Raw genomic sequence first — 49,202 nt, forward strand, 5'->3', positions numbered from 1 at the left:
GTGCCGGTCGTCGTGGGCGGCTACCTGTGGCGCTGGCTGCTCAACGCCCAGTACGGCTTCGTCAACCACGGCCTGAACCTGCTCGGCATCCCCGGCCCGCTGTGGCTGGAGAACCCCGACTGGTCACGCCCGGCCATCGTGCTGATGTCGCTGTGGACGGTCGGCGGCACCATGGTCATCTACCTGGCGGCGCTCAAGGACGTGCCCGCCGACCTGTACGAGGCCGCCGCCATCGACGGCGCCGGAACCTGGCGGCGCTTCACCCACATCACCTGGCCCGCCCTGTCACCGGTCACGCTGTTCCAGGTCATCGTCACGCTCATCGGCTTCCTGCAGATCTTCGCCCAGCCGTACCTGCTCACCCAGACCCGCCTCAACACCTCCAGCGGCGGCCCCGAGGACACGATGCTGAGCTACGCCATGTACCTGTTCCAGAACGCGTTCGTGTTCCTGAAGATGGGCTACGCCTCGGCGATGGCGTGGGTGCTGTTCCTCATCACCCTGGTCATCACCGCGGTGCTGCTGCTGACATCGCGCAGGTGGGTGCACTATGGCTCGCGCTGAGCGGCTGCGCCGGGCCGGGCGACGGCTGGCGGTGGCGGCGCTGGTGCTGCTGTTCGCCTTCCCGTTCCTGGCCATGCTGAGCACCGCCTTCAAGCTGCCGGAGGACGTCTTCCGGGCGCCGCCGACGCTGCTGCCGGCCGAGTGGACGCTCGGCAACTTCGCCACCGCCTTCGAGCAGATGCCGGTGTGGCGCTACCTGGGCAACACGCTGTTCATCTCCGCGGCCACCGTGATCGGCACGCTGGTCGCCTGCCCGCTGGTGGCCTACTCGCTGTCGAAGCTGCGCTGGCGCGGGCGCAGCGCGCTGCTGGCGGTGGTGCTGTCCACCATGATGCTGCCGCCGCAGGTCACGATGATCCCGATCTACCTGCTGTGGAACGCGCTGAACGCGGGCGACACCTACTGGCCGCTGATCGCCCCGGCCTTCTTCGGCACGCCGTTCCTCATCTTCATGATCCGCCAGTTCCTGATGAACGTGCCGGACGAGCTCATCGCCGCGGCCCGCATGGACGGCGCGAGCGAGCTGCGCATCTACCTGTCGATCGTGCTGCCGCTGGCCCGGCCCGCGCTGGTGACCTCGGCGGTCTTCCAGTTCGTCTGGACGTGGACCGACTTCCTCAACCCGCTCATCTACCTCAACGACAGCGAGAAGTACACCTTGTCCATCGGTCTGTACGCCTTCTTCGGCGAGCACGACGTCGCGTGGGGGCCGCTGCTGGCCGCCTGCGTCATGTTCACCATGCCCGCCCTGCTGATCTTCATCTTCGGCCAGCGGTACTTCGTGGGCGGCATCTCCGCGGGAGCCCTCAAGTGAGCGGCCCGCTGGAGCGGGTGCGCGGCGGCCTGGTGGTCTCCTGCCAGGCGCCGGCCGGGCACCCGCTGCGCGATCCGGAGGTGATGGCCCGCCTGGCCGAGTGCGCGGTCCTCGGCGGCGCGGCCGGGCTGCGCGTCAACTCCGCCGAGGACGTGCGGGCGGTGCGCCGCCGTACCGGCCTGCCCCTGATCGGCCTGCACAAGGTCCGCCACGGCCACCGCGACGTCATCACCCCTTCGCTGGAGCTGGCCGGACGGCTGGCCGAGGCGGGCGCCGACGTCATCGCCGTCGACCTCACCCCCGAGTCACCGGGGCCGGGCCTGAAACTGATCACCGACGTGCGCGAACAGCTCGGGCTGCCGGTCATGGCCGACGTCTCCACGCTGGAGGAGGGCCTGGCCGCCTGGCAGGCGGGCGCCGACGTGGTCGGCACAACCCTGTCCGGCTACACGGCCGGCCAGCTCCCCCCACCGGACGAGCCGGACCTGCGGCTGGTCGAAGCACTCGCGGCACGCGAGGTGCGGGTCATCGCCGAGGGCCGCTACCGCACCGAGGCCCAGGTACGGCAGGCGTTCGCCAACGGCGCCTGGGCGGTCGTGGTCGGCGGCGCGATCACCGACCCCGTCGCCATCACTACCCGCCTGGCCGCCGCCGCCCCGGGCCGGGCATGAGCCCGCTCGCGCTGGCCGTCGACATCGGCGGCACCAAGATCGCCGCCGGGCTGGTGGCCGCCGACGGCACCCTCACCGACCGGCGCAGGACCGCCACCCCCGCGGGCGCGGGCGGCCCCGCCATCATGGCCGCAGCCGTCGAGCTGGCCCGCCCGCTGGCCGCGCGGGCCGCCGCCTGCGGCATCGGCACGGCCGGAGTCGTCGACCCCGCCGGCCGCATCGCCAGCGCGACGAGCCTGCTGACCGGCTGGGCGGGCACCGACGTCAAGGGCACGGCCGAGCGGGCGCTCGACCTGCCCGCCCTGGTCCTGAACGACTGCCACGCCGCCGGAGCCGCCGAGGCCCGCGTCGGAGCCGCCCGCGGCGCGCGGACCGCGCTGGTGGTGGCCGTCGGCACCGGGATCGGCGCCGCCTGGTGCGAGGACGGGCGGGTGCGCACCGGCCGCTCGGGCACCTGCGGCAGTCTCGGCCACCTGCCCGCCCCCACCTCGGCCGGGCTGCCCTGCTCGTGCGGCGCGCTCGACCACATCGAGGCGCACGCCTCCGGCCCGGCCATCGAACGCGCCTACCGCGCCGCGAGCGGCCGGAACCTGCCGCTGGCCGCGATCGGGCGGCTGGCCGCGGACGGCGAGGAGCCCGCCGTCCAGGCGATCGCCCGCGCGGCGGCGCTGCTGGGGCGCGTCCTCGCCGGGGCCGCCAACCTCATCGACCCGGACGCCGTCGTCGTCGCGGGCGGGGTCGCCCTGCTCGGCCCCGTCCTGCTGGAGCCGATGGGCGCCGCCTACCGCGCCGAGGCGCTGCCCGCGCCCGGCGCCGTCCCGATCGTGCCCGCCGTACTCGGCGAGGACGCCGCGCTGGTCGGCGCGGGACTGCAAGCCCTGTCCACCCTCACGAACGGAGCGTCATGATCCGCCGACTCCTGGCCCTGCTGTTAACCGCCGCCCTGGCCCTGACGGCCGCCCCGGCCGCCGCCGACATCCCGAAGGGAAGGAACCTGCGCGCCCAGGCACTCAACGGCCCCTCCATCCAGATCGACCCCACCTTCCCCTACTACCAGAACCGCTCCCCGGCGAGCATCGCCGACGAGATCGCCCGCGCCGGCTACCGCTCGGTCCACTACTTCGTCACCAACGAGAAGCGCATCGACGGCGACCTGGTGCGGGCCCTGCGCTCACGCGGCATGGCGGTCTGGGCGCTGACACTCGCCTTCGGCTCCTACACCGTCGAGGGCTACCCGGCCGACTACCCCTCCTGGCAGCAGAAGCTGCTCAGCGCCTCCCAGCCGGGCTTCTACTCCTTCTCGCCGTGGAGCGCCGACTACCTGGCCTTCAAGAAGCGGTCGCTGGCCGAGGTGATCCAGAAGTACCCCTTCGACGGCATCGAGCTGGCCGAGTCGTTCCTGCCCGACTGGAACGGCATCTCCTCCGGCTTCTACGGCGACGTCGGCCCGCTGGCCGAGGCCGCCTTCAAGGCCGAGCACGGCCTGGAGATGCCCGACTTCACCGACCCCGCCTCACCCCGCTACTACCTGACCGACACCGCCCGCTACGACACCTGGGTCGACTTCCGCGTCGCCGGGGTCAACGCGTTCCTCGGCGAGCTGGTACGCGGCCAGGACGGCCTGCGCCAGGCCCGCCCCGGCGTCCTGGTCGGCAGCTGGTCCATCGCGGTCGACGCCGGAGACGGTTCCGTGGCCCGCGAACGCGAACTGCAGGCCGTCGACGCCCCCGCGATGATCGACGCTGTACGGCCCGACATCCACTTCATCCAGACCAACTGGCCCGACTGGCTCAAGCCCGACCTCGCCCCCGGCTACGTGGCCGGCTACCGCCCCTACGTCGACCAGATCAGGCGAAGCCACCCCACGCTGCGGCTCGGCGTCCAGGCCGACATCGGCTCCACCGTCGCCACCGCCCGCGACCGGGAGTGGATCGCCTCCTTCGAGGCCGCCGCGACCGAGCTGGGCTTCTCCACCTGGACCGCCTACGAGCACTCGCTCGGCGCCTACATGTACCGCGAGGCACCCCAGGTCAAGGCCGTGACCTGCGGGCCGCGCCGGATCACCGTCCACTTCCACAAGCGCGTCGACGCCGCCGGAGGCGCCTTCACCGTGCGGTCCTCGCGGCCGGTCGCGGTGCGGGAGGTGACGGTCGACGGGAACCAGGCGATCCTGCGGGTGGACCGGCTGCCGCGCGGCCGTTTCACCCTCGGGATCGAGGGCGTGAAGGACACGCCGTCGCTGTGGGTGTTCAACAAGACGATGCCCGCCAACACGGTCCCGGCCGGGTACACGGTCTCCGGTAGCTGTTAGCGGGGCGCAGCGGCGCACACCGGGCGTGTGCGCCGCTGGCAGGACCAGGCGGCGCCGCCCAGCGCCACGCCGTACGGTCCGAAGGCGCCCAAGCCGCACGCGGCGATCGTCCAGGTGTCCCAGGCGGCGCTCGCCCCGGCCGGGGGGAGGGTCGCCAGGAGGTGGACGATGCCGATGACGCCGTAGGGGCCCAGGGTGAGGGCGCCGAGCCAGGCGGGGGGTGAGCTAGCCGCCTTCCGCCGGGGGCGGCGCGTCGCACCCGTGCTCCGGGCCGGAGTCGGCGAGGTGGTCCTCGTAGACGCCGACCTTGTAGTCGATCAGGTCCAGGCACTGGGTGAGGCGGCCGATCTGGGCGGTCACCTCCTCGCGGTGCTCGCGCAGCAGGGCGAGCCGGTCGGCCTCGCAGATCCGCGCGTTCGGCTGCTCGTCCTTCCCGGCTGAGGAGATCGTCGAGGCGCACCACGTGGCCGAGCGCCGCGGCCTGGGCCGGTTCAGGACCGAGCAGCCGCCGTACTCGCTGCTGGCCCGTGGGATCGAGGCCTCGGTGCTGCCGGTCTGCCAGCGCCTCGGCATGGGGGTGATGACCTGGAGCCCGCTCGCCTCGGGGTTCCTGTCCGGCAAGTTCCGCAAGGGTGAGCACGTCGACCTGTCCACCGGCCGCGCCGCGCTCACCCCGGGACGCTTCGACCCGGCGATCGCGGCGAACGCCGCCAAGTTCGAGGCCGTCGAGCGGCTCGTCGAGCTCGCGGAGGACATCGGCTGCTCGCTGCCCGAACTCGCGGTGGCCTTCACCGTGGCACATCCCGGCGTCACCTCGGTGATCATCGGGCCGCGGACCATGAGCCAGCTCGACGACCTGCTGAAGGGCGCCTCGCTCACCCTCGACGACGCCACGCTCGACCGGATCGACGAGATCGTGCCGCCCGGGACCAACGTGTACCAGCCCGACGGCGCCTGGCGCCCGTCGGCCCTGGGCGACACCGCCCGGCGGCGCCGCCCGCTCGCCGACCGCGCCGCCGGTTAGATCCCCGGGGTCGGGGGGATGGCGAAGCCGAACCGGAACAGGTTCGCCGGGTCGTGGGCGGCCTTGAGCCGGGTGAGGCGGCGGTAGGTGTCCGGGTCGTAGGCAGAGCGCACCTGCTCGGCGGTGGCGGGGCCGTAGTGGAAGTTCGGGAACGCGCCCGAGCTGTTCAGCGCCTTCGTCAGGTGCCGGTGGGCCGCCCTGACGGAGGCGGGGTCCTGGCCGTCGAGTCCGGAGACCACGTGCAGCGCGTAGCGGGCGTCGCGGTGCCCGATCACGGCCGCCGACGGCTTGGCCAGCGCGCCGCCGAGATGGCGCACCTGCAGCACGACCGGTACGGGGGCGCCCGGCCCGGCCAGCGCGAACGCGGTGTCCACGTCCAGGTCGCCGAGCATGGCACTGGCACCGGTGTAGGCGTGCGCGAACGGCGGGTCGTTGCTGATCGCGCCCGACTCGGTGTACGGCAGCTCGCCCAGGGTGTCCAGGAGGATCGGGCCCGCCTGCCGTAGCGGCGCGACCAGCCGTTCTCCCGAGGCGGCGTCGCCGGTGTAGGCGATCCGGACGTGCGCGACGTGCCGTCCGCGCAGCGGCTCGGCGACCGTGGGCAGGTCGGGCAGGGGGATGAGGGCGATGGCGGAGGTCAGCTCGTCGGGCACGGTCTCGGTCCAGTCGCGCCAGGCGCGCAGGACGTCGGCGGAGGCGGGGAAGTGGAGGCCGCCGCCGTACAGGCGGGTGACGGGGAGCAGGCCGATCTCCAGGCCGGTCACCACGCCGAAGTTGCCGCCGCCGCCCAGCAGCGCGCCGAACAGTTCGTCGTCGGGGGTGAGGCGGTGCGGGCGGGCGTCGGCGGTGACCACCTCGACGGCCCGCACGTGGTCGGCGGCGTAGCCGTACTGGCGGGCCAGCAGGCCCAGGCCGCCGCCCAGGATGTAGCCGACCGCGCCGACGTGCGGGGAGCTGCCGGACAGCGGCGCGAGGCCGTGGCGGGCCGCGGCCTCGATCACCTCCTGCCAGCGCACGCCCGCCTCCAGCCACGCCGTGCGCGCCTGCGCGTCCACCCGCACGCCCCTCATCGCGCGGGTGCTGACCAGCACGCCGCTCTCGGCCGTGGACACCAGGCCGTGCCCGGTGGCCTGCACCGCGATCGGCAGCTCCCGGTCGGCGGCGTACGCCACGGCCTCCCGCACGTCGGCCGCGCCGGTCGCGGCCACGATCAGCTCGGGCCGGTGCCGGCCCGCCTGCTGGAACCCGTCCCGTTCGGTGTCGTAGGCGGCGTCGCCGGGGTGAATGGTGCGCATCATGTCCTCGTCCTTCCGTAGCGGTTCCGAACCCCGACGGTAGGAGGGCTTTAGGACACAGAATGTCCGCAAGATGTGGCAGATTCGGGGACATGAGCAAGGACATGCCCGCGCGGATGCTCCGCCTGCTGTCGCTGCTGCAGAGCAGGCGCGAATGGCCGGGCGCCGAGCTGGCCGACCGGCTCGGCGTCAGCGGCAGGACCGTGCGGCGCGACGTGGAACGGCTGCGCGAGCTGGGCTACCCGGTGGAGGGGACGACGGGGACCGCGGGCGGCTACCGGCTGGTCTCCGGCCAGGATCTGCCGCCGCTGCTGCTGGACGACGACGAAGCGGTGGCCGTCGCGGTCAGCCTGCTCACCGCGGCCGACGGCACCGTGTCCGGCCTCGTCGACTCCGCGCTGCGGGCCCTCGCCAAACTCCAGCAGATCCTCCCGGTACGGCTGCGCCCGCGCTTCACCGCCGTGGCCGAAGCGATCACCCCCGTGACGCGTGGGAGGCAGCCGCGCGTCGACCCGGCGACGCTGGCCGTCATCGCCACCGCCTGCCGTGACGAGGAGCTGCTGGCGTTCGAGCACCGCAGCCGTTCGGGCGCGCTGACCTCACGCCGGGTCGAGCCGTACAGCCTGGTCAGCACGCACGGGCTGTGGTATCTGCTGGCCTACGATCCCGATCGGCGGGACTGGCGGACCTTCCGGGTGGACCGGATCACCGAGGCCAGGCCCACCCGCTGGGGGTTCACCCCGCGCGAGCTTCCCGGCGACGCCACCGCCCACGTCGCGCGCGCGGTCGCGGCCACGCCGTACCGGTACACCGCGCGGGCCACCGTGCGGGCGTCCGCCGAGGAGGTGTTCGCGCGCCTGCCCGCCTTGCTGCCCAGCAGGGTCGAGGCCGTGGACGGGCGCACCTGCGTGGTCGGCTTCGGCGCCGACTCCCTGAACACGATCGCGGTGGAACTGGTCGCCCTCGGCGCCGACTTCACCCTCGACGGACCGCCCGAACTGCTCGACCACCTGCGCGTGGTGGCCCGCCGACTGCTGCCGTGACGGCTGCGGCAGGCCCCGTCGGCCGGGCCACTATGAACCGCCGTCCAGCGCGATCGCGTTCTTGGCCCGCTCGAGCGACTCCTCGGCGGCGGCCATGCCGGGGTTCTCGGTGGCGAGCGCCTGGTTGAGCGCGACGAACGGGCGCATGCGCTCGTCGTAGCGGGCGAAGGCCGCGCCGTGGTCGCCGCCCGCCCTGCCGAGCTCGCCGGCCAGCACGTAGGCGCCGACCAGGGCCAGGCTGGTGCCCTGGCCGGACATCGGCGAGGGGCAGTAGCCCGCGTCGCCGACCAGCGCCACCCTGCCCTTCGACCAGCGCTCCATCCGGATCTGGGCCATCGCGTCGAAGTAGAAGTCGGGCGCCTCCTCCATCGCCTCCAGCAGTCTGGGGGTCTCCCAGCGCAGGCCGGCGAGCCGTTCGGCGATGAGCCTCTTCTGCTGCGCGGCGTCGCCGTAGTCGTGGCCGGGCGGCTCGGAGGCGAAGCCGAGGGTGACGCGGAGCTGGGTGTTGTCGCGCACCGGGTAGATGCCGTAGCCGGCGTCGTCGTTCCTGAGCCAGACCTGCCAGTTGTCCAGGTCGAGGAAGTTGTCCGCGCTGAAGATCGCGAGGTGGGTGCCGAGGCCGTGGAGGAACCGGCTCTCCTCGCCGAAGGCCAGCCTGCGCACGTTGGAGTGCAGGCCGTCGGCGCCCACCACCAGGTCGAAGGTGCGCGGCTCGCCGCGCTCGAAGGTGACCCGCACGCCGTGCTCGTCCTCCCGCATGGCGGCGATGGAATCGCCGAAGAGGTACTCGACGTCGTCGCGCGTCCGCTCGTACAGCAGGGCGGTGAGGTCCTCGCGGAGCAGTTCGACGTCGTCGCCGTCGAGCCGGCCGCCGCTGTAGGTGGCCTCGGTGGAGCGCATGAGCTCGTTGCCGTCCTTGTCGAGGACGGTCATGCCGCGCATGTGGGTGCGGGCCTGCCGTACCCGCTCCCCGATGCCCATGCGGTCGACGACGTGGAGGGCGGCGCCGCGGATGTCGATCGCCTGGCCGCCGATCCGCAGGGCGGGGGCCCGTTCGACCACGGTGGGGGTGAGGCCGTGACGGCGCAGCCAGTAGGCGAGCGCGGGCCCGGCCACGCAGGCGCCGGAGATGAGGACAGTCGTCTGTACTAGTACAGGAAGAAGGAGAGGCTTGTGGTCGCGAAAAAGGATCCGCCCTACCTGCGCATCGTGGCCGAGTTCCGGCGGCGTATCGCGGACGGCGAGCTCGCCCCCGGCGACCGGCTGCCCTCGACCCGGCAGATCGCCAAGGAGTGGGACGTCGCGCTGGCCACCGCCACCAGGGCGCTGACCGCGCTGAGCCAGGAAGGGCTGGTGCGGGCCCGGTCCCGGGTCGGCACCGTGGTGGCCGCGCCGGAACCCGGCCCCGCGCGCGCCCCGCGCCGGGCGATCGCCGCGCCGGACCACGAGCTGACCCGCGAGCGCGTCGTGCGCGCCGCCGTCGAGATCGCCGACAGCGAGGGGCTGGGCGCGGTGTCCATGCGCGGCGTCGCGGCCCGGCTGGGCGTCGCCACCATGTCGCCCTACCGCTATGTCGGCAGCAAGGACGAGCTCGTGCTCCTGATGGCCGACGCCGCGTTCGGCGAGGAGCACTACCCCGCCGAGGTGCCCTCCGGCTGGCGGGCCCGGCTGGAACTGGGCGCGCGCACGCTGTGGGTGCTGTACCGCAGGCACCCGTGGCTGGCGCAGTACAGCTCGCTCACTCGGCCGGTGCTGCTGCCCAACCTGGCGGTCCACGCGGAGTGGACGCTGAGCGCCCTCGACGGGCACGGCCTGGACCCGACCACCGTGTTCGACCTGCACGTGCTGCTCTACAGCTACATCCAGGGCATCGCGGTCAACCTGGAGCGCGAGGCCAACGCCGAGGCGGTCACGGGCTTGTCGGAGGACCAGTGGATGAACGCCCAGACGCCCGCGCTCGAGCAGCTCGCCGCGTCGGGCAGGTACCCGACGTTCAGCAGGATCATCGCGAGCTTCGACGGCGGCTACGACCTCCACCTCGACGAGCTGTTCGAGTTCGGCCTCAGGCAGATGCTCGACGGCCTGGCCGTACTCATCGAAGGTGAGGCGGCTGGAACTCGAAGCGGGGCGCCGAGCGGCTCACGAGTGCGGTCGCCGGGGTGAGGGACCAGGCGCGGGTCAGCTCCTCCGCGATCGTGGCGGTGAGCTCCGGGACGTCGGCGGGGGCCGACGCGTGCAGCGCCTCGGCGACGATCAGGACGTCGGTCGTGGTGTCGTGGACGGCTGAGAGGCCGCTCTGCCGGTTCGTCCATCGCCGGGCGTGGGCCTGGCCGGCGGCGTCGGCGAAGATCACCTCGTGCGGGTCGGGGTGCTCCGTCTCGCCGGAGAAGGTCAGGTAGCTCTCGCCGCCGTCCGCGTGCCGTACTTCGAGGCCCTTGGAGATCTTGGAGAGGTCGAACACGGCCACCGGGATCGCGAACGCGAGGGAGATCGCGTTGCACAGGTCGATCAGGGGATGGAGGCTGGGCAGGGCCCGTTCCTTGCGGAAGCGCCGCAGCAGCGACTCCGAGGCGCATCGGTACTGGGTGGGCTTCAGCCCCATCTTCGAGAAGGCGCGCCGCCAGGCCTGGATCTCGGGGAACTCGGCCTCCGAGCTCGTCGCGAGCCGCGTCTCGGCCAAGGCGTTGAACTTCGCGATCCGGGGACCGACGGGAGCGTCCCCCGTGATCCCCGTGGCGAGGATCACTCCGGCGACGAGGTCGGGATGCTCTGACCAGATCGCGGTCGAGTGCTGGAAGTACATGCGTACACCCTGCTGACCCGATGGTCCGGCGAACAAGACCAATGGGCGTGTCTCTCACTGGACCATTGGGGTTGAGCCGAGCCCACAAGAGCTGCTAAGCTCGATCACTTGGTACACCAAAATAGAGTCTCGGCGGACCCTTCATGAGGAGTGTACCACCACTATGGAGATCAGTCAAAGAGTGTCGGCCATGGCGGAGGCCCTGCGCACCGAGCAGGCGCAGGTCACGATGCTGTACGGCAGGCTGGACGCCGCCAGGGCGCACGCCGAACAGGCGCTGCGCGAGGTGCACGGCAGGGGCGCGGCCGTCGCCAACGCCCAGGGCCGCCTCGAGCGGGAGGTGTCGTCCGCCGAGCAGTCCCGGAGGCTGTCCCAGTTGCACGCCGTCGAGCGCGGCCTGTGCTTCGGCCGGATCGACGAGCACGGCGGCCGGACCACCTACATCGGCCGGATCGGCCTGCGCGACGCCGGGCACGAGTCCGTCCTGGTCGACTGGCGCGCCCCCGCCGCCCGCCCCTTCTACGTCGCCACCCCCGCCGACCCCGGCCCGCTGCTAAGGCGCCGCCACCTGCACACCAGGGAACGCCGTGTCGTCGGTCTCGACGACGAGGTGCTCGACCTGGAGCGGATGAGCGAGGGCGACCGGAGCACGCTGGTCGGCGAGGCGGCGCTGATGGCCGCGTTGCGCCGGGGCCGTACCGGGCGGATGGGTGACGTGGTGGCCACCATCCAGACCGAGCAGGACCGGGTGATCCGCTCCGGCCTGGCCGGGGCGCTGGTGGTGCAGGGCGGGCCCGGCACCGGCAAGACGGTCGCGGCGCTGCACCGGGCGGCCTACCTGCTCTACGCGCACCGCGACACGCTGGAGCGCAGGGGCGTGCTCGTGGTGGGGCCGAACGCGATGTTCCTGCGCTACATCGGGCAGGTGCTGCCGGCGCTCGGCGAGACGCAGGTGGTGCTCGCTACCGTCGGCGAGCTCTATCCCGGGGTGCGGGCGAGCGCGCTCGACGGCGCGGAGGCCGCCGTGGTCAAGGGCGATCTGCGGATGGCGGAGCTGGTCGCGGCAGCCGTACGGGATCGGCAGCGGGTTCCCGGCGGCGACCTTGAGGTCGAGATCGGCGGGCTGACGGCGGTGGTCGCGCGCGAGGAGTGCGCGCGGGTGCGCGACCGGGCGCGGGCGGTGCGGCTGCCGCACAACATGGCGCGCAAGCTCTACGTCACCGAGATGCTGCGCGCCCTGGCGCTGGCCGAGGCGCGGGCGCTGGAGGCGGCGCTGCGGCTGGAGGAGTACGAGGTGGAGGGCTGGGAGATGCGGCCGCTCGGCCTGGCCGCCGACATGGACGAGGCCGACCTCGCCGAGGCCGCCCGCCGCCTGTGGCCGGAACCCGCGGTACGGCGCGCGCTGGACGGCCTGTGGCCGGAGCTGACGCCGCGGCGCCTGGTGGGGGAGTTGCTCACCTCGCCCGAGCGGTTGCGCGCCGCCGCCGGCCAGGTGGCGTGGGAGGGGCTGGACTGGCGGGTGCTGGCCCGGCCGGAGGGCTCGCCGTGGACGGTGGGCGACGTGCCGCTGCTGGACGAGGCGGCCGAACTGCTCGGCGAGGACGACTCGGCCCGGCGTTCGGCGCAGCGCGCGGCCCGCGAGGAGCGGGCGGAGGCCGAGCTGTACGCGCACGAGGTGCTCACGGTGACGGGCCTGGCCGAGGAGGAGCTGATGGCGGCCGACCTGCTGGCCGACCGGCACGAGGACACCGGCGCCGAGCTGACCACCGCCGACCGGGCCGCGGCCGACCGCGCCTGGGCGTACGGGCACGTGATCGTGGACGAGGCGCAGGAGTTGTCGCAGATGGCCTGGCGCACGGTGATGCGGCGGGTGCCGGCGCGCTCGCTGACCGTGGTGGGCGACATCGCGCAGACCGGGTCGGCGGCGGGGGCCGCCTCGTGGGGTGAGGTGCTGGACCGGTACGTGCGCGGGCGGTGGCGGGAGGAGCGGCTGCTGGTCAACTACCGTACGCCGGTGGAGATCATGGCGGTCGCCGCCGACGTGCTGCGCGCGGTGGATCCCGGCCAGGTTCCGCCGGAGTCGGTGCGCGAGGGGGGCGCCCCGCCGGTCTCCGTCCGCGCGGGGGTGGCGGAGCTGCCCGGGCTGGTGGCCGGTGAGCTGGCGGAGATCGGGGAGGGGCGGCTGGGGGTGATCACCTCGGACGTGGCGTACGGGGAGGTGGCCGGGCTGTTCCCCGGCGGCGACGACCTGGACGCGGAGGTGGCGGTGCTGACGGTCACGCAGTCGAAGGGGCTGGAGTTCGACGCGGTGGTGGTCGTGGACCCGGCCGGCATCCTGGGACAGTCGGCGAAGGACCTGTACGTGGCGGTGACGAGGGCTACCCGCAGGCTGCTGGTGGTTCACGAGGGTGAGCTGCCCGCCCTCCTTAGAAATCTACAATGTAAAGGCGCTGGCCTAGCGATCAAGATCGCCTACCCCTATAAGGACTAAAGACTCCTCACCCGCAGACAGAGCTGTAGTCCTTCAGGGTGATGTCGGTGGCGAACTTGTCGGTGGTCTTCATCAGCCGGCTCAGCAGGAAACCGGACTTGAAGATCCAGTTGCGCATGCGGAGTCTCATGGGGGTGGCGGGGGCCAGGAAGGGGCCGGCGTTGAGGTTCTTGGCCACTTTGGCGTAGTCGCGGAACTCCTGCTCGTATCGGGCGAAGGCCGTGCGGTGGTCTCCGTCGGCGGCGGCCAGCTCACCCGCCAGGACGTAGGCGCCGACGACGGCCAGGCCGGTGCCGAAGCCGCCCAGGGTGTTGCCGTAGGCGGCGTCGCCGATCAGGACCACGCGGCCTTTGGCGTAGTGGTCGATGGTGACCTGGCTGAGCGAGTCGAGGTAGACCTCGTCGGCGTGCCGTACCGCGTCGAGGATGGCGGGGGTCTGCCAGCCCATGCCCGCGTAGGTGCGGGTGAGGATCTGCTTGTGCTGGTCGGGGTCGTGGCGGTCGTAGTCGAGCTCTTCGGAGGCGAAGACGAAGAAGGCTGGGGCTTTGGAGCCGCCGACGCAGGCCATCCGGCCGGGTTCGTTGTACATCTTGGCGGCGGGGCCGAAGTCGGCGGGCAGGTCGGCGATGGCGTAGTAGTGGCCGAGGAAGTGCACGTAGGCGGATTCGGGGCCGAAGGCCAGGCGGCGGACGTTGGAGTGGATGCCGTCGGCGCCCACGACCAGGTCGAAGGTGCGTGGCGGGGTGCGTTCGAAGGTGACGTGCACGCCGCCGGGGGTTTCGGTGAGGGCGGTGATGGAGTCGCCGAAGAGGTATTCGCAGTGGGCGGCGGTCTTGTCGTACAGGAGCCTGGACAGGTCGCCGCGTTTGATCTCGATGTCGCCGCCGGTGAACTCGCCGGGGATGACCGCGAGGGTGCGGCCGTCGGCGTCGATGATCTGCTGGTCGGTGCCGCCGGTCTGCAGTCGCAGGACGTCGTCGAGGATGCCCATGCGGGTCAGTACGGTGCGGTGGGTCTCGCCTTTGAAGTCGACGGCTTGGCCGCCCGCGCGCAGGGTGGGGGCTTTTTCGACGATGGTGACGCTGAAGCCGTAGCGCTGGAGCCAGTGGGCGAGGGCGGGGCCGGCGATGCTGGCGCCGGAGATGAGGACGCTGGTCATGTGGTGAAGCCTGTCCGGTGCCGCTGACAGCGTGCTGCGTGTCGGCTGACAGTCAGGCGCCGGGGGTGTGGAGGGTTGTCAGCGCCTGTCGCCTGCTCATGGCCGCGCCGCGGGCGAAGAGGGTCGCGAAGGTCTCGGTGCCGAGGGTCTGGGTGGCGGCGGTGGCGGTGGCGGTCAGGTCGGGGTCGCCGGTGAGGGTCACGCCGCGTAGTGCGGTGCCGATGCCGAGCAGGAGGGCGGCTCGCTCGGGGTGGCCGTCGGTGAGGGCTTGTCCGGCTTGGCCTTCGGCGGCGTCGGCGAGGTGGGAGGCCAGGGGTGAGTTGAGGGCGGCGTCCAGGGCTTGGCGGTGTCTGGTCGCGGCTTCGCGGGGGTCGTCGGTCAGTCGGGCGAGGGCGGTGAGGACGCGGGCTCTGGTGCCTTCGGTGGTGAAGGGGCCGGTTGCGGAGGCGGTGAGCGCGGAGTGGAGTTGCCGGGTCGCTTCGTGGTGGTCGCCGTGGTGGCGGGCGAGTTCGCCGAGTCGCAGGTGGACGCTGGCCATGGTGTCGGGTGTGCCGGTTGTGCGGGCGAGTTCGGCGGCGCGCAGGCAGTCGGCGGTGGCGGCGGCGGTGTCGCCGGCGCGGCGTAGTCCGTCCGCTCGTCTGCACAGGAGGTCGATGATCTCTTCGCGGGCGCCGAGTTCTTCGAGCAGGTCGAGTGCGTGTTGCCAGAGGTGTCCGGCGCGGGTCCATTCGCCGCGCCAGCTGGCGATCTGGGCGAGGGAGTCGAGTCCTTGTGCTTTGCCCCAGCGTTCGCCGACCGTGTCGAAGGCGGCGACCGCGGTCTCGAAGGTGTGCTCGGCCTGGGTGATCTGGCCGTTTTGCAGGGAGAGGAGGGCGTCGCTGAGTTTGTCGAGTGCTTGGCTCCAGGGGTCGGGGCCGAGGGGGTGTGGTGGTTGCTGCTGGGGTGGTCCTGCGGTCATGCCCCACAGGGCGGGGGCGAAGGGGTAGCGCATCGGCCGGTCCAGCGTGTTCATGATGGTGGCGGCTTGTCGCCAGTGCTGGGGTTCTGCGTTCGGTACGGCGTGCAGGACGGTGAGGACGTATTCCTCGGTGAGGTCGGCGGGTGGTTCGGTGCCGAGGGCGTCGAGGAGTCGTTCGGCGTGCTGGGTGGCTTCGGCGCGTCGGCCGCTGAGCCACCAGTACATGGCGAGGGCGGCGATGAGCCGTAGTGCGGTGGGCCGGTCGTGGGTCACGCTCCAGCGCAGGGCGGCTTGCAGGTTGGTGTTGTCGGCTGACAGGCGGGCCAGCCAGTGCAGTTGCTCGGCTCGGTAGAGGTGGGGGTCGGCGTGCTGGGCGAGGTGAAGGAAGCAGGCGGCGTGGGCGGCGCGCAGGTGGTGTTCCTCTGCTGCTTCGCTGAGTCGTGCGGCGCAGTAGAGGCGGATGGTGTCGAGCATGTGGTAGCGGTCGCCGTCGGTTTCGATCAGTGATTTGTCGACCAGTTCGGCGAGCAGGGGGGCGGTGTCGTGGCCGCAGACGTGTTCGACGGCTTGGAGGGTGGCTCCTCCGGAGAAGACGGAGAAGCGTCTGGCGAGGGCTTGTTCGGTGGTGTCGAGCAGGTCCCAGCTCCAGTCGACGACGGCGTGCAGGGTTTGGTGGCGGGCGGCGGCGGTGCGGTCGCCGCGGGTGAGGAGGGTGAATCTGCCGTGTTCGGTGAGGCGGGTGGCGATCTCTTCGACGGGGAAGGTGCGCACGCGTGCCGCGGCGAGTTCGATGGCGAGGGGGAGGCCGTCGAGGGCGGCGCAGATGCGCAGGACGGGGTCGAGGTTGCCGGGCCCGAGGGTGAAGCCTTGTCGTACGGCGGCGGCGCGGTCGGTGAAGAGTTTGACGGCGGGGTAGGCGAGTGGGTCGTCGGGTGGGTTGCCGGGTGGCGGGGTGGCGAGGGGGCTGAGGGGGAGGAGGTGTTCGCCGGTGATGCCGAGGGGTTCTCGGCTGGTGGCGAGGACGGCGAGGTGGGGGCAGGTGGTGAGGAGGTGGCGGGTGAGGGTGGCGGCGGGGGTGATGAGGTGTTCGCAGTTGTCCAGGATGAGGAGGAGGTGTCGCTGGGCGAGTGCGGTGGTGAGGCGGTCGGTGGGGGTGGGGGTGCCGGGGGTGGGTGGGCGTAGTGCGGTGTCGCGCAGGCCGAGTGCGCCGAGGATGGCTTGGGGGATCTGGTCGCCGTCGTCGAGTGGGGACAGGTCGACGAAGAGGGTGTCGTCGTTTCGGCGGGTTGCGGCTTCGACGGCGAGTCGGGTTTTGCCGGTGCCGCCTGGTCCGGTGATGGTGATGAGGCGTGTGGGGTGCAGGGCGGCGAGGTGGTGGAGTTCGGTTTCGCGGCCGACGAAGCTGGTGAGCTGGGTGGGCAGGCGTGGGCGGGGGGCGTGTGGGGGTGGTGGCTGGGTGCGGAGGAGGGTGAGGTGCAGGGCGGCGAGTTCTGGGCTGGGGTCGGTGCCGAGTTCGTCGGCGAGTAGGTGGCGGTAGTCGTGGAATGCCGCCAGGGCTTCGCTTTGGCGGCCGGCGGCGTGCAGGGCGCGCATGAGGAGGGCGCGCGGGCGCTCGCGTAGCGGGTGGGTGGTGATGAGGTGGTGGAGTTCGGCGGTGGGGGTGGCCTCGGGGAGGCCGAGTTCGGCGTCGATGAGGTCTTCGGTGGCGGCCAGGTGTAGTTCTTCGAGGTGGGTCGCGTGGGCGGTGGCGAAGGGGGCGTCGGCGAGTGCGGGGCCGCGCCACAGGTCGAGGCCTTGCCGGAGGAGGGCGGCCGCAGCGGTGTGGTGGCCGGTGGCGAGGAGGCGTCGTCCTTGGCGGGTGAGCCGTTGGAAGCGGTGGGCGTCGACGTCTTCGGGGTCGACGGCGAGTCGGTAGCCGGTGCCGTGGAGTTCGATGAGGTCGGCGGGCAGGTGGCGTCTGAGGCGGGAGATCTGTGCCTGGATGGCGTTGGTGGCGGCCGCCGGGGGGTGGTCGCCGTATTGGCCGTGGATGAGGCGTCGCACGCTGACGGTGTGGCCGGCTTCGAGGAGGAGGAGGGCGAGCAGGGTGCGGGGGCGGGGTCCGCCGATGGTGATGGGGTGGCCGTCGGCTGATCGCGCTGTGAGTGGGCCCAGGATGCCGAACTGCATCGTGTCAGTCGGTGGTGGTGTGGGCGGGGATGCGGCCGTAGAGGTGTTCGGCGGCTTGGTGGATTTTGGCGGTGACGTCGGCGAGGGTGCGCAGGGTGTCGGTGTCGAGGCAGTGCATGATGCGGCGGTAGTGCTCCAGGCCGGTGTCGCGGATCTGTTCGATGAGGGTGCGGCCGGCGTCGGTGAGTTCGACGCGTCGTACTCGCCGGTCGTGGGGGTCTTCGCGGCGGGTGACCAGGCCGTGGGCGACGAGGCGGTCGACGATGCCGGTGACGGTGCCCAGGCCGACGGCGAGGTGGTGGGCGAGGTCCTGGCCGGAGGCGGAGGGGGTGTGGGCCAGGATGATGACGACCTTGAGCTGGCGCATGGTGAGGTTGGAGCTGAACAGGGGGGAGGACTGGTCGCCTGCCAGGAAGCGGCCGAGGCCGCGCTGGGTTTCGCTGATGCGGCGGATCAACTCGTCGCGTTCGTCTGTCACGCTCACCTCTCGCTTCCTGAGAAGGTTATCAGGAAAGCAACGCTGGGCTAAATATTCGTTCAAGGCGAAGTGTTAGTGTTGGGCGAAATCTTTGTCTTCTGCCCACGTGAGGACCCGATGACCGCTCTGGCCAGGTTGAGCCTTGCCAATCGAAGCCTTGTCGTCCTGGTCGCGGTGGTGTTGAGCGCGTTCGGCGCGTTCACGATCCCGCAACTGAAGCAGCAACTGCTGCCGTCCCTGTCGTTTCCCGGCGCGTTCGTGATAGCCCCCTATCCGGGGGCCTCGCCGGAGATCGTCGAGGATCAGGTGACCAAGCCGATCGAGGATTCCTTCCAGGGTATCGAAGGCCTGGAGAAGCTGACCTCGACGTCGAAGGAGGGCCTGGCGCAGATCCAGGTGGCCTTCGCCTACGGCACCGATGTGGACGCGTCGATCGCCAAGATGCAGCAGTCGGTGAGCCGCATTCAGGCGCAGCTGCCCGACAGCGTGGACCCGCAGGTGGTGGCGGGTAACACCGACGACATCCCGGTGCTGGTGCTGGCCGTCGACGACGGCGGCGACCAGCGGGCCATGTCGGACAAGCTGCGCCGGGTGATGGTGCCCGAGCTGCAGGGCATCGAGGGCGTGCGGGAGGCGGAGGTCACCGGTTCGCGCGACGACCGGGTGGTGATCACGCCGGATGCCAAGGAGATGGCCAAGAAGGGGGTCTCGGCGGCGCAGATCCCCGAGGTGCTGCGCGCCAACGGCACGCCGATCCCGGCGGGTTCGCTGACCGCCGACGGCCGTTCGCTGACGGTGCAGGTGGGTACCCGGGTCGACTCCATCGCCAAGCTGAAGAGCCTCTATCTCACCCCCACCCCGCCGCAGGCGCCCGTCCAGGCTAAGCCGCAGGCGCGGATCCCGGGCCAGCCGGTCGCCCCGGTGTCGACGCCGAAGGCCCCGAAGCCGGTACGGCTGGGCGATGTGGCCACCATCGAGCGTGAGCCCGCTCAGGCGACCACGCTGACCAGGACCGACGGCAAGGCGAGCCTGGGTGTGTCGGTGACGATGTCGCCGGACGGCAACGCGGTGACCATCTCGCACGCCGTACGCGACAAGCTGCCCGAGTTGAAGAGTGCGCTGGGTGGCGCCTCGGCGATCACGGTGGTGTTCGACCAGGCCCCGTACGTGGAGCGCTCGATCGAGGACCTGACCACCGAGGGGCTGCTGGGTCTGGCCTTCGCCGTCCTGGTCATCCTGGTGTTCCTGCTGTCGGTGCGCTCCACGCTGGTGACGGCGGTGTCGATCCCGCTGTCGGTGGTGATCGCGCTGATCGCCCTGTGGGCGGGCGACTACTCCCTCAACATGCTCACCCTGGGCGCGCTGACGATCGCGGTGGGCCGGGTGGTGGACGACTCCATTGTGGTCTTGGAGAACATCAAGCGACATCTGGGGTACGGCGAGCCGAAGCGGACCGCGGTCGTGGCGGCGGTGCGCGAGGTGTCGGGTGCGGTGACCGCCTCGACGCTGACCACGGTGGCGGTGTTCGTACCGATCGCGGTGGTCGGCGGGATGGTGGGCGAGCTGTTCGCCCCGTTCGCGATCACCGTGGCGGTGGCGCTGCTGGCTTCGCTGCTGGTGTCGCTGACGGTGGTGCCGGTGCTGGCGTACTGGTTCCTGAAGGCTCCGGTGCTGACGCCCGAGCAGGCGCGGGCTCAGCGTGAGGAGGCCGAGGCCAAGGAGCTGCGCAGCCCGCTGCAGCGCATGTACCTGCCGGTGCTGCGTTTCGCGACCCGCCGAAGGCTGGCGACGCTGCTGCTGGGCGTGGTGGTGTTCGCCGCCACGATGGGTCTGGCGGGGCGTCTGGAGACGAACTTCCTCGACTCCTCCGGTCAGAACACCGTCTCCCTCACCCAGAGGATGCCGGCCGGCACCGACCTGGCCACCACCGACGCGGCCGCCAAGAAGGTCGAGGGGGTGCTGGCCGATCTGGAGGGCGTGCAGTCCTACCAGGTGAACGTCGGTGGCGGCAACGCCATGATGGGCGGGGCGGGCGGCGGCGCCGACCGGGCGTCGTACTCGGTGACGGTGGCCGAGGGCGTCGACACGGCCGAGCTGGAGTCGGCGCTGCGTGAGCGGCTGGACGCGCTGTCGGGCGCCGGTGAGGTGAAGGTCGGCGGCGGTGGCGGTGGCGGCTTCTCCAGTGACTCCATCGACGTGATCGTGCAGGCTCCCGATGCCCATGCGCTGCGTGCGGCCGCCGAGACGGTGACGGGTGCGATGGCGAAGATCGAGGGGCTGCGGGATGTCAGCTCCAATCTGGAGGCCAGCGCGCCGCGCATCGAGGTGACGGTCGACCGGGAGAAGGCGGCGGCCAAGGGGCTGAGCGAGGCGCAGATCGGGCAGGCGGTGGCGCAGGCCTTCCGTGGCGCGCCGCTGGGTCAGCTCACCGTCGACGGGCAGGCCAGCGACCTGGTGCTGCGCGGCGGTGACGCGCCCGAGGACGTGGCGGCCGTGGAGAAGCTCAAGCTGCTGTCGCCCGGCGGGATGGTGCGGCTGTCGTCGGTGGCGGAGGTGGCCGAGGTGGACGGGCCCACCCAGGTGACCAGGATCGACGGCGAGCGTTCGGCGACGGTGTCGGCCAAGGCGGTCGGCAGCGACCTGGGCACGCTGACCCAGACGTTGACCGCCGAGCTGGACAAGCTGGAGCTGGCCGGTGGCGCCACCTATGAGATCGGCGGTGTGAGCGCCGAGCAGTCCGAGGCGTTCGCGGATCTGGGTGTGGCGATGCTGGCCGCGATCGCGATCGTCTTCATGATCATGGTGGCGACGTTCCGCAGCTTCGTGCAGCCGCTGATCCTGCTGGTGTCGGTGCCGTTCGCGGCGACCGGCGCGATCGGGCTGCTGCTGGCCACCGGTACGCCGCTCGGGGTGCCGGCGCTGATCGGCATGCTGATGTTGATCGGCATCGTGGTGACCAATGCGATCGTGCTCATCGACCTGATCAACCAGTACCGTGAGCAGGGGATGGGCGTGGTGGAGGCGGTGATCGAGGGTGGCCGGCGCAGGCTGCGGCCGATCCTGATGACCGCGGTGGCCACGGTGTGCGCGCTGACGCCGATGGCGCTCGGGGTGACCGGTTCGGGCGGGTTCATCTCGCAGCCGCTGGCGATCGTGGTCATCGGCGGGCTGATCACCTCGACGCTGCTGACGCTGGTGCTGGTGCCGACGCTGTACACGATGGTGGAGCGGACCAAGGAGCGCTTCAGCCGTACGGGCAAGGCTGAGGGTTCGGCGGTCAAGCAGGAGGCGCTGGCCGGCAGGTAGGGGCCGGTCCTGACGGGCGGGCGGGCGGCAATAGACTGAGGCAACGTGACTGTGAAGCCGCGTGTCCCCAATGTCCTTGCCGCTCGCTACGCCTCGGCCGAGCTGGTCCGCCTGTGGTCTCCGGAGGCGAAGGTCGTCGCTGAGCGGCGGCTGTGGCTGGCGGTGCTCAAGGCGCAGGCCGAGCTGGGCGTGCAGGTGCCCGAGCAGGCGATCGCCGACTACGAGAAGGTGGTCGAGCAGGTCGATCTGGCGTCCATCGCCGAGCGGGAGCGGCTGACCCGCCATGATGTGAAGGCGCGGATCGAGGAGTTCAACGCGCTGGCCGGGCACGAGCAGGTGCACAAGGGGATGACCTCGCGTGACCTGACCGAGAACGTCGAGCAGGTGCAGATCCGCGACAGCCTGCTGCTGGTGCGTGACCGGACGGTGGCGCTGCTGGCGCGGCTGGCGACGCTGGCCGAGCAGCACGAGGCCACCGTGATGGCCGGTCGTTCGCACAATGTGGCCGCGCAGGCCACCACTTTGGGCAAGCGGTTCGCGACGGCGGCCGATGAGTTGCTGGTGGCCTACGCGCGGCTGGGTGAGCTGATCGGCCGCTACCCGCTGCGCGGTGTCAAGGGGCCGGTCGGCACCGCGCAGGACATGCTCGACCTGCTGGGCGGCGACCGGGAGAAGCTGGCGCGGCTGGAGGATCGGGTGGCCGCGCACCTGGGGTTCGAGCGGCGCTTCACCAGTGTCGGGCAGGTCTACCCGCGTTCTCTCGACTTCGAGGTGCTGACCACGCTGGTGCAGTTGGCGTCGGCGCCGTCCTCGCTGGCCAAGACGATCCGGCTGATGGCCGGGCACGAGCTGGTGACCGAGGGGTTCAAGGAGGGGCAGGTCGGCTCCTCGGCCATGCCGCACAAGATGAACACCCGCTCGTGCGAGCGTGTCAACGGGCTGACGGTGATCCTGCGCGGCTACGCCTCGATGAGCGGCGAGCTGGCCGGCGACCAGTGGAACGAAGGCGACGTCTCCTGTTCGGTGGTACGCCGGGTGGCGTTGCCGGACGCGTTCTTCGCCTTCGACGGCCTGGTGGAGACCATGCTGACGGTGCTGGAGGAGTTCGGGGCCTTCCCCGCGGTGATCGCCGCCGAGTTGGACCGGTACCTGCCGTTCCTGGCGACGACCAAGATGCTGATGGCCGCCGTGCGGGCCGGGGTGGGCCGTGAGCAGGCCCATGAGCTGATCAAGGAGCACGCGGTCGCCTCCGCGCTGGCCATGCGTCAGGAGGGGGCACCGAACCGGCTGCTGGAGCGGCTGGCCGCCGACGAGCGTTTCCCGCTGGACCTGGAGGGGTTGCGGGCGCTGCTGGCCGACCGGGTGTCGTTCACCGGGGCGGCGGCCGACCAGGTGGAGGGGATCTCCCAGCAGGTCGGGCGGATCGTGGCGGAGCACCCGCGGGCGGCGGCCTACCGGCCGGACGCGATCCTGTGATCGGTGAGTTCCGGTCGCCGGCGCAGGTACGTGCGGCGTGCGGCGACGACGATCTGCTGGTGTGGGCGGCCGGTGAGCTGCGCGGCGGGCGGCGGGCGTGGTGGCTGGGCGACGCGGTCGTGGTCGCGGCGCCCGGCCTGTCGCGCCACGACCGGCTGGCGGTGTGGGGCGGTACGGCGTGCGCAGCCTCGTTGGTGGAGCACGCGCTGGCCGAGGTGGGGGCCGGGTATCGGCCCTTCGGGGACAGCGCGCTGGTGGCCGGGGTGGCGTCGAAGGTCGACGGGATGCGGGTGGCGGGGTCGTTCTCCTGGATGGGCGCCGATCGGCTGAGTGGCGAGTTCGGGCCGTCGGGGGAGGTGCGCTGGCTGTCTCGGGGGGAGGAGTCTCAGGTGGGGGCTCTGCTCGCCGCGGAGGCGCCGCATTCCTACGCCGTGCCCGGCATGGCGGGGGTGTCGCGGTGGGCGGGGGTTTGCGCGGGGGGTGGGCTGGCGTCGGTGGCGGCCGAGGCGTGGAGCGCGCCGACGGTGGGTTTCCTGGCCGGGGTGGCGACGGCTGCGGCGCATCGGGGGCGTGGGCTGGCCGGGCGGGTGTGCCGGTGGGTGAGTGCCGAGTTGCTCGCCGCGCACGGCCGGGTGGCGCTGATGGTGGACGACACCAACGCCGCCGCGCTCACCGTCTATGAGCGGCTGGGGTTCACCCGCCGCCGGGTGAGCGCGGCGGGCCTGGAGACCGCCTGAGGTCAGGCGGTGGGGGTCCGCTCGGCGGCCGGGGTGGTGGCTGTGGTGGTCGTGGTGGTGCGGGCGCGGCGAAGTTCGCGGCGCTCGAACCACAGCGAGGTGAACGGGGGCACCGCGCAGGCCAGGCCGAGCACGATCGTCGGCGTGCGCCAGCCGAGTTGCCGCGCGGCGGCGAAGACGGCCATCACGTAGAAGACGAACAGGGCGCCGTGGATCGGGCCGAAGATCTTCACGCCGATCTCGGAGGTCTCGGCGATGTACTTGACGTACATGCCGATGAGCAGTCCGGCCCAGGAGAACGCCTCAGCGATCGCGGCGATGCGGAACAGGCGGAGGGAGGTCGGCACGAGGGGCCCTTTCGGAAGGTTTCGGCTGGCCGGATCCCAGCGTAGGGGGCGGTGCGCGTGGTCTCCGATCCGGGGGCGAAAACCTGGTGAGGTTTCGGTCACGCTCAGGCAGAGTTGAGCGTGTGATGTCCGCTTTCGTTCCTGGTATTGAGCTGTCCCGCGCCTTCTACGCCGAGGTGGTCGGGCCGCTGCTCGCGCCCTACCCGCACAGTGCCGCGCTGATCGGGCCGGGTTCGGAGGTCCTGGAGTTCGACACCGAGCGGTCGGCCGACCACGACTGGGGGCCCCGCGTGCTGGTGTTCGCCGCGCCGGAGCTGGTGGCCGAGGTGGAGGAGAAGGTGGCGGCCGCGCTGCCGGCCGTCTTCGGCGGCTACCCGACCGTCTTCGAGCAGCGTGGCGAGTTGCGGTCCGGGGTCACGGTCGCCGAGGCGGGCTCGTGGCTGCGCGGGCGGCTGGGCTTCGATCCGGGGCGGGCGGTGACGTTGCTGGACTGGTTGTCGGCGCCGTGGCAGAGCCTGGCGGAGGTGACGTGCGGGGAGGTCTTCCATGACGGGCTCGGCGAGCTCGGCCGGGCGCGGCAGGCGTTGCGCTGGTATCCCGATGACGTGTGGCGATACGTGCTGGCCTGTCAGTGGCGGCGCGTCGCGCAGGAGGAGAGTTTCGCCGGCCGGTGTGCGGAGGTGGGCGACGAGGTCGGCTCGGCGGTGGTGGGCGGGCGGCTGGCCAGGGAGCTGATGCGGCTGGCGTTGCTGCAGCGGCGCCGCTATCCGCCGTACGCCAAGTGGCTGGGCAGTGCCGTCAACCGGCTGTCGGGGGCGGCTGAGCTGGGGGAGGCGCTGGGGCGGGCCATGGCCGCGCGTACCTGGCCCGAGCGGGAGGAGGGGCTGTGCGCCGCCTATGAGCGGGCGGCGGCGTTGCACAACCGGCTGGCTCTGACCGACCCTTTGGACGCCAAGGCGCGCCCCTATTTCGACCGTCCCTTCCAGGTCATCGGCGGTGAGCGGTTCGCTGAGGCGTTGCTGGCCTCGATCACCGATCCGCGGGTGCGGCGCCTGCCTTTGGCGGGCTGCGTGGACCAGCTGTGCGACAACGCCGACCTGCTGCTGCGCCCCGCCGCCGCCCGCGCCCTTACCAGCGCCGCCCTTGGCGGTTCGTGTGGTTGGTGAGGAGGAGGGCTGGATGGCGAATCTGGTCGAGCGTGTCTCGGACGCGTTGTGGATCGACTACGGATCGTTCTCGGTCTTGGATGTGGACGGATTGTCGCGATCGCCCGCCGCGCTCGATCCGGAGAAGCTGTACTTCCTCACCGACGAGGATGAGGTCTGGTTCGCCGCCACAGCGAATATGGCGATCGTGCGAAGCCGTGTGGGTTTCCACAGCGCCCGCGTCACCCTGGAGCTGTGGGAGGCGGAGCCTCCTGCCGAGGAGGAGGGCGGGGTGGACAGGCGTACCGTTGAGCTCTTCAGCAGCTCGGGCAAGCTGCGGCCGACGAATTCCGCGGGAGATGCGGGGCCGCTGCTTGACCTGAGAGTGCCTGGGGCCTCGTGGCTGGTGCGCGGGCATCGCCTCGCGAAGGCGGACCCCTTCGCCGACGTGGAGGACTTCTACGATGACGATGATGACGACGATGATCCCGGGGCGAGGATGGAGGGACTGGAGGAATTCCTGTTCCAGTTCTGGCCGGTGAACGCAGGGGCTCGGTAAGGGGGTGCGCCGGGCGCGCTCTCTGGGGAGAGTCGCGCACGGCGCACAGGTGGCGGTCAGTCCGACAGTCGGTAGCCGTCGAAGAATCCGCCGTGGCAGAAGCCTCCCCGCCACGGATCCGTCACTCCTCCCGCCTCGCGGCACTTCGACCGTGAAACGGTTCCGTCGGCCGTCTCGGCGAGGGCCGAGGTCGAGGCCAGGGTCAGGGCGGCTGCGGAAGCGGCCAGCGCCATGGCCGCGAATCGAGCGATGTCGCGCATACACACTCCGTCGTCACTGTGTGGTATCGATCGATTACTTTCAGTACCCATCCGTCGGCCTCGGCATGCCTCCTGTTGTCAGCCCGCCGGTGAAGGCCCGTCCGGAAGGCGCGGCGCCTGGGGCAGGGTGCCGGCGAGGCCTGTGACGAACACCTGGAGCCCGTACTCGAATTCGCGGTCGAAGTTCGCGGCCTGGGGCGCGCTTGGCGGCGGCGCGTGCCGCGCCGCGCTCGACATCGGCCCCTGACGGTGACCGGAGCGCGCGAGGTGCCGGTGGAGATGCCGCCCCCGCGCGCGGACGCCCGCACCGAGGAGTTCGGCCCCGAGGCGGGTCAGGGGATGAGGGAGACTTCGGGGAAGCGGACGTCAGGGGCGTCGAAGAGCCGGTTGGGCTTCCCGCTCAGGTGCAGGTCGAAGAAGGCCGCGAGGTAGGCGCGCTGGGCCGACACCGACCGGCCGGGGTCGATCGTGCCGACGAAGTCGGCGACGGGCACCTTCGGCAACGCCGCTGCGATCTGCGGCAGCATCACCTGCAGGTCGGTGAACGAGCCGTGCGCCGCGCCCGCGAAGCGCAGCTCCCTTTTCCAGCCGGTCGAGGCATCCCAGAAGGACTTCCAGCTCGGTTCGCTCGCCCGTGTGTGCGTCTCAGCTGCGAGCTGCAGGAACGGCTTGGCGACCCCTGTCTTCGCCACCCGGCCGACGTAGCCGCCGTCGAGGTTCACACCCGCGTCCACCCGCCGGTCGTCGTGGACGAGTTGCGCTGCCACCGATCCGCCGAGGGACTGGCCGAGCGCTCCCACCCGGGACAGGTCAGGGGCGCCGCGCAGCCCGGCGGGCAACTGCCCGGCCTCCTCGCCGAGGCCGTGGCCGCGTCCCAGTGCGGCGATCTGGTCGAGGACGAACCGCATGTCCGCCAGGCGGGCCCGTGAATGCCGCGCGAGCAGCTTGGCGATGACGCGCGGAGTCAGCTTCGTCGGCAGGGGCACGGCTCGCACGACCCGCCCGCCGGGGAACTCCACCTGGTCGGCCTCGTAGGTGTGGTCCACGGTGACGACCAGGTAGCCGCGGGCGGCCAGGTCCTCCACCAGGGCGGTGCCGAGCGTGCGCGCGCCGCCGTCCCCGGAGCCGAAGAGCACGACCGGAAGCCTGCCCGCCCGCCGGTCCACCGGCGCGCCGACGCGGGCGTGGGTAGGGGTGGCGGCCCAGTTCACCGCGCCCGTCGCGATGCCCATGGGCGGCGCGGAGTGGCGGTCCCAGTCGGCCGCGGCCAGGGGCGCCATATGGGGGGCGACGGGCAGGGCCCGGCCGGTGTCCTTGGCCGGGTACCACAGGCTGACCATCAGCTCCCGGTAGGGCTTCGACCTGACCAGGGGGTCGGGGCGCGACCGGTCGACCAGGCGCACGGCGAGGGTGCCGACGCGGTACGGCCCGGCCGGCGCGGGCAGGGCCATCGTGACGCGGTCCCCGGCCGGCGCATGATGGGCCACGACGGCGGGGGCGGCCATGGCGGGCGTGGTGACGGCGGCCAGCGCCAGCCCGGCGACCGCCGCGGTGAACGTGTGGAAGGACATGTGAGGCTCCTCGCAAGCTGCGGATTCCTGTGCCCGACGAGGCTGGCAGCGGGGCGCGGCCCCGGGCTAGCGGCGTACGGTTGATCCACGCCTACGACTTCTGGCTGACATGCCCGGATGTTCATCCCGAAGGAGGATGGGGAGCGAACCCGCAGGACAACTAGGGTGAGCGGCATGAATCGAGGCGACCGTCCGGTGGCCTGCCTCGCAGCGCCCACCCGATGGTCGTCCATGCGATGGTCGTCCATGCCCGCCGACGCGCTGCTGGCGGCCGTGGTCTTTCTTGCCACGCTCGGGCCTGGCCAGGTGCCGGCACGCGGCGAGCCGGGGCCGCTGCTGCTTCAGGTGGCCCTGGTGGTGCCCCTGGTGTGGCGGCGGCGCGCGCCGCTGACGGTGTTCTGCGTGATCGCGGCGGCGGCCGCGATCCAATGGGTCGCCGATGTGCAGCTTCCTGCCGACGCCTCGCTGCTGGTCGCCCTCTACACCGTCGGCGCGCGCTGCACCTGGCGGCGGACGCTGGTGGCCGGGCTCACGCTGGAGGCCGGAGCGCTGCTGGCCGCGGCGCGATGGGCGCCGCCCGGCCAGTTCCCGTTCACGGCGGCCGCGCTGACCGCGATGACCGCCGCCGCCCTCGCCACGGGCCTGTGGATGCGCGCCCGGCGGGCGTACGTCACCTCGCTGGAACACGACCGCGAGCAGCGGGCGCGGCTCGCCGTCGCCGAGGAACGCGCCCGGATGACCCGCGACATGCACGACATCGTCACCCACAACCTGTCGGTCATGGTGGCGCTGGCCGACAGCGCGGCGTATGTACGGCACGGCGCGCCGGAGCAGGCGGTGGCCGCGATGGAGCAGATCGCGGCCACCGGGCGGCAGGCCCTGGACGATATGCGACGCTCCCTCGGTGTCGGCGAGCAGGGCGAGCGCGGCGAGTTCGTCCGGCAGGACGGCGCGGGGCTGCATCCGGCGCCCGGTATCGCCGAGCTCGGTCCTCTTACCGCCAGGATGCGCGCGGCCGGGCTGCCAACCCGCCTGGAGGTGACCGGTGATCCGGAGGCGATCCCCGCCGTCGCCCAGCTCACCGTCTACCGGCTGGTCCAGGAGGCGCTGACGAACGCGCTCAGGCACGCCGCCGGGGCGACGGCCGAGGTGCGGGTCCGCCTGACGCCGCGGTGCGCCGCCGTGGAGGTCGTCGACGACGGCCGCCCGGGGCTCGCGCCTGGGGACGCCCACGGGCGGGGCCTGGTCGGCATGCGCGAGCGCATCTCCGCCTACGGCGGTACCCTCCATGCCGGTCCGCTGCCCGGCGGCGGCTGGCGGGTGGCGGCCAGCCTCGACATCGGCGGCGACAGGGCGGGGGAGGGCAGGGCGTGACGATCCGGCTGCTGATCGCCGACGATGAGTCGTTGCTGCGCATGGCGTTTCGCATGGTGTTCGAGGCCGAGCCGGACCTGGAGGTGGCGGGCGAGGCGGGCGACGGCGATGAGGCCGCCCGGATGGCCCGGCTGCTGCGTCCCGACGTCGTGCTGATGGATGTACGCATGCCAGGCATGGACGGGATCGAGGCCACCCGCAGGATCGTCAGGGACTCCCCGCGCTCGCGCGTGCTCATCCTGACCACCTTCGACCTGGACGAGTACGCCTTCGCCGGGCTGAAGGCCGGGGCCTCGGGCTTCCTGCCGAAGAACACACGGCCCGGGGACCTGCTGGCCGCGATCCGTAGCGTGGCGGCGGGTGAGGCCGCGGTCTCCCCGCGGATCACCCGCCGCCTGCTGGAGAAGTTCGCCCCCCTGCTCATGCCCGGTGTTCCCGAGCGCGACAGGCGGCTGGCGCTGCTCACCTCCCGCGAACGCGAGGTGCTGGTCCAGGTGGCGCGCGGGCTGTCGAACGCCGAGGTCGCCGCGGCGATGCGCCTGGCCGAGGCCACCGTGAAGACGCACCTCAGCCGGGTTCTGCTGAAGCTGGGGCTGCGGGACCGCGCGCAGGTCGTGGTCTTCGCCTACGAGAGCGGTCTCATCCGCCCGGCGACACCGCATGACGCGCGAGACGTCCGGTTCAGGCCGCCGCGACCGCCTCGATCTTCGGAATCGCGGTGATGTTCACGTCTGCTCCGGGATCATCTGGTGGGCGCTCGTGCCGACGTCCATGGCGGTGTAGTAGACGCAGGCCCGCTCGCCGTGGTTGGCGAAGGCGTGCACGCAGTCGCCCGCGTAGTAGAGGGCGTCGCCCTCGCCGAGCAGCACGTCGCGCCCGTCGAGGGTCACCGTCAGCGCGCCGGACTCCACCGCCACGTACTCGCGCGAGCCCGGCGCGTGCGGGGCGAAGGAGCCGACCGTGACGCCTGTGGGCACGGCGGTGCGGATGAACTCGAACTCCACTCCGGGCAGCGCCGGCGACAGGATCCGCCGCTCCCAGCCCGTACGGTCCTCGATGGCGCGCTGCTCGCCGCGTCGCAGCGTGATCACCCTGCCGGGCGGATGCTCGTCCAGCAGCCGCGCCACCGTGGTGCCGAGCGTGGTGGCCAGGGTTCAGAGGCGGTCGGCGTTGGCCGTGATGGCGGCGCGCAGGTAGTGGGACAGGCCCGGGGCGGCGGCGTCGACGGTGGCGGTGAAGCGGGGGTCGGCCACGTACAGCTCGCCCAGGCCGCGGTGGATGTCGGGGAGGCAGTCGTAGAACCAGCGAGTGATGTGCCCGCGGTGGCGCTCGGCCAGGTCCATCACCGCCTCGCCGTCGGCCGGCAGCCCCGCTTTCATCGCCGCCACCAGGTCGGCCGTGATCGCCGCAGCCTCGGCCCGCCACTGGAGCCAGTCGGCCTTGGTGTAGGCCGCCACCCGCCGCCTGCTCTGCGCGAACGCCTCGCTCGTGCCCCAGCGCCGCTCCGCCTCCTGCTCGTGATCTTCCGGGCGGAAGGCGCCGAATATCTCCAGGCGTTCCTCGGGGGTGAGCGTGATGTTCATGCTTCGCGCCTCCAGGGCGAGTTCGACGGCCGCCATCATGTCCCGCAGCCGTTCGAGGCGCCCGGCCAGCAGTTCGTGCTGGCGGCGCAGGTGCGTCAACTCGTCGGCGGTGGGATCGTCCAGGATCGCGGAGATCTCCTCCAGTCCGAAGCCCAGTTCGCGGTAGAACAGCACCTGCTGTAGTCGATCCAGGTCGGCGTCGGTGTAGCGCCGGTAGCCCGCCCTGCTCCGCTCGCCCGGCGACAGCAGACCGATCTCGTCATAGTGGTGCAGGGTGCGCACGGTGACTCCGGCCAGGCGCGACACCTGCCCGACGGACAGACTCATACCTGCCACCCTGCACCCTCACGCGGCGTCAGGCGCAACCGGCTGGACTCTCCCACCGGGGGAGAGACCATGCTTGAGGGCGTGAGCGAGGATCTGCTGCCGATCGGGCAGTTCGCCAGGCTGAGCCGGCTCAGCGTCAAACAGCTACGGCACTACGACGAGCTGGGGTTGCTACGCCCCGCACACGTCGATGCCGACACCGGCTACCGCTACTACCACCCCGAGCAGGCCCGCCAGGCGCTGTCGATCGGGCTGCTGCGCTCGATGGACGTGCCGCTGGCGGTGGTCGGCCAGGTCCTGTCCGGTACGGCGGGCGCGCTGGCCGGCGTCCGCGAGCACCTGGAGGCGGAACTCGCCCGCAGGCGCGCCACCCTGTCCGCCCTCGAACGCGTCATGGCCGAAGGCCTGCCCACCACGCCGGTTCACCTGACCCGCGAACCCACCACCCGCGCCGCCCTGCTCAAGCGCACCGCCTCCGGTCCCCAGGACATCGGCAGGGCCACCTCCGAGGCGGTCGCCGCCCTGCTGCCGCACCTGACGGAGGTACGGCTGGTTGGCCTGTTCCCCCTCGACTTCGGCGACGCGATCGAGATCACCGTCGCGGCCGTCACCGACCGGCCCGTCCCGGGCGCCGAACCCGGCGTGCTGCCCGGCGGCACCTTCGCCACCGCCACCCACGTCGGCCCCTACGACCAGATCTCGCTCACCGCCCACGCCCTGCTGGCCTGGTGCGCCGAGCGACGTCACCTGCCCCGCGGCCCGATCCGCGAGGTGTACGCCTCAGACCCGGCGAGCACGCCACCGGAGCGGCTCGTCACCCACCTGATGATCTCTGTGGAGGAGACATGACCCCAACCCTGGTCACCCACGGCCCCGTCACCTGCCTGAACGTCACCGGCCTCGGCGAACCCGGCGGCGCCGAGTACGGTTCGGCCGTCGCCGCCCTGTTCGCGGTCGCCGCGGCCCTGGACAGCCCGCCCGCGATGCTGGAGGGCCGCTGGTGGGTGGAGGACGAGCGGCCCCCCTTCGAGGTGCCGCGCGAGCAGTGGCGCTGGCACCTGATGCTCAACCTGCCCGCCGCCCCCGCGCCCGGCGCCGTGGAGCGGGCCCGCCTGCGGGCGCGCCCGGCCTCTGCGGCGGTCGAGCGGGTGCAGGTGGTCACCTACACCGAGGGAGAGTGCGTGGAGGCGCTGCACGAGGGGCCCTTCAGCACCGAGTACGTGACGCTGAAGCTCATGGAGGAGTTCATGACCGAGCACGGGCTGGAGGCCGCCGGACCGCATCACGAGCTGTACCTGACCCCGCCGGACGCCGCCGAACTCCGCACCCTGCTGCGCCAGCCGGTGGCTCCGCGCTGACCCGCCGGGCCCGGCCTTGACCTCGACCTCGATTGAGGTTGGAGGCTGGGTTCATGACGATCGAGGTGTGGGTGGATGTGATCTGCCCGTGGTGTTACCTGGCCAAGCGGCGCCTGGAGGCGGCTCTGCGCGAGAGCGGCGGCACGGGCGGAGTGCTGTGGCGCAGCTACGAACTGGTGCCCGAGGCCCCTGCCGTGCCGGGGCTGACGACGGTGGAGACGATGATCGGGTTCGGCGAGGACGGGCGGGAGGTGACGGCCAGGTTCGCCCGCATCAGGCGACTGGGCAGACAGGAGGGACTCACCCTGAACCTGCCCACCGCCCGCCCCGTCAACTCCTTCGACGCCCACCGGCTGATCCACCTGGCCGGCCGCTACGGCAGGCGCGGACAGGCGCTGGAGGCGGTCCTGCGCGCCTACCACACCGACAACCTCGACATCGCCGACCACGACGTCCTGGCCGGCCTCGCCGAGCAGGCGGGCCTGGACCCGGGGGAGGCCCGCCGCGCCCTGGCGCTCGGCGGGCCCCTCGCCGCCGAGGACCACCTGGGGGAGCTGGTGCGGGCCGACGAGCGGCGCGCGGCCGAACTCGGCGTGCGTGGGGTCCCGGCCTTCGTGCGCGGGGGAGAGGTGGTGGCCGCGGGCCTGCCGTCGCAGCAGGCGCTCACCGCGCTCCTGCTCGATCTCCATGAGGTCCGGGGCGAGGTCGCGGGCATGGCCGAGTCGTTCCCGGCCGCTGACGCTCAAGGGGACGTGCGCTCACCCCGGTGAGCTCGCCTTCTTGAGCGTCAGGGCAGGGTGAGCAGGCGGGGGCCGGAGTCGGTGACGGCGATGGTGTGCTCGGCGTGGGCGGCGCGGCTGCCGTCCCTGGTGCACATCGTCCAGCCGTCGGCCGCGATGCGGTAGCGGCCGTCACCGCCGGCGATGAACATCGGCTCGATGGCCAGGGCCAGGCCGGGGCGCAGCACCAGCCCCCGGCCCGGCCTGCCGTGGTTGGCCACGTGCGGGTCCTCGTGCATGGCCCGGCCGATGCCGTGGCCGCCGAAGTCGGCCGGCATGCCGTACCCGCCCTGGGCGGCGGTCTGGGCGATGGCGTGGGAGATGTCGCCGATCCTGTTGCCGGGCTGTGCCGCGGCGATGCCGGCGGCCAGCGCCTGTTCGGTGGCCTCGATGAGGGCCAGGTCTTCGGGGGAGGTGGCGCCGATGCCGAAGGAGATGGCGGCATCGCCGGTCCAGCCGTCCAGGTGGGCGCCGCAGTCGACGCTGAGCAGGTCGCCTTCGCGCAGCCGGTGGCGGGTGGGGATGCCGTGCACGATCGCGTCGTTGACCGAGGCGCAGATCACGCCGGGGAACGGGGTGGGGGCGAAGCCGGGCAGGTAGCCGAGGAAGGCGGGCTTGGCCCCGGCTTCGGCGATCACTGTGGCCGCCAGCTCGTCCAGTTCCAGCAGGCTCACGCCGGTGGCCGCGTGCTCGCGTACCGCCTGCAGCGCGCGGCCCACGATCCGGCCGGCTTCGCGCATGGCGTCGAGTTCGGTGTCAGTCTTGATCTCAACCATGAACGATAACTATACCGGTATTATTATCGATGTTGCTACGATGGCCCCATGGTCCGACCACCCCTCACCCCAGACGAGCGCCGCCGCGGCGAAGAACTCGGCCTCCTGCTGCGCCACGCCCGAGGCGAGCGCAGCATCGTCGAGGTCGCCGCCGCGGCGGGCATGTCCGCCGAAACCCTCCGCAAGATCGAGACCGGCCGCATCGCCACCCCCGCGTTCTTCACCATCGCGGCCCTGTCCAACGCGCTGGGCGTCTCCCTCGACCAGCTCGCCCTCCACCTGACCCCCGACCTGAGCCTGCCCGCCTGACCCCGCCCGCCGACGCGGGCCGACCGGCCGCGGACGCCCCGTCTACTGCGACGACAGGGCCAGCTTCACCCCGAAAGCGATCAGCGCCGTGCCGGTGACCCGGTCCACCGCCCGCCGTACGGCAGGGCGCTGCACCCAGGCGCGCACCAGCCCCGTCCCGAAGATCAGCAACGTGAACCAGGCCATGCCCTCCACGTTGTGCACCAGCGCCAGCAGCAGCCCCATCGCCAGCGGCGGCACGTCCGGCGGGATGAACTGCGGCAGCAACGCCACGTAGAACACGCCGATCTTCGGGTTCAGCAGGTTCGTCAGAGTCCCGCGCAGCCACGCCCGCCCGAGCCCGCCCGCACCGTCCTGCTCGACGGGCTCGGCCGCCCCCCGCCGCGCCTTGAGGATCATCGAGACGCCGAACCACACCATGTAGGCCGCGCCCGCGTACCGCAGCACCGTGTACGCCAGATGGGAGGCCGTCAGCAGCGCCGAGACCCCGACGGCCGCCGCCGCGCCCCACACCAGCACCCCGGTGTTGACCCCCAGCGCGGTCGCGAACGCCTGCCCGCGCCCCTGCGTCACGGCCGAGCGCAGCACCAGCGCCGTGTCCAGGCCGGGAACGATCGTGAGGAACCCGGCCACCACCGCGAAAGACAACAGAGCAGACGTCATACCGCAAACCCTACGGTTGGGCGCGAGGCTGTTTCAGCAGGGGATGGGCGCGCATCGCCACCTCCAGCTCACCGGGCAGCTCGTCGCGGTACCGCCCCAGCGTGGCGAGATCACTGTGGCCCAGCACCCGCCGCACCGCGTCCATGTCGACCGCGTCGGCCAGCAGGTGCGTGGCCGTGGTGTGCCGCAGGCCGTGCGGGGTCACCGTACGCCGCTGGCCGGGCTCGACCCGGCGCTGCACCCGGTCGATCACCGCCTGCACGTCCCCCCTGGCCAGCCGCCTGCCCCGCCACGACAGCAGCAGCGCCTTGTCCTCACCGGCCGGCCGGTCGCGCCGCAGGTAGCCCTCCAGCACCTCGGCCACCTGCGCCGGCAGCGGCACGTCGCGCGTCTTGCCGCCCTTGCCGAAGATGCGCCAGTAGCGCACCCCGTCGTTGGTGTAGAAGTCCTCCACGTTGGCCCGCACCAGCTCCGACACCCGGGGACCCATCGTCGACAGCAGCAGCACGATCAGCGCGTCACGCGCCTGCACCCGCTGGTCGCTGCGCGGACGCCGGCCCCCGCCCGGCTCCACGCCCGCCTCAGGGGAGGCCGACGCCATCGTCCGCGCCGCCCCGATCAGGCCCTGCGCCTGCTCGCGGGTCAGCGCCCGCCGCTCGGCCCGCAGCCCGCCGCGCTCCCTGGCGCTGACCGTCGCCGACGCCATCGGATTGATCTGCACCCAGCCCGCCAGCGTCGCGTGCTTGAACAGCGCCGAGATCGAGCGCCGGAACCTGGCCTGGGAGGAGGCGCTCTGCAACGCCCCCGTCGGCCGCACCCGCCGCCCGTCGGGCTTGCGGGCGAAGGCCAGCAGAATCGCGTCCACATCCTCACCGGTCAGATCGTCGAGCACCGCCCCCGGCCCGGCCAGCGCCACCAGCGTCGCCACATCACGCGCGTAGAGCTCGGCCGTGGCCGCCGACAGCGCCCCGGTCAGCGTCTTGGCGCGCACCAGCTCCACATAGCGGTCGCCCGCCTCCTGCACGGTCAGCCGGTTGAGCCTCGCAGGCCGCATGCCCCTCCTCGCCCAGGGAAAGATCCGTCCTCGACCGTACCGAGCCGCACCGACAAAATCGGGAACATGACCGTCTACGAAACCCCGAGACTCCAGATCCGTCCCTGGACGCACGCGCCTGCCGACCTCGACCGGCTCGCCGACATCTACACCCGCCCCGAGGTCACCCGCTGGCTGCCGCCCTTCACCCTGGAACCCGCCCAGATCGTGGAGCGCTGGCAGGCCCGCAGCCAGGGCGTCTACGGGGTGTGGGCCATCCACCCGGCCGGGGAGCCGGCGCCGGTGGGCACGGTGCTGCTCGCGCCGCTGCCCAACGGGGACGGCGAAGTCGAGGTCGGCTGGCACCTGCACCCCGCCCACTGGGGCCACGGCTACGCCACCGAGGCCGCCCGCGGCGCGCTGGAACGGGGTTTCGCCTCGGGCCTGGCGGAGATCTACGCCGTCGTCATGCCCGGCAACACCGCCTCCCAGGCGGTCTGCGCCCGCCTGGGCATGAGCGCGCTCGGACCGATGCGCCGCTGGTACGACACGGACCTGGAAACCTTCAGGATCAGCACCACCTGAGACGAGCGTGACGACCCCGACACGGAGAGTAGCCTTCACCGCATGCCGCACATCGCCATGGTCAGCATCCCGGCCCCCGGGCACGTCAACCCCAGCCTGGAGGTGATCAGGGAACTCGTCGCCCGAGGCCACCGCGTCACCTACGCCAACGACCCCTCTTACCGCGACATCGTCACCGCCACCGGCGCCGAACTCGTGCCCTGCCCCTCGCTGCTGCCGCACGGCGACCAGACCTGGCCCGAGGACACCGTCGCCCAACTCGACCTGTTCCTGCGCGACAACGTCGCGATGACCCCGCGCCTGCGCGCCTTCTACGACCGCGACCGGCCCGAGCTGTTCCTGTACGACATCGCCGGCGCGCCCGCCCGCGTCCTGGCCGCCAACTGGGGCCTGCCCTCCATCCAGCTCTCACCTACCTACGTCGCCTGGCGCGGATACGAGCAGGACATGGCGCCGGTCATCGACGCCCTCGCCGCCACCCCCGAGGGCGCCGACCACTTCCGGCGTTGCGAACAGTGGCTGGCCGGCGAGGGCGTCCGCGACACCACCCACGCCGACTTCGTCGGCCGCCCCGAACGCTGCCTGGCGCTCATCCCGCGCGCCCTGCAGCCGCACGCCGACCGCGTCGACGAGGACGTCTACACCTTCATCGGCCCCTGCTTCGCCGAAGGCGCCCGCCAAAGCGAGTGGAGGCGCCCCGAAGGCGCCGCCAAGGTGCTGCTCATCTCCCTCGGCTCCACCTTCACCGACCAGCCCGCCTTCTACCGCGACTGCCTGGCCGCCTACGGCGACCTGCCCGGCTGGCACGTCGTGCTGCAGATCGGCCGGCACGTCGACCCCGCCGACCTCGGACCCGTCCCCGCCAACACCAGCCTGCACCGCTGGGTGCCCCAGCTCGACATCCTGCGGCGCGCCGACGCCTTCCTCACCCACGCCGGCATGGGCGGCGCCGCCGAGGGCCTGTCCTGCGGCCTGCCCATGATCGCCGTACCGCAGGCTGTCGACCAGTTCTCCAACGCCGACCGCCTGGTGGAACTCGGCGTCGCCCGCCGCCTGGACACCGCCCAGGCCACCCCCGCCGCCCTGCGCCAGGCCCTGCTCGACCTCACCGGCGACCCCGAGGTCGCCCGGCGCGGCGCCGACCTGCGGGCACAACTGCGTGAGGCCGGCGGCACCAGACGCGCCGCCGACCTCATCGAAGAGCGCCTGGCCCGCTAGATGTCGCGGAAGGTCTCGATCCGCGCCCCCAGCGCGTTCAGCCGCTCGGCCAGATCCTCATACCCGCGGTTGATCACGTACACGTTGCGCAGCACCGAGGTGCCCTCGGCCGCCATCATCGCCAGCAGCACCACCACCGCCGGCCGCAGCGCCGGCGGGCACATCATCTCCGCCGACCGCCACCGCGTCGGGCCCTCCACCAGCACCCGGTGCGGATCCAGCAGCTTCACCCCCGCGCCGAGCCGGGTCAGCTCGGTCAGATAGATCGCCCGGTTGTCGTAGACCCAGTCATGGATCAGCGTCGAGCCCTGCGCCGTCGCCGCGATCGCGGCGAAGAACGGCACGTTGTCGATGTTCAGCCCGGGGAACGGCATCGGATGGATCTTGTCGATGGGGGAGCGGAGCTTGGACGGACGCACCGTCAGGTCCACCAGGCGGGTGCGCCCGTTGGCCGCCGCGTACTCCGGCGTGCGGTCGTGGTCGAGCCCCATCTCCTCCAGCACCGCCAGCTCGATCTCCAGGAACTCCACCGGCACCCGGCAGATCGTCAGCTCCGAGGAGGTCACCACCGCCGCCGCCAGCAGGCTCATCGCCTCCACCGGATCCTCCGACGGCGCGTAGTCCACGTCCCGCTCGATGAACGGCACCCCGTGCACCGTCAGCGTCGTGGTGCCGACCCCCTCGACCTTCACCCCGAGCTGCTCCAGGAAGAAGCACAGGTCCTGCACCATGTAGTTGGAGGAGGCGTTGCGGATCACCGTCACCCCGTCGTGCCGCGCCGCCGCCATCAGCGCGTTCTCCGTCACCGTGTCGCCCCGCTCGGTCAGCACGATCGGCCGCTCGGGCACCACCCGCCGATCCACCCGCGCGTGGTAGGTGCCGCCCGTCGCGGTGATCTCCAGCCCGAACGGTCGCAGCGCGCTCATGTGCGGCTGCACGGTGCGCGTCCCCAGATCACACCCGCCCGCGTACGGGATGCGGAAGTGACCGGTGCGATGCATCAGCGGCCCCAGGAACATGATCACGCTCCGGGTACGGCGCGCCGCCTCGGTGTCCATCGCCTCCAGGTCCAGCCGCGCCGGGGGCACGATCTCCAGATCGTTGCCCCCGTTGATCCAGCGCGCCCGCACCCCGATCGAGGCCAGCACCTCCAGGATGCGGTACACCTCCTCGATGCGCGCCACGTTGCGAAGCGTGGTGCGCCCGGAGTTCAGCAGCGAGGCGCACAGCAGCGCCACGCACGCGTTCTTGCTCGTCTTGACATCGATGCTGCCCGACAGGCGCCGCCCGCCCACCACCCGCAGATGCATCGGCCCCGCGTAGCCGAGCGAGACGATCTCGCTGTCCAGGGCCTCACCGATCCGGGCGATCATCTCAAGACTGATGTTCTGATTGCCCTTTTCGATACGATTTACAGCACTCTGGCTCGTCGCCAACGCCTCCGCCAACTGCAGCTGGGTCCACCCCCGATGCTGACGCGCGTCCCTGATAAGCCTGCCGATCCGCACAAGGTAGTCGTCTGCCACAACAGGCAAACATATCTCACATATGAGATGCATCTGCGGAACGGGGGACCCAACCGGCACGCGAGTCGCACTAACCCCGATGCACCGCCAGATGCTCCGGCGTCACCTCAGCCCGCGCCTTCGACACGAAAGCCCGCCGCGCCGCCGCGAACCCGTGCCGATCGTCGAACATGTCCCTGCTCATCTCCGCCAGCTCCTCGACCCGGTACGCCTCCAGCGGCTTGCGAAGCTCGTCGGCGGCCCGCCCCTCCTGCTTGACCGCCAGCAACTCCTCGAAATCCGGCCGCTTGGCCAGCCGCACCGCGTACTCCAGCACCGACTCCTCAAAACGCGCCCGCGAACCGCCCGCCACCCCGTCGGCGAGCCCCATCGCCATCGCCTGCTCGGCCCCCACCGGCAGGCACGCCGAGGTCAGCTCCGCCGCCCGCTCGGCCCCCACCCGCCGCGGCAGCACATACGTCCAGTACTCCGACCCGAACAACCCCATCGTGCGATAGTGCGGATTCAACACCACACCCTCACGAACCAGCACATGATCGGCCCCGAGCGCCAGCATCACCCCGCCCGCGCCCGCGTTACCCCCGACCGACGCCACCACCAGCTGCTCCTGGCACTCGATGATCTCCCGGCACACCGCGTTGACCGCGTTGATGTTCGTCCACGCCTCCAGCTCCGGATGGCGCGCCGCCTCGATCACGTTCAGGTGGATGCCGTTGGAGAACACCTCGCCGCCGCGCACGACCAGCACCCGGGTGTCCTGCCGTACCGCGTAACGCAACGCCGACACCAGCCGCCGGCACTGCTCACTCGACATCGCCCCGTTGTAGAAGTCGAACCCGAGCACCCCCACCAGCCCGGAACGCCGATAGGTGATCTCCCGGTACCCCGCCCCCTCACCCGACAGCCTCGGCCGCTCCGCCTCCGGCACCCCCGCGAGCCGCCCGCCCAGCACCAGCGTCGCCGGCAACTTCACCGACCCCTTGTACTCCGCCCGCAGATGCCCCACCCACACCGACCCGTCACCGGTGTGCACCAGCACCGCACCGGCCCGCCGCGCGGCCACCGTACCCGGCGCCCCCGACAGGGACGGGCCCTCGAACGCGTCGAACACCCGCACCGGCACCCCGCACAGCAGCGCCCGCGCCCCCGGCGAGCCGTCGGCCGCCCTGATCCTGCGCAGCACCCGCGCCGTCGACTCCGCCCAGGAGAACTCCCGCTCGGCCATCCGCATCGACGGCCGCAGCCGCCCCCACACCTCCGGCCGGCCGTAGTCCAGCGGCGCGGGCTCGAAGTCCGGATCGGCCGCCTTGCCCACCACCTCCAGCACCAGCTCCACCGCCGCGTCGGCCACCGGCCCGTTGTACAGGCTGCTCTTGCGCGGCGCCTCCTCGCCCAGCCGCAGCGCCCGCGACCCCCAGACCGGGCCCGCGTCCATCTCCTCCACCGCCTGCAGCGCCGTCACCCCCCAGCGCGCCTCAGCGTCGGTGATCGCCCAGTCCAGCGACGAGGGCCCGCGATCACCGGGCGGCCCCGGGTGGATGATGATCGTGCGATGCTCGCGCCAGACCCCCTCCGGCACCCGCTCGCGCAGGAACGGGCAGACCACCAGATCCGGCTTGGCCAGCGCCACCGCCTCGAGCATCACCTGCGCCGACAGCGCCAGCTCCACGCTCACCTCGTGCCCCTCCTCACGCAGGGCCAGCCACGCCCGCTGGGTGAGACCGTTGAACGCCGAACACAGCAGCAACACACGCACAAGACTTCCTTCGTACGGCCGGGCGCCCGCGAACGAACACCGCCGTACGGCAGGCCGGGGGAGAGGCACCCGGGAACTGACAACGGCACAGATCTTGACACGCACCAGCAAAGTTACGCGACAAATCGGTGCAAAAACCTGGAGTTCCGGGCCAGCCCACAATTCTCTTTCCGCACCGGCACCCAGCACAAGATCCTTACCCTGACACCCACATGATTGGCTGGAACACGTGAAAACCCTCCGGCGCGACTGGACCGAACTCCCCGACCTCATGCGCCACGAACTCGAACACCGACTGGGCTCCGCGATCCGCCACTTCGACGAACGCCAAGGCGGCTTCTCCTACGGCGTCCTCGGCGTCGCCACCCTGCACACCGGCGAACAGGTGTTCATCAAAGCCGTCCACACCGACGCCGCCAACGCACGCGACTACCGCGCCGAGACGACCGTCGCCCCCCGCCCTGCCCCAGGCGATCCCCACCCCACGCCTGCGCTTCGCCTGCGAGAAGGCCGACTGGCTCCTGCTCTGCTTCGACCTCGCCCCCGGCGCCCTGCCCCGCCAACCATGGCTACCCGCCGAACTGTCCGCCGCCCTCGACACACTCACCGTGTGCGCCCGCGAACTGACCCCCACACCGACGATCCCCGACCTGCCGACCCTGGCCGAGCAGATGACCGGACGCTGCGAAACCTGGCGCGCACTGGAACACCACGGCACCCACGGCCCGCTCACCATCGACGACCTCGGCCCCTGGGAACGCCGGAACCTGCCCCGGCTCGCCGCCACCGAAGCCGTCTGGACCGACCTCGTCGTCGGCGACACCCTCCTGCACTTCGATCCGCGCTACGACAACATCCTCATCAGCCCGGACGGCACAGCCCGCCTCGTCGACTGGGGACGCGCCTGCACCGGCCCCGCCTGGGCCGACCCGGTCTGCCTGCTCCTGCAGTCCGACCTGGGCGACCTTGACCCCGAACCGATCCTCGCCGACCACCCCACCGGCCGAAACGCCCACCCCGAACACCTCGACGCCTTCCTCGTCGCCCTGGCCGGCTACTGGACCCACACCGCCGCACTTCCCGGACTCCCGCACGCCCGACGAGCGACCATCACCTGGCTCCGACACCGCTGGACCTGAACCACCACGACCACGTACAGACGGACATCACCGATAGGAGTCGATGAGCCGGGCGAGGTGCCTCCCGGCGATCTCCAGCGGAGCCTCGCTCTGTGAAACCTGCGCGGACATCTCCGCGCCCTCCAACGTGTTGATCACCGTGTGGGCCAGATCGTGGGCGACGTCCTCGGCGAAGCCGCACCGGCGGAGCTTGTCGCGCACCAGCGTGCGCCAGTTCTCGAAGGCCTCCTCGGCGGCCCGCTGGATGTCGGGGACGAGCCCCGCGCTCTCCAACGCCGCAGTGGTGATGGGACAACCGTCGAGCCAGCCGGACTCACGCAGGCCCGAGGCCAGCTCCCGGGCGCAGGCGATGATCGCCTCACCCGGATCGTCCACCCGCTCGAGCGCGGTACGCAGCAGCTCGGCGAACTCCCTGTCCCCGTGGTGGATCGCCTCGACCGCAAGCTCCCGCTTGCCGCCGGGGAAGAAGTGGTACACCGAGCCGAGCGTGGCCTCGGCCTCCCGGGAGATCTCCTTGAGGCCGGTCGCCCCGTATCCCTGCCGCTGCATCAGCCGGGAGGTCGCCCGGACGATCCGCTCCCGAGTACCGATCTCATGCTTGGTCGCCATACCCCCAAGCCTAGTGGGTAGAGCGTTCGTTTTAGAGCCGTGCTAGTGTCCTTCTACTAGTTAGAGCGTTCGTTTTAGTCCGCGAGGGAGAACACAATGCCCACCAAGACCGTGACCGTGATCGGCCTGGGCCCCATGGGGCAGGCGATGGCCAACACCTACCTGGACAACGGCTACACCGTGACCGTCTGGAACCGCACAGCCAGCCGAGCAGACCACCTGGTGGCACGCGGCGCCGAACGCGCGCAGACCGTCGAGGCCGCGCTGACCGCCAACGACCTGGTGGTGCTGAGCCTGACCGACTACGACGCGATGTACGCCACCCTGCGGCAAGCACCCACCACCGCCCTGGCCGGCCGTACCGTGGCCAACCTCACCTCCGACACCCCCGACCAAGCCCGCCAGGCGGCCACATGGATGGCCGAGCGCGGCGCCGTACAGATCACCGGCGGCGTCCAGGTGCCACCCCCCGGCATCGGCCGGCCAGGAGCCGAGACCTACTACAGCGGCCCCAAGGACGCGATCGAAACCCACCGATCCGCCCTGGAAGTGCTGACCGACATCGACTACCTCGGCGAAGACCCCGGCCTGGCGGCCCTGTACTACCAGATCGGCATGGACATGTTCTGGACAGGCCTGCTCAGCTACCTGCACGCCCAAGCGGTGGCGGAAGCCAACGGCATCTCAGCGGAGCGCTTCCTCCCCAACGCCGCCAAAACCATGGACTTCCGCTACTTCCTCGAGTTCTACGCCCCGCGCATCGACGCCGGCAACCACCAGGGCGACGTCGACAGGCTGACCATGGGCGTCGCCAGCCTGGAACACGTCCTGCACACCGTGCAGGCATCCGGCGTGGACGACTCCCTGCCGGCGACCGTCCTGGACATCTTCCGCCGCGGCGTCGCCGCAGGACACGGCCACGACAGCCTCACCAGCCTGATCAAGGTGCTGAAGCGATAACGCCACACCCAGCCAGAGCGGCTCGAACCAAGAATCATCATCAGTACGGCCTGAGCCACACGCATCGAGACCGGCGAACGCGACGCAACAGAAGGGGCCGATCGGACGAGTACGTCCGATCGGCCCCACTCATTTTCAAAGGGCTCCCGCTCGACGATCAGCCCATCCCCGGGTCATCCGACGACGGCCTACGGCCTTGATGGCGATCTTCTAGCCCTCGGCGGCGGGAAGGATCGATCAGGAGCACGGCGGACGGTAGTCCGGCGTCACGTCGGTGTGACCACTGCAGGACGTGTGCCCCGGAGCCTGGTCGTTCCTCATCTTGTTCCAGACGTCAGCCTCTGCCTTGTTACGGGCGTCGGCTTCCGCCTTGTTACGGGCGTCTGCCTCGGCCTTGTTCTTGGCGTCGGCGTAAGCGTCGGCCCAAGCCTTGTTCCGCGCGTCAGCCTCCGCCTTGTTACGAGCGTCGGCTTCCGCCTTGTTCTTGGCGTCGGCGTAAGCGTCGGCCCAAGCCTTGTTCCGCGCGTCAGCCTCCGCCTTGTTACGAGCGTCAGCCTCGGCCTTGTTACGAGCGTCCGCGTCCGCGTCCGCGTCCGCGTCGGCGTATGCCTTGTTCCGCGCGTCAGCCTCGGCCTTCTGACGGGCGTCTGCCTCGGCCTTGTTCTTGGCGTCGGCGTAAGCGTCGGCCCAAGCCTTGTTCCGCGCGTCAGCCTCGGCCTTCTGACGAGCGTCAAGGTCGGCCTTGTTCCGCGCGTCCGCGTCAGCGTCAGCCTCGGCCTTGTTACGCGCCTCAGCCTCCGCCTTCTGACGAGCGTCAGCCTCGGCCTTCTGACGGGCGTCTGCCTCGGCCTTGTTCTTGGCGTCGGCGTAAGCGTCGGCCCAAGCCTTGTTCCGCGCGTCAGCCTCGGCCTTCTGACGAGCGTCAAGGTCGGCCTTGTTCCGCGCGTCCGCGTCAGCGTCAGCCTCGGCCTTGTTACGCGCCTCAGCCTCCGCCTTCTGACGAGCGTCAGCGTCAGCGTCGGCGTCGGCCTTGTTGCGAGCCTCGGCCTCCGCCTTCTGACGCGCCTCGGCCTCTGCCTTCTGGCGAGCCTCGGCGTCGGCCTTGTTACGCGCCTCTGCCTCGGCCTCCTGCTTCTGCTTGGCGACAGCGTCGGCGACGCTGTCGGAGGCGGCGGAGGTGTCGAGGTTGAAGCTGACGTTCTGGTTAAGGGTCTGCGACTGGTTCTGCAGCTGGCTCTGCAGCTGGCGCTGGAACTGACGCTGGTTCGCGGTCTGCCTCTGGACCTGGTGCAGCAGCTGCCGCTGCCAGACGGCCGCCCTGCTGCCGCCGCCGCAGTTCCTTCTGCCGCAGCCGCCGCAGCCGACGCCGTGGCAGGTGTCCCAGCTGCTGACGGCATTGGTGTTGGCGACGCTGGCTGCCGTGGCGGCGGTCGCTGCGCCAAGGCCGACAGCTCCGGTGGCCAGCATGGAGCCGCCGACGGCGACTGCTGCCACGACGCCCTTGAGCTTGTTCATTGCGTGGTTCCCCCTGAAAAGACTTTCTTGCCCCATCATGGACATTCGCCAAATGACTGGAAAACGCCCCCGATAATCCTGAAAGGACCATCCTGCGCACACCCTAGATATCCCGCCGATCAAGGTGTAAACGGACGTTATCCGCTTCTTTTGCGCAACTAGCTGCTTGTTTGACTGGGGCGTCTTTGCCTTCGGCGTACACAAGCCTCCGGCGAGGCGCAGGGGTGCCATATTTGCCGCGTTCCATGGCAGTCACTAAGCAAGCCGCGACTGTAAACGTTCACTCGCGGAACCGGGCAATTCATATGATTCGCTTAGCGCGCTCTTTTCCTCTTACCTCTCGCGCTTGACTTATAGGGGCGATTCGGGCGAAGTGGACCTACGGGGGAGGGGACGGGCAGGTCTCGACCCTGGGGGCGACACGCTCACCTGTGCAGACGCGCCCATGGCGACGGCCGCCGCCATGGGATGCCGAATCGTCGACAGGGCAGCCGATCAGCCAGGTGATGGCGCTGCGGCCCTGAGGGGTCCCCACTCTTCTGACTCGTTTATCGAGTCCATCGGTCCGCCGCGACGGCAGCCTTGGCGAGCATCGCTCGCGTAGATGCACGAGCACATGCTGGAGTTGCACAAAAGGGACCAATAGCCCATGGAGTGGAATACATCAAGATCCACAGCGAATCTTCGTAAATACGGGAGAGCTTCACAAGGACCCACCTTCGTTTATCTGGATCCGCTATCCCGAAATAACGGGCGAACGCTATTTATTGGCGATTCTGTCGTGACAGAAACCCTGGCAGGGGAGTGGAGGGCAAAGTGGCGATCGCCCCGGCGGCGAAAAGACCATATATCCATCGTTTTGCACGCTTTGGTAAACGATGGCAGGGGTTCGGCAGCCTGCCTGCTGCTCAGGCTGCGGATCGCGTCGCATACCGGGTCGCAGAGAAGGCCATCCAGACCGTGTCGCAGATGACGAGAAGGCCGGCCACCCGAAGGGCGGGCGTCGCTACGCCGTGCCCGACCGACGACCACGCGCATACCGGGTGCACTCCGAGTCAAGACGGCAACGCTAAACCATACAGAATTCACCTTCTGTATGGTTTAGGTCATGTTTGTCCCGGTTCAGAGTTTTCTGACGAAGCGGGAGGCGGCGCGGTGGCTCATGCCGGTTTCGCCGCGTACCAGGAAGACGGCTTCCTGGATCTGGCCCGTCGCCTTCAGCTCGCGGGCCTGCTCGGTCACGTCGGGGGCGGGGGTCAGCAGGCGATTGCGGGGATTCCCGGTCAGCCGTACGGCCAGCATGATCAGCCAGATGATCGCCGCGGTCACCACGACGCTGAGCAGGATGAGGCCAGGAGTGGAGATCGCCAAGGCGGGCATGCGTCGATCGTATCGCCGCATTAGCCGTCTGTGACGGGCCTTCACTCACCGGATGTGAACACGCGATGCCTCGCGGGGTCCGGGTGAGCCGACCCGGATAGAGGGAACGTCAGAGGCTGCGGACGAACAGTTCGGCCTCGTCCTGGCCCATGCCGGTTTCGCCGCGTACCAGGTGGACGGCCTGTTCTTCGCGGCCGTCGGCCTTCAGTTCGCGTACGCGGGTGGCCAGGTCGCCTCGGGGGGCGGGTCGCGGGCCGGACAGCCTGGCGAGTGCGGGATGGCCGCCGATGGCGCGGCCCTGCGCGATGCCGTCGACCAGGTTCTTGGCGTCCTTGAGGCCGAGGCCGGTGTGGTCGCGCAGCACCTTGATCGCGGTGACCTTCTTGCCCTGGGCGACGAGGTCGCCGAGCAGGCGCTCCAGTTCGGGAGCCGACATGGCGTGCCCGACGCTCGCGACGACGATCGTCGGTCTCGCGCTGTTGCGCCGGACCGCGACGATGATGACCGTGACGATGGCTACCGCGATGAGTACAAAGAAGACGAGCAGTTCCACGGTTCCGAGGGTCGGCATGCCTCGGATGGTAATCGTTGCCCCTGACTAGCGGCGATCACTTTCGGTGTTTGGTGATTGCTTGATAATGAACATTATGTCAAGTAGACCCGATCGGGGTGGTCCCCTCTACCGGCTAAGGCATGGGTTCGATGTCGATCTCGGGCCAGAGGGCTCGGAGCGGGTACGGCTCCGCGGTGAGGACCGGCCAGCCGCGGCTCCTGGCGGCCTGGACGACCGATGCCGCGGTCAGGGCCGCCGGGCTGGAGCTCCCGGCGGGGCGAAGTGTCTCCGCGAAGGCCGAGGCCGAGGTTCGGGTGAGCTCGCCGGTGACGCAGCCGTTCCGGCCGATCCGCCGCACTCCCCCGGGCGCCTGGGACTCGGGGACCGGCGTTCGAGTGCCGCGGCCGTGAGAGTACGGTGACCTGACACGACCGCTCCCCCGATTCTCGCGACATGACCTGCTCGCCAAGGCACCCTGGATATTACGGTCACGGGTGGGGTCTCCCCCGCCTGATGGGTGGCGGTTCCGGGTGGGACGGCGCATAGTGGTCTGGGAGCTGGGTGGGGTGGATGGTTGAGACGGGGGTAGGCGTTGTGGCGTGATGGGCGGGGGGCACTCCCCCGCGCTGCATGACGGGCGGCATGACGCCTGGTTGAAATACCGACTCGGAATGATTTGCTCGTTTTACGCTGGATGCCTGCTACGGCGCTGGAAGGGAAGCACACGTGGGGAACGAATCGATTTTGTGCCAGGTGTGTACGGGGGTCCTGCCCGCGACCGGCAAGGAAGCCTATACACCCGCGCGTGGACGGTTGATCCTGTCCAACGGCTACTGCGAGGGCGGGTGCGCCGAGCGTGAGCCGCAGGCGCTCCCCCAGCCGCAGGTGCTGAGGCAGGGCCCGCCGCCCCAGGAGCCGGTACGGCAGGCGCCGATGCCGCGGGCGGTGCGGCTGCCGGGGTGAGTCAGTTCTCTTCCGAGGTGTGCCAGTAGTCGCGGGTCTCGGCGGCGAGTCCTTCGGAGGCGAAGACGCAGCCCGCGAGCGTGGTGGGGCGGCGTCCATGGTCCAGGGCGTGGACGCGGAACTCGCCGGGTAGCCCCGGTGCATTACTGCACCGGGGCCCCCTCAGAACCGTGCGTGCCACTCGTCGCGGCACACGGCTCAAGCAAGCCGCGATGGGCGGTTCAGGTGTGCTGTGCTGGGCTCCTGCGTAGTCGGGCGAGGTATCCGCGATGGCAGGAGGTGTGAACAAGGCGGGTCTGGCCATCGCCGGTTGGGCCGGGTCGTCCGTGGTGCGTGAGGTAGTCGGCTGCTATCGCGCGCCGGACGACGTGTAGCCACCATCGCGCCCATTGTTCGGGCGACTCAGGTGGCTGGTCGGCGGTGATCAAGTGGTCCCCGCAGAGCGAGCAGCAGCCTTCCTGCTTGGTGAGCAGGCGGAGGCTGTAGCGATCGAGCGGAGGCTTGACCCGAGTGCGCCGCTTGGCCCAGTACTCGGCCAGGGCAGGGTCATCGGGGGATGCTCGGCCCAGGACGAGCGTGTGCCGGACGATGGGGGTCCAGGCGAACTTGGTGAGGTAGGCGCCGGTTTCCCGGTCTCCGAACACCCACCGGTCGTTCCTGAACTTGTTGAACTTGCCGAAGTACCGGTCGACGATCCAGCGCCTCGGCTTGTTCGGGTGGCCGCATTTGGCCCACTTGAAAGTGAGCCTCCATACGTAGTTGTCCAGGGCGGTGAACACCTTGGACGAGACCATGCCACGGTAGTAGGCGGCCCAGCCCCGCACGATGGGGTCGAGCCGGGCGATGACCGCCAGCGCGTTCGAGCCGCGCAGGCTGCGCGCCTCGGCCGCGAGCCGCAGCTTCAACCGTTTGACCGCCGAGGGACTCGGTGTGGTCAGCGTCTTGCCGTTGGGATAGCGGCGAATGAGGACGCCCAGGAACTCGAACCCCTCGGTGAGGTGAACGATGCGGGTCTTGTCTTCGTTGAAGATCAGACCCCTGGGCTTCAGCCACTCGGCAAGACGCGCCTTGACCTGCTCGGCCTGCTGCTTGGAATGGCAGAGCGCGATCATGTCGTCGGCGTAGCGGACCACGATCGGGCATCCCGCCACCGTCTCCCCGGCGTGATCGCCGTCAGTGCGGTAGCGGACCCCGGCGGCTTCCTCCAGCCCGTGCAACGCCACGTTCATCAGGCACGGGGAGATCACGCCGCCTTGAGGGGTGCCCTCGTCGGTCGGTGAGAATCCCGTGCCCGTCTCGAACACCCCGGCTTTCAGCCAGTCCCGGATCATGTCCCTGGCGGGGAACGACCCGATGGACTCCAGCAGCCGGGCGTGGTCGATACGATCGAAGGCCGCCGCCAGGTCCGCGTCCAGTACCCACATCCGTTTCGCCAGCTTCTGGCTGGTGGCCTGGAAGATGGACTGGATCGCGTCCTGGCAGCTTCGGCCCGGCCGGAACCCATAGGAGCGAGGCTCGAACCGGGCTTCCCACTCGGGTTCCAGCGCGTTGCGGACCCGTGCCTGGTGACACCGGTCCATGATCACTGGTATGCCGAGGGGGCGGAGCTTGGCGG

The 49,202-nt window shown here is 71.1% G+C and carries 50 protein-coding genes and 1 pseudogene (1 of these 51 only partly in view); 26 read left to right on the plus strand and 25 right to left on the minus strand.

All coding sequences use genetic code 11. From position 1 onward, the window contains the following. The 6 genes in view from ABZ911_RS26445 to ABZ911_RS26470 are tightly spaced (at most 27 nt apart) and all read left to right on the plus strand, a layout consistent with a single transcriptional unit that may run on beyond the window. On the plus strand, positions 1-564 hold the 3' portion of the coding sequence (locus tag ABZ911_RS26445; protein ID WP_358061181.1) for a sugar ABC transporter permease. The gene continues 351 nt to the left of window position 1, outside the view; the window shows 564 of its 915 coding nt (coding positions 352-915); its start codon lies off the left edge, out of view; the stop codon is at positions 562-564. Beyond that, positions 551-1,378 carry a carbohydrate ABC transporter permease gene (locus ABZ911_RS26450; RefSeq protein ID WP_358061184.1) on the plus strand — a complete coding sequence of 276 codons (828 nt, stop codon included), beginning with the start codon at positions 551-553 and terminating at the stop codon, positions 1,376-1,378. Before ABZ911_RS26445 ends, ABZ911_RS26450 begins: the two co-directional genes overlap by 14 nt. After that, positions 1,375-2,049 carry an N-acetylmannosamine-6-phosphate 2-epimerase gene (locus ABZ911_RS26455; RefSeq protein ID WP_358061187.1) on the plus strand — a complete coding sequence of 225 codons (675 nt, stop codon included), beginning with the start codon at positions 1,375-1,377 and terminating at the stop codon, positions 2,047-2,049. The genes ABZ911_RS26450 and ABZ911_RS26455 overlap by 4 nt, the downstream gene beginning before the upstream one ends. After that, the gene (locus ABZ911_RS26460) at positions 2,046-2,957 is read left to right on the plus strand and encodes an ROK family protein (protein ID WP_358061190.1); all 912 of its coding nucleotides are present in this window, start codon (positions 2,046-2,048) and stop codon (positions 2,955-2,957) included. Before ABZ911_RS26455 ends, ABZ911_RS26460 begins: the two co-directional genes overlap by 4 nt. After that, positions 2,954-4,360, plus strand: a complete 1,407-nt coding sequence (locus ABZ911_RS26465; protein WP_358061193.1) for a hypothetical protein — start codon at positions 2,954-2,956, stop codon at positions 4,358-4,360. Before ABZ911_RS26460 ends, ABZ911_RS26465 begins: the two co-directional genes overlap by 4 nt. 27 nt (positions 4,361-4,387) lie before the next feature. Next, the gene (locus ABZ911_RS26470) at positions 4,388-4,546 is read left to right on the plus strand and encodes a hypothetical protein (protein ID WP_358061196.1); all 159 of its coding nucleotides are present in this window, start codon (positions 4,388-4,390) and stop codon (positions 4,544-4,546) included. Between the two features lie 39 nt (positions 4,547-4,585). On the opposite strand, the gene ABZ911_RS26475 is transcribed toward ABZ911_RS26470, so the two are convergent. Next, positions 4,586-4,720, minus strand: coding sequence for a hypothetical protein (locus ABZ911_RS26475; RefSeq protein ID WP_358061199.1), 135 nt, complete (start codon positions 4,718-4,720; stop codon positions 4,586-4,588). On the opposite strand from ABZ911_RS26475, the gene ABZ911_RS26480 reads away from it, so the two are divergent. Continuing rightward, positions 4,695-5,384, plus strand: coding sequence for an aldo/keto reductase (locus tag ABZ911_RS26480; protein ID WP_358061202.1), 690 nt, complete (start codon positions 4,695-4,697; stop codon positions 5,382-5,384). The genes ABZ911_RS26475 and ABZ911_RS26480 overlap by 26 nt on opposite strands. Here the strand turns inward: ABZ911_RS26480 and ABZ911_RS26485 are convergent. After that, complete coding sequence (locus ABZ911_RS26485; RefSeq protein ID WP_358061205.1) at positions 5,381-6,682, minus strand: FAD-binding oxidoreductase; 1,302 nt, start codon at positions 6,680-6,682, stop codon at positions 5,381-5,383. The two genes, ABZ911_RS26480 and ABZ911_RS26485, sit on opposite strands and share 4 nt — an antisense overlap. Before the next feature lie 89 nt (positions 6,683-6,771). On the opposite strand from ABZ911_RS26485, the gene ABZ911_RS26490 reads away from it, so the two are divergent. Further along, positions 6,772-7,722 carry a YafY family protein gene (locus ABZ911_RS26490; protein ID WP_358061208.1) on the plus strand — a complete coding sequence of 317 codons (951 nt, stop codon included), beginning with the start codon at positions 6,772-6,774 and terminating at the stop codon, positions 7,720-7,722. A 30-nt stretch (positions 7,723-7,752) separates the two neighbouring features. On the opposite strand, the gene ABZ911_RS26495 is transcribed toward ABZ911_RS26490, so the two are convergent. Continuing rightward, a complete protein-coding gene (locus tag ABZ911_RS26495; RefSeq protein WP_358061328.1) occupies positions 7,753-8,913 on the minus strand; it encodes an FAD-dependent monooxygenase in 1,161 nt (386 codons plus the stop codon). Here ABZ911_RS26495 and ABZ911_RS26500 point away from each other — a divergent pair. Beyond that, the gene (locus tag ABZ911_RS26500) at positions 8,896-9,885 is read left to right on the plus strand and encodes a TetR/AcrR family transcriptional regulator C-terminal domain-containing protein (protein ID WP_358061210.1); all 990 of its coding nucleotides are present in this window, start codon (positions 8,896-8,898) and stop codon (positions 9,883-9,885) included. The genes ABZ911_RS26495 and ABZ911_RS26500 overlap by 18 nt on opposite strands. Here ABZ911_RS26500 and ABZ911_RS26505 read toward each other — a convergent pair. Continuing rightward, the gene (locus tag ABZ911_RS26505) at positions 9,815-10,525 is read right to left on the minus strand and encodes a phenylalanine--tRNA ligase beta subunit-related protein (RefSeq protein ID WP_358061213.1); all 711 of its coding nucleotides are present in this window, start codon (positions 10,523-10,525) and stop codon (positions 9,815-9,817) included. The two genes, ABZ911_RS26500 and ABZ911_RS26505, sit on opposite strands and share 71 nt — an antisense overlap. A 190-nt stretch (positions 10,526-10,715) precedes the next feature. Between ABZ911_RS26505 and ABZ911_RS26510 the strand changes: the two genes are divergently transcribed. Continuing rightward, positions 10,716-13,016, plus strand: a complete 2,301-nt coding sequence (locus tag ABZ911_RS26510) for an ATP-binding domain-containing protein (protein WP_358061216.1) — start codon at positions 10,716-10,718, stop codon at positions 13,014-13,016. A gap of 7 nt (positions 13,017-13,023) precedes the next feature. On the opposite strand, the gene ABZ911_RS26515 is transcribed toward ABZ911_RS26510, so the two are convergent. From ABZ911_RS26515 to ABZ911_RS26525, 3 genes are read right to left on the minus strand one after another with little or no spacing between them, the layout of a single operon-like run. Further along, positions 13,024-14,175, minus strand: a complete 1,152-nt coding sequence (locus tag ABZ911_RS26515) for an FAD-dependent monooxygenase (protein ID WP_358061219.1) — start codon at positions 14,173-14,175, stop codon at positions 13,024-13,026. Between the two features lie 52 nt (positions 14,176-14,227). Continuing rightward, the gene (locus ABZ911_RS26520; RefSeq protein ID WP_358061222.1) at positions 14,228-17,302 is read right to left on the minus strand and encodes a BTAD domain-containing putative transcriptional regulator; all 3,075 of its coding nucleotides are present in this window, start codon (positions 17,300-17,302) and stop codon (positions 14,228-14,230) included. A gap of 4 nt (positions 17,303-17,306) precedes the next feature. Beyond that, on the minus strand, positions 17,307-17,786 hold the full coding sequence (locus tag ABZ911_RS26525) for a MarR family transcriptional regulator (RefSeq protein ID WP_358061225.1): 480 nt from the start codon (positions 17,784-17,786) through the stop codon (positions 17,307-17,309). A gap of 111 nt (positions 17,787-17,897) precedes the next feature. Between ABZ911_RS26525 and ABZ911_RS26530 the strand changes: the two genes are divergently transcribed. The 3 genes from ABZ911_RS26530 to ABZ911_RS26540 are packed head-to-tail and all read left to right on the plus strand — an operon-like array spanning position 17,898 to position 23,299. Further along, positions 17,898-21,086 (plus strand): efflux RND transporter permease subunit, encoded by a 3,189-nt coding sequence (locus tag ABZ911_RS26530; protein ID WP_358061228.1) that lies wholly within the window; start codon positions 17,898-17,900, stop codon positions 21,084-21,086. A gap of 45 nt (positions 21,087-21,131) precedes the next feature. After that, a complete protein-coding gene (gene purB / locus ABZ911_RS26535; protein ID WP_358061231.1) occupies positions 21,132-22,562 on the plus strand; it encodes an adenylosuccinate lyase in 1,431 nt (476 codons plus the stop codon). Beyond that, the gene (locus ABZ911_RS26540) at positions 22,559-23,299 is read left to right on the plus strand and encodes a GNAT family N-acetyltransferase (RefSeq protein WP_358061234.1); all 741 of its coding nucleotides are present in this window, start codon (positions 22,559-22,561) and stop codon (positions 23,297-23,299) included. Before purB ends, ABZ911_RS26540 begins: the two co-directional genes overlap by 4 nt. A gap of 2 nt (positions 23,300-23,301) precedes the next feature. Here the strand turns inward: ABZ911_RS26540 and ABZ911_RS26545 are convergent, their stop codons facing one another. Next, positions 23,302-23,646, minus strand: a complete 345-nt coding sequence (locus ABZ911_RS26545; RefSeq protein WP_358061236.1) for a DUF3817 domain-containing protein — start codon at positions 23,644-23,646, stop codon at positions 23,302-23,304. A 125-nt stretch (positions 23,647-23,771) separates the two neighbouring features. Here ABZ911_RS26545 and ABZ911_RS26550 point away from each other — a divergent pair, with 125 nt between their 5' ends. Then, positions 23,772-24,812, plus strand: a complete 1,041-nt coding sequence (locus ABZ911_RS26550) for a DUF4037 domain-containing protein (RefSeq protein WP_358061239.1) — start codon at positions 23,772-23,774, stop codon at positions 24,810-24,812. 13 nt (positions 24,813-24,825) lie between these two features. Next, complete coding sequence (locus tag ABZ911_RS26555) at positions 24,826-25,350, plus strand: hypothetical protein (RefSeq protein WP_358061242.1); 525 nt, start codon at positions 24,826-24,828, stop codon at positions 25,348-25,350. A gap of 56 nt (positions 25,351-25,406) precedes the next feature. On the opposite strand, the gene ABZ911_RS26560 is transcribed toward ABZ911_RS26555, so the two are convergent. Both ABZ911_RS26560 and ABZ911_RS26565 read right to left on the minus strand, forming a co-directional pair. After that, positions 25,407-25,610, minus strand: coding sequence for a hypothetical protein (locus tag ABZ911_RS26560; RefSeq protein WP_358061245.1), 204 nt, complete (start codon positions 25,608-25,610; stop codon positions 25,407-25,409). A 332-nt stretch (positions 25,611-25,942) separates the two neighbouring features. Further along, entirely contained in the window at positions 25,943-27,181 is a 1,239-nt protein-coding gene (locus ABZ911_RS26565; protein ID WP_358061248.1) for a lipase, read from the minus strand. Positions 27,182-27,355: 174 nt separating this feature from the next. Between ABZ911_RS26565 and ABZ911_RS26570 the strand changes: the two genes are divergently transcribed. Then, positions 27,356-28,555 (plus strand): histidine kinase, encoded by a 1,200-nt coding sequence (locus ABZ911_RS26570; RefSeq protein ID WP_358061251.1) that lies wholly within the window; start codon positions 27,356-27,358, stop codon positions 28,553-28,555. Further along, the gene (locus tag ABZ911_RS26575) at positions 28,552-29,277 is read left to right on the plus strand and encodes a response regulator transcription factor (RefSeq protein WP_358061254.1); all 726 of its coding nucleotides are present in this window, start codon (positions 28,552-28,554) and stop codon (positions 29,275-29,277) included. Before ABZ911_RS26570 ends, ABZ911_RS26575 begins: the two co-directional genes overlap by 4 nt. 3 nt (positions 29,278-29,280) lie before the next feature. Here ABZ911_RS26575 and ABZ911_RS26580 read toward each other — a convergent pair whose 3' ends face one another. Next, positions 29,281-29,682: a cupin domain-containing protein gene (locus ABZ911_RS26580; protein ID WP_358061257.1), complete on the minus strand. Its 402-nt coding sequence runs from the start codon at positions 29,680-29,682 to the stop codon at positions 29,281-29,283. 27 nt (positions 29,683-29,709) lie between these two features. Further along, positions 29,710-30,465 carry a MerR family transcriptional regulator gene (locus ABZ911_RS26585; protein WP_358061260.1) on the minus strand — a complete coding sequence of 252 codons (756 nt, stop codon included), beginning with the start codon at positions 30,463-30,465 and terminating at the stop codon, positions 29,710-29,712. A gap of 81 nt (positions 30,466-30,546) precedes the next feature. Between ABZ911_RS26585 and ABZ911_RS26590 the strand changes: the two genes are divergently transcribed. The 3 genes from ABZ911_RS26590 to ABZ911_RS26600 are packed head-to-tail and all read left to right on the plus strand — an operon-like array spanning position 30,547 to position 32,593. Next, on the plus strand, positions 30,547-31,314 hold the full coding sequence (locus tag ABZ911_RS26590; protein ID WP_358061263.1) for a MerR family transcriptional regulator: 768 nt from the start codon (positions 30,547-30,549) through the stop codon (positions 31,312-31,314). Continuing rightward, the gene (locus tag ABZ911_RS26595) at positions 31,311-31,823 is read left to right on the plus strand and encodes a GyrI-like domain-containing protein (RefSeq protein WP_358061266.1); all 513 of its coding nucleotides are present in this window, start codon (positions 31,311-31,313) and stop codon (positions 31,821-31,823) included. The genes ABZ911_RS26590 and ABZ911_RS26595 overlap by 4 nt, the downstream gene beginning before the upstream one ends. A 53-nt stretch (positions 31,824-31,876) precedes the next feature. Next, the gene (locus tag ABZ911_RS26600) at positions 31,877-32,593 is read left to right on the plus strand and encodes a DsbA family oxidoreductase (protein ID WP_358061269.1); all 717 of its coding nucleotides are present in this window, start codon (positions 31,877-31,879) and stop codon (positions 32,591-32,593) included. A gap of 17 nt (positions 32,594-32,610) precedes the next feature. On the opposite strand, the gene map is transcribed toward ABZ911_RS26600, so the two are convergent. Beyond that, positions 32,611-33,378: a type I methionyl aminopeptidase gene (map, locus tag ABZ911_RS26605; protein ID WP_358061272.1), complete on the minus strand. Its 768-nt coding sequence runs from the start codon at positions 33,376-33,378 to the stop codon at positions 32,611-32,613. 48 nt (positions 33,379-33,426) lie between these two features. Here map and ABZ911_RS26610 point away from each other — a divergent pair, with 48 nt between their 5' ends. Then, on the plus strand, positions 33,427-33,687 hold the full coding sequence (locus tag ABZ911_RS26610; RefSeq protein WP_358061275.1) for a helix-turn-helix transcriptional regulator: 261 nt from the start codon (positions 33,427-33,429) through the stop codon (positions 33,685-33,687). Between the two features lie 42 nt (positions 33,688-33,729). Here the strand turns inward: ABZ911_RS26610 and ABZ911_RS26615 are convergent, their stop codons facing one another. Next, a complete protein-coding gene (locus ABZ911_RS26615; protein ID WP_358061277.1) occupies positions 33,730-34,350 on the minus strand; it encodes a LysE family translocator in 621 nt (206 codons plus the stop codon). Positions 34,351-34,360: 10 nt separating this feature from the next. Further along, positions 34,361-35,404 (minus strand): tyrosine-type recombinase/integrase, encoded by a 1,044-nt coding sequence (locus ABZ911_RS26620; protein WP_358061280.1) that lies wholly within the window; start codon positions 35,402-35,404, stop codon positions 34,361-34,363. A gap of 66 nt (positions 35,405-35,470) precedes the next feature. Between ABZ911_RS26620 and ABZ911_RS26625 the strand changes: the two genes are divergently transcribed. Next, a complete protein-coding gene (locus ABZ911_RS26625; protein WP_358061282.1) occupies positions 35,471-35,968 on the plus strand; it encodes a GNAT family N-acetyltransferase in 498 nt (165 codons plus the stop codon). A gap of 42 nt (positions 35,969-36,010) precedes the next feature. Next, positions 36,011-37,186: a macrolide family glycosyltransferase gene (locus ABZ911_RS26630; RefSeq protein ID WP_358061285.1), complete on the plus strand. Its 1,176-nt coding sequence runs from the start codon at positions 36,011-36,013 to the stop codon at positions 37,184-37,186. On the opposite strand, the gene ABZ911_RS26635 is transcribed toward ABZ911_RS26630, so the two are convergent. The 3 genes from ABZ911_RS26635 to ABZ911_RS26645 all read right to left on the minus strand — a co-directional run bounded on the left by ABZ911_RS26635 (position 37,183) and on the right by ABZ911_RS26645 (position 40,874). Next, complete coding sequence (locus ABZ911_RS26635; protein WP_358061287.1) at positions 37,183-38,745, minus strand: UDP-N-acetylglucosamine 1-carboxyvinyltransferase; 1,563 nt, start codon at positions 38,743-38,745, stop codon at positions 37,183-37,185. The genes ABZ911_RS26630 and ABZ911_RS26635 overlap by 4 nt on opposite strands. 37 nt (positions 38,746-38,782) lie before the next feature. Further along, the gene (locus ABZ911_RS26640; RefSeq protein WP_358061290.1) at positions 38,783-40,468 is read right to left on the minus strand and encodes an enoyl-CoA hydratase-related protein; all 1,686 of its coding nucleotides are present in this window, start codon (positions 40,466-40,468) and stop codon (positions 38,783-38,785) included. 196 nt (positions 40,469-40,664) lie between these two features. Continuing rightward, positions 40,665-40,874 carry a hypothetical protein gene (locus ABZ911_RS26645; protein WP_358061293.1) on the minus strand — a complete coding sequence of 70 codons (210 nt, stop codon included), beginning with the start codon at positions 40,872-40,874 and terminating at the stop codon, positions 40,665-40,667. A 67-nt stretch (positions 40,875-40,941) separates the two neighbouring features. Between ABZ911_RS26645 and ABZ911_RS26650 the strand changes: the two genes are divergently transcribed. Beyond that, the gene (locus ABZ911_RS26650; RefSeq protein WP_358061331.1) at positions 40,942-41,607 is read left to right on the plus strand and encodes a phosphotransferase; all 666 of its coding nucleotides are present in this window, start codon (positions 40,942-40,944) and stop codon (positions 41,605-41,607) included. Between the two features lie 27 nt (positions 41,608-41,634). On the opposite strand, the gene ABZ911_RS26655 is transcribed toward ABZ911_RS26650, so the two are convergent. Beyond that, on the minus strand, positions 41,635-42,216 hold the full coding sequence (locus tag ABZ911_RS26655; protein ID WP_358061296.1) for a TetR/AcrR family transcriptional regulator: 582 nt from the start codon (positions 42,214-42,216) through the stop codon (positions 41,635-41,637). A gap of 96 nt (positions 42,217-42,312) precedes the next feature. Between ABZ911_RS26655 and ABZ911_RS26660 the strand changes: the two genes are divergently transcribed. Then, positions 42,313-43,176, plus strand: a complete 864-nt coding sequence (locus ABZ911_RS26660) for an NAD(P)-binding domain-containing protein (RefSeq protein WP_358061299.1) — start codon at positions 42,313-42,315, stop codon at positions 43,174-43,176. Between the two features lie 237 nt (positions 43,177-43,413). Here the strand turns inward: ABZ911_RS26660 and ABZ911_RS26665 are convergent, their stop codons facing one another. From ABZ911_RS26665 to ABZ911_RS26680, 4 genes and pseudogenes are all read right to left on the minus strand, one after another. Continuing rightward, entirely contained in the window at positions 43,414-44,691 is a 1,278-nt protein-coding gene (locus tag ABZ911_RS26665; RefSeq protein ID WP_358061302.1) for a hypothetical protein, read from the minus strand. A 1,122-nt stretch (positions 44,692-45,813) separates the two neighbouring features. Further along, a complete protein-coding gene (locus ABZ911_RS26670; RefSeq protein ID WP_358061304.1) occupies positions 45,814-46,071 on the minus strand; it encodes a hypothetical protein in 258 nt (85 codons plus the stop codon). A gap of 310 nt (positions 46,072-46,381) precedes the next feature. Then, positions 46,382-46,642: pseudogene (locus tag ABZ911_RS26675) on the minus strand (ribosomal protein L7/L12); the annotation flags it as partial. Between the two features lie 115 nt (positions 46,643-46,757). Then, positions 46,758-46,982, minus strand: a complete 225-nt coding sequence (locus tag ABZ911_RS26680; RefSeq protein ID WP_358061307.1) for a hypothetical protein — start codon at positions 46,980-46,982, stop codon at positions 46,758-46,760. Between the two features lie 395 nt (positions 46,983-47,377). Between ABZ911_RS26680 and ABZ911_RS26685 the strand changes: the two genes are divergently transcribed. After that, positions 47,378-47,587, plus strand: coding sequence for a hypothetical protein (locus ABZ911_RS26685; protein WP_358061310.1), 210 nt, complete (start codon positions 47,378-47,380; stop codon positions 47,585-47,587). Position 47,588: 1 nt separating this feature from the next. Here the strand turns inward: ABZ911_RS26685 and ABZ911_RS26690 are convergent, their stop codons facing one another. Next, positions 47,589-47,768, minus strand: a complete 180-nt coding sequence (locus ABZ911_RS26690) for a hypothetical protein (RefSeq protein ID WP_358061313.1) — start codon at positions 47,766-47,768, stop codon at positions 47,589-47,591. Positions 47,769-47,808: 40 nt separating this feature from the next. After that, positions 47,809-49,202 (minus strand): reverse transcriptase domain-containing protein (locus tag ABZ911_RS26695; protein ID WP_358061316.1); only part of this gene is annotated, 1,394 nt, incomplete at its 5' end.

The organism is Nonomuraea sp. NPDC046570, from assembly GCF_040645915.1.
Classification (GTDB): domain Bacteria; phylum Actinomycetota; class Actinomycetes; order Streptosporangiales; family Streptosporangiaceae; genus Nonomuraea.

Coding starts and splice junctions, on each gene's coding strand:
- ABZ911_RS26450 (WP_358061184.1), top strand. CDS start 551: ATGGCTCGCGCTGAGCGGCTGCGCCGGGCCGGGCGACGGCTGGCGGTG.
- ABZ911_RS26460 (WP_358061190.1), top strand. CDS start 2,046: ATGAGCCCGCTCGCGCTGGCCGTCGACATCGGCGGCACCAAGATCGCC.
- ABZ911_RS26465 (WP_358061193.1), top strand. CDS start 2,954: ATGATCCGCCGACTCCTGGCCCTGCTGTTAACCGCCGCCCTGGCCCTG.
- ABZ911_RS26485 (WP_358061205.1), bottom strand. CDS start 6,682: ATGATGCGCACCATTCACCCCGGCGACGCCGCCTACGACACCGAACGG.
- ABZ911_RS26490 (WP_358061208.1), top strand. CDS start 6,772: ATGAGCAAGGACATGCCCGCGCGGATGCTCCGCCTGCTGTCGCTGCTG.
- ABZ911_RS26505 (WP_358061213.1), bottom strand. CDS start 10,525: ATGTACTTCCAGCACTCGACCGCGATCTGGTCAGAGCATCCCGACCTC.
- ABZ911_RS26510 (WP_358061216.1), top strand. CDS start 10,716: ATGGCGGAGGCCCTGCGCACCGAGCAGGCGCAGGTCACGATGCTGTAC.
- ABZ911_RS26515 (WP_358061219.1), bottom strand. CDS start 14,175: ATGACCAGCGTCCTCATCTCCGGCGCCAGCATCGCCGGCCCCGCCCTC.
- ABZ911_RS26520 (WP_358061222.1), bottom strand. CDS start 17,302: ATGCAGTTCGGCATCCTGGGCCCACTCACAGCGCGATCAGCCGACGGC.
- ABZ911_RS26530 (WP_358061228.1), top strand. CDS start 17,898: ATGACCGCTCTGGCCAGGTTGAGCCTTGCCAATCGAAGCCTTGTCGTC.
- ABZ911_RS26550 (WP_358061239.1), top strand. CDS start 23,772: ATGTCCGCTTTCGTTCCTGGTATTGAGCTGTCCCGCGCCTTCTACGCC.
- ABZ911_RS26555 (WP_358061242.1), top strand. CDS start 24,826: ATGGCGAATCTGGTCGAGCGTGTCTCGGACGCGTTGTGGATCGACTAC.
- ABZ911_RS26560 (WP_358061245.1), bottom strand. CDS start 25,610: ATGCGCGACATCGCTCGATTCGCGGCCATGGCGCTGGCCGCTTCCGCA.
- ABZ911_RS26565 (WP_358061248.1), bottom strand. CDS start 27,181: ATGTCCTTCCACACGTTCACCGCGGCGGTCGCCGGGCTGGCGCTGGCC.
- ABZ911_RS26570 (WP_358061251.1), top strand. CDS start 27,356: ATGAATCGAGGCGACCGTCCGGTGGCCTGCCTCGCAGCGCCCACCCGA.
- ABZ911_RS26585 (WP_358061260.1), bottom strand. CDS start 30,465: ATGAGTCTGTCCGTCGGGCAGGTGTCGCGCCTGGCCGGAGTCACCGTG.
- ABZ911_RS26595 (WP_358061266.1), top strand. CDS start 31,311: ATGACCCCAACCCTGGTCACCCACGGCCCCGTCACCTGCCTGAACGTC.
- ABZ911_RS26600 (WP_358061269.1), top strand. CDS start 31,877: ATGACGATCGAGGTGTGGGTGGATGTGATCTGCCCGTGGTGTTACCTG.
- map (WP_358061272.1), bottom strand. CDS start 33,378: ATGGTTGAGATCAAGACTGACACCGAACTCGACGCCATGCGCGAAGCC.
- ABZ911_RS26610 (WP_358061275.1), top strand. CDS start 33,427: ATGGTCCGACCACCCCTCACCCCAGACGAGCGCCGCCGCGGCGAAGAA.
- ABZ911_RS26615 (WP_358061277.1), bottom strand. CDS start 34,350: ATGACGTCTGCTCTGTTGTCTTTCGCGGTGGTGGCCGGGTTCCTCACG.
- ABZ911_RS26620 (WP_358061280.1), bottom strand. CDS start 35,404: ATGCGGCCTGCGAGGCTCAACCGGCTGACCGTGCAGGAGGCGGGCGAC.
- ABZ911_RS26625 (WP_358061282.1), top strand. CDS start 35,471: ATGACCGTCTACGAAACCCCGAGACTCCAGATCCGTCCCTGGACGCAC.
- ABZ911_RS26630 (WP_358061285.1), top strand. CDS start 36,011: ATGCCGCACATCGCCATGGTCAGCATCCCGGCCCCCGGGCACGTCAAC.
- ABZ911_RS26635 (WP_358061287.1), bottom strand. CDS start 38,745: ATGCATCTCATATGTGAGATATGTTTGCCTGTTGTGGCAGACGACTAC.
- ABZ911_RS26655 (WP_358061296.1), bottom strand. CDS start 42,216: ATGGCGACCAAGCATGAGATCGGTACTCGGGAGCGGATCGTCCGGGCG.
- ABZ911_RS26660 (WP_358061299.1), top strand. CDS start 42,313: ATGCCCACCAAGACCGTGACCGTGATCGGCCTGGGCCCCATGGGGCAG.
- ABZ911_RS26665 (WP_358061302.1), bottom strand. CDS start 44,691: ATGAACAAGCTCAAGGGCGTCGTGGCAGCAGTCGCCGTCGGCGGCTCC.
- ABZ911_RS26670 (WP_358061304.1), bottom strand. CDS start 46,071: ATGCCCGCCTTGGCGATCTCCACTCCTGGCCTCATCCTGCTCAGCGTC.